Origin of the sequence: Mycobacterium attenuatum (genome assembly GCF_900566085.1) — a bacterium.
GTDB classification, from domain to species: domain Bacteria; phylum Actinomycetota; class Actinomycetes; order Mycobacteriales; family Mycobacteriaceae; genus Mycobacterium; species Mycobacterium attenuatum.
The window spans coordinates 1-46770 of record NZ_UPHT01000153.1 but is presented as its reverse complement, the minus strand read 5'-3'; the positions used below and the strand labels follow the sequence as shown (position 1 = coordinate 46770).

The 46770-nt window shown below is 63.8% G+C and carries 41 protein-coding genes and 4 tRNA genes; 14 read left to right on the top strand and 31 right to left on the bottom strand.

Features of this window, described 5'->3' with window-relative positions; all coding sequences use genetic code 11:
- The 3 genes from EET13_RS24770 to ygfZ all read right to left on the bottom strand — a co-directional run.
- Positions 1-607: PE family protein (locus EET13_RS24770; RefSeq protein WP_136623246.1), on the bottom strand; the 607-nt coding region annotated here is incomplete at its 3' end.
- Positions 608-1050: 443 nt separating this feature from the next.
- Complete coding sequence (locus EET13_RS24765; protein WP_122444738.1) at positions 1051-1233, bottom strand: DUF3073 domain-containing protein; 183 nt, start codon at positions 1231-1233, stop codon at positions 1051-1053.
- A 157-nt stretch (positions 1234-1390) separates the two neighbouring features.
- Complete coding sequence (gene ygfZ / locus EET13_RS24760) at positions 1391-2482, bottom strand: CAF17-like 4Fe-4S cluster assembly/insertion protein YgfZ (RefSeq protein WP_122444737.1); 1092 nt, start codon at positions 2480-2482, stop codon at positions 1391-1393.
- Positions 2483-2584: 102 nt separating this feature from the next.
- Here ygfZ and EET13_RS24755 point away from each other — a divergent pair, with 102 nt between their 5' ends.
- Positions 2585-3487 (top strand): aminodeoxychorismate lyase, encoded by a 903-nt coding sequence (locus EET13_RS24755; protein ID WP_122444736.1) that lies wholly within the window; start codon positions 2585-2587, stop codon positions 3485-3487.
- Between the two features lie 241 nt (positions 3488-3728).
- On the opposite strand, the gene EET13_RS24750 is transcribed toward EET13_RS24755, so the two are convergent.
- The 8 genes from EET13_RS24750 to lmeA all read right to left on the bottom strand — a co-directional run bounded on the left by EET13_RS24750 (position 3729) and on the right by lmeA (position 11423).
- Positions 3729-5240, bottom strand: a complete 1512-nt coding sequence (locus EET13_RS24750) for a sensor domain-containing protein (RefSeq protein ID WP_122444735.1) — start codon at positions 5238-5240, stop codon at positions 3729-3731.
- A 108-nt stretch (positions 5241-5348) separates the two neighbouring features.
- Positions 5349-7760, bottom strand: coding sequence for a hypothetical protein (locus EET13_RS24745; RefSeq protein WP_244604099.1), 2412 nt, complete (start codon positions 7758-7760; stop codon positions 5349-5351).
- Positions 7761-7880: 120 nt separating this feature from the next.
- Positions 7881-8489: a heme-binding beta-barrel domain-containing protein gene (locus tag EET13_RS24740; protein WP_244604101.1), complete on the bottom strand. Its 609-nt coding sequence runs from the start codon at positions 8487-8489 to the stop codon at positions 7881-7883.
- Positions 8490-8684: 195 nt separating this feature from the next.
- Positions 8685-8987: a DUF1416 domain-containing protein gene (locus tag EET13_RS24735; protein WP_122444733.1), complete on the bottom strand. Its 303-nt coding sequence runs from the start codon at positions 8985-8987 to the stop codon at positions 8685-8687.
- A gap of 1 nt (position 8988) precedes the next feature.
- Positions 8989-9831, bottom strand: a complete 843-nt coding sequence (locus tag EET13_RS24730) for a sulfurtransferase (protein WP_122444741.1) — start codon at positions 9829-9831, stop codon at positions 8989-8991.
- 23 nt (positions 9832-9854) lie between these two features.
- Complete coding sequence (locus tag EET13_RS24725; RefSeq protein WP_122444732.1) at positions 9855-10337, bottom strand: DUF4395 domain-containing protein; 483 nt, start codon at positions 10335-10337, stop codon at positions 9855-9857.
- A 99-nt stretch (positions 10338-10436) separates the two neighbouring features.
- Positions 10437-10526: an Ms5788A family Cys-rich leader peptide gene (locus EET13_RS32965; protein ID WP_425293724.1), complete on the bottom strand. Its 90-nt coding sequence runs from the start codon at positions 10524-10526 to the stop codon at positions 10437-10439.
- Positions 10527-10622: 96 nt separating this feature from the next.
- The gene (gene lmeA, locus EET13_RS24720) at positions 10623-11423 is read right to left on the bottom strand and encodes a mannan chain length control protein LmeA (RefSeq protein ID WP_122444740.1); all 801 of its coding nucleotides are present in this window, start codon (positions 11421-11423) and stop codon (positions 10623-10625) included.
- Between the two features lie 923 nt (positions 11424-12346).
- On the opposite strand from lmeA, the gene EET13_RS24715 reads away from it, so the two are divergent.
- The 6 genes from EET13_RS24715 (at position 12347) to pstB (ending at position 18096) form a co-directional block, all read left to right on the top strand.
- Entirely contained in the window at positions 12347-13111 is a 765-nt protein-coding gene (locus EET13_RS24715; RefSeq protein ID WP_244604098.1) for a winged helix-turn-helix transcriptional regulator, read from the top strand.
- Positions 13108-14052 carry a mycothiol synthase gene (gene mshD, locus EET13_RS24710; protein WP_122444730.1) on the top strand — a complete coding sequence of 315 codons (945 nt, stop codon included), beginning with the start codon at positions 13108-13110 and terminating at the stop codon, positions 14050-14052. The genes EET13_RS24715 and mshD overlap by 4 nt, the downstream gene beginning before the upstream one ends.
- 118 nt (positions 14053-14170) lie before the next feature.
- On the top strand, positions 14171-15295 hold the full coding sequence (gene pstS, locus EET13_RS24705; protein WP_122444729.1) for a phosphate ABC transporter substrate-binding protein PstS: 1125 nt from the start codon (positions 14171-14173) through the stop codon (positions 15293-15295).
- Between the two features lie 72 nt (positions 15296-15367).
- Entirely contained in the window at positions 15368-16393 is a 1026-nt protein-coding gene (pstC, locus tag EET13_RS24700; protein ID WP_122444728.1) for a phosphate ABC transporter permease subunit PstC, read from the top strand.
- Complete coding sequence (gene pstA / locus EET13_RS24695) at positions 16390-17304, top strand: phosphate ABC transporter permease PstA (RefSeq protein ID WP_122444727.1); 915 nt, start codon at positions 16390-16392, stop codon at positions 17302-17304. The genes pstC and pstA overlap by 4 nt, the downstream gene beginning before the upstream one ends.
- Positions 17305-17319: 15 nt before the next feature.
- Positions 17320-18096 carry a phosphate ABC transporter ATP-binding protein PstB gene (gene pstB, locus EET13_RS24690; RefSeq protein WP_122444726.1) on the top strand — a complete coding sequence of 259 codons (777 nt, stop codon included), beginning with the start codon at positions 17320-17322 and terminating at the stop codon, positions 18094-18096.
- An 11-nt stretch (positions 18097-18107) separates the two neighbouring features.
- Here pstB and phoU read toward each other — a convergent pair whose 3' ends face one another.
- The 5 genes from phoU to EET13_RS24665 all read right to left on the bottom strand — a co-directional run bounded on the left by phoU (position 18108) and on the right by EET13_RS24665 (position 24044).
- Positions 18108-18776: a phosphate signaling complex protein PhoU gene (gene phoU, locus EET13_RS24685; protein ID WP_023367957.1), complete on the bottom strand. Its 669-nt coding sequence runs from the start codon at positions 18774-18776 to the stop codon at positions 18108-18110.
- A 44-nt stretch (positions 18777-18820) separates the two neighbouring features.
- On the bottom strand, positions 18821-20983 hold the full coding sequence (locus EET13_RS24680) for an LCP family protein (protein WP_244604097.1): 2163 nt from the start codon (positions 20981-20983) through the stop codon (positions 18821-18823).
- 153 nt (positions 20984-21136) lie between these two features.
- A complete protein-coding gene (dusB, locus tag EET13_RS24675) occupies positions 21137-22270 on the bottom strand; it encodes a tRNA dihydrouridine synthase DusB (RefSeq protein WP_122444725.1) in 1134 nt (377 codons plus the stop codon).
- Between the two features lie 6 nt (positions 22271-22276).
- Complete coding sequence (locus tag EET13_RS24670; protein ID WP_122444724.1) at positions 22277-23293, bottom strand: acyl-ACP desaturase; 1017 nt, start codon at positions 23291-23293, stop codon at positions 22277-22279.
- A gap of 109 nt (positions 23294-23402) precedes the next feature.
- Positions 23403-24044: a TetR/AcrR family transcriptional regulator gene (locus EET13_RS24665; protein WP_122444723.1), complete on the bottom strand. Its 642-nt coding sequence runs from the start codon at positions 24042-24044 to the stop codon at positions 23403-23405.
- 122 nt (positions 24045-24166) lie between these two features.
- On the opposite strand from EET13_RS24665, the gene EET13_RS24660 reads away from it, so the two are divergent.
- A complete protein-coding gene (locus EET13_RS24660; protein WP_425294270.1) occupies positions 24167-25180 on the top strand; it encodes an oxygenase MpaB family protein in 1014 nt (337 codons plus the stop codon).
- 11 nt (positions 25181-25191) lie between these two features.
- Here EET13_RS24660 and EET13_RS24655 read toward each other — a convergent pair whose 3' ends face one another.
- The 3 genes from EET13_RS24655 to EET13_RS24645 form a co-directional block, all read right to left on the bottom strand.
- A complete protein-coding gene (locus EET13_RS24655; RefSeq protein ID WP_122444721.1) occupies positions 25192-25413 on the bottom strand; it encodes a zinc transporter Slc39a7 in 222 nt (73 codons plus the stop codon).
- 69 nt (positions 25414-25482) lie between these two features.
- Entirely contained in the window at positions 25483-25866 is a 384-nt protein-coding gene (locus tag EET13_RS24650; RefSeq protein WP_122444720.1) for an ArsR/SmtB family transcription factor, read from the bottom strand.
- 46 nt (positions 25867-25912) lie between these two features.
- Positions 25913-26422, bottom strand: coding sequence for a nucleoside deaminase (locus EET13_RS24645; protein ID WP_122444719.1), 510 nt, complete (start codon positions 26420-26422; stop codon positions 25913-25915).
- An 87-nt stretch (positions 26423-26509) separates the two neighbouring features.
- On the opposite strand from EET13_RS24645, the gene EET13_RS24640 reads away from it, so the two are divergent.
- On the top strand, positions 26510-27412 hold the full coding sequence (locus EET13_RS24640; RefSeq protein ID WP_122444718.1) for a class I SAM-dependent methyltransferase: 903 nt from the start codon (positions 26510-26512) through the stop codon (positions 27410-27412).
- Between the two features lie 18 nt (positions 27413-27430).
- Here EET13_RS24640 and EET13_RS24635 read toward each other — a convergent pair whose 3' ends face one another.
- Both EET13_RS24635 and EET13_RS24630 read right to left on the bottom strand, forming a co-directional pair.
- Positions 27431-28246 carry a TIGR04255 family protein gene (locus EET13_RS24635; RefSeq protein ID WP_122444717.1) on the bottom strand — a complete coding sequence of 272 codons (816 nt, stop codon included), beginning with the start codon at positions 28244-28246 and terminating at the stop codon, positions 27431-27433.
- Between the two features lie 195 nt (positions 28247-28441).
- Positions 28442-28514 (bottom strand) — tRNA-Lys (locus tag EET13_RS24630).
- A gap of 124 nt (positions 28515-28638) precedes the next feature.
- On the opposite strand from EET13_RS24630, the gene EET13_RS24625 reads away from it, so the two are divergent.
- From EET13_RS24625 to EET13_RS24615, 3 genes are all read left to right on the top strand, one after another.
- Positions 28639-28711: transfer RNA gene (locus EET13_RS24625), tRNA-Glu, on the top strand.
- 34 nt (positions 28712-28745) lie between these two features.
- Positions 28746-28819 (top strand) — tRNA-Asp (locus EET13_RS24620).
- A gap of 29 nt (positions 28820-28848) precedes the next feature.
- Positions 28849-28922: transfer RNA gene (locus EET13_RS24615), tRNA-Phe, on the top strand.
- A 41-nt stretch (positions 28923-28963) separates the two neighbouring features.
- Here the strand turns inward: EET13_RS24615 and EET13_RS24610 are convergent.
- The 5 genes from EET13_RS24610 to EET13_RS24590 form a co-directional block, all read right to left on the bottom strand.
- Positions 28964-30118 (bottom strand): tyrosine-type recombinase/integrase, encoded by a 1155-nt coding sequence (locus tag EET13_RS24610; protein WP_122444716.1) that lies wholly within the window; start codon positions 30116-30118, stop codon positions 28964-28966.
- The gene (locus EET13_RS24605; RefSeq protein ID WP_122444715.1) at positions 30118-30354 is read right to left on the bottom strand and encodes a helix-turn-helix transcriptional regulator; all 237 of its coding nucleotides are present in this window, start codon (positions 30352-30354) and stop codon (positions 30118-30120) included. The genes EET13_RS24610 and EET13_RS24605 overlap by 1 nt, the downstream gene beginning before the upstream one ends.
- 4 nt (positions 30355-30358) lie before the next feature.
- Positions 30359-31711: an FtsK/SpoIIIE domain-containing protein gene (locus EET13_RS24600; protein ID WP_122444714.1), complete on the bottom strand. Its 1353-nt coding sequence runs from the start codon at positions 31709-31711 to the stop codon at positions 30359-30361.
- Complete coding sequence (locus tag EET13_RS24595) at positions 31708-32130, bottom strand: plasmid replication, integration and excision activator (protein WP_122444713.1); 423 nt, start codon at positions 32128-32130, stop codon at positions 31708-31710. The genes EET13_RS24600 and EET13_RS24595 overlap by 4 nt, the downstream gene beginning before the upstream one ends.
- A gap of 100 nt (positions 32131-32230) precedes the next feature.
- A complete protein-coding gene (locus EET13_RS24590) occupies positions 32231-33010 on the bottom strand; it encodes a GntR family transcriptional regulator (RefSeq protein ID WP_122444712.1) in 780 nt (259 codons plus the stop codon).
- Between the two features lie 92 nt (positions 33011-33102).
- On the opposite strand from EET13_RS24590, the gene EET13_RS24585 reads away from it, so the two are divergent.
- Positions 33103-33531, top strand: a complete 429-nt coding sequence (locus EET13_RS24585) for an NUDIX hydrolase (RefSeq protein ID WP_122444711.1) — start codon at positions 33103-33105, stop codon at positions 33529-33531.
- 48 nt (positions 33532-33579) lie between these two features.
- Here the strand turns inward: EET13_RS24585 and EET13_RS24580 are convergent, their stop codons facing one another.
- The 5 genes from EET13_RS24580 to EET13_RS24560 all read right to left on the bottom strand — a co-directional run bounded on the left by EET13_RS24580 (position 33580) and on the right by EET13_RS24560 (position 45294).
- Positions 33580-36441: an NACHT domain-containing protein gene (locus EET13_RS24580; RefSeq protein ID WP_122444710.1), complete on the bottom strand. Its 2862-nt coding sequence runs from the start codon at positions 36439-36441 to the stop codon at positions 33580-33582.
- Positions 36442-36547: 106 nt separating this feature from the next.
- Positions 36548-39997 (bottom strand): helicase-related protein, encoded by a 3450-nt coding sequence (locus EET13_RS24575; protein WP_122444709.1) that lies wholly within the window; start codon positions 39995-39997, stop codon positions 36548-36550.
- Positions 39994-43974, bottom strand: coding sequence for an Eco57I restriction-modification methylase domain-containing protein (locus tag EET13_RS31930; protein WP_244604095.1), 3981 nt, complete (start codon positions 43972-43974; stop codon positions 39994-39996). The genes EET13_RS24575 and EET13_RS31930 overlap by 4 nt, the downstream gene beginning before the upstream one ends.
- 186 nt (positions 43975-44160) lie before the next feature.
- On the bottom strand, positions 44161-44760 hold the full coding sequence (locus EET13_RS24565) for a PIN domain-containing protein (RefSeq protein WP_122444708.1): 600 nt from the start codon (positions 44758-44760) through the stop codon (positions 44161-44163).
- A 30-nt stretch (positions 44761-44790) separates the two neighbouring features.
- Positions 44791-45294 carry a helix-turn-helix domain-containing protein gene (locus EET13_RS24560; protein WP_122444707.1) on the bottom strand — a complete coding sequence of 168 codons (504 nt, stop codon included), beginning with the start codon at positions 45292-45294 and terminating at the stop codon, positions 44791-44793.
- Positions 45295-45602: 308 nt separating this feature from the next.
- Between EET13_RS24560 and EET13_RS24555 the strand changes: the two genes are divergently transcribed.
- Positions 45603-46685, top strand: a complete 1083-nt coding sequence (locus EET13_RS24555) for a DUF3644 domain-containing protein (RefSeq protein ID WP_122444706.1) — start codon at positions 45603-45605, stop codon at positions 46683-46685.
- The last annotated feature ends 85 nt before the right edge of the window (positions 46686-46770 follow it).

The window sequence follows — 46770 nt, the reverse complement described above, 5'->3', positions numbered from 1 at the left end:
GACCCCCCGCTGCGGCCGCGGCCCCACCGGACCCACCGACACCGCCATTGCCGTACAGCCACCCTCCCGCACCGCCGGCGCCACCGGCTGCACCGGCCCCACCGGCGCCCCCAGCGCCTCCATTGCCGATCAACCCCGCGGCTCCACCAGCACCACCGGCGACCCCCGCGGTCGTGCTGGCACCCCCATTGCCGCCGTTGCCGTACAGCAAGCCCGCTGGCCCACCGGGTTGACCCGGCGCGCCCGGTGTGCCATCACCAATGAGCGGACGCGCCAACAACGCGCGGGTCGGGGCGTTGATCGCATCGAGCACCAGCTGCTGCACATTGACCGCTTCGGCACCGCCATACCCGTTGCCTGCGGCCACCAGGGCCCGCACAAACTGCTGTTCAAAGGCCGCAGCCTGGGCGCTGAGCACCTGGTAAGCCTGCCCGTGGCTGGCAAACAACGCCGCCACGGCCACCGACACCTCGTCGGCAGCAGCAGGCGCGACCGTCGCGGTCGCCCCTGCCACGGCCGCGTCCGCAGCATCAACCGCCGACCCCACCCGGGCCAAAACGGCCGCTGCCTCTACCATCCACACCGGTTGGGCCACCACAAACGACATCGCACGCCTCCGTTCGACGGCCACCACGCCGGAATCAGACGTCCCGAGTATGACAGCAGATACTCACTCGGAATCCCCCATTTCGTCGCACGGGTAGTGCGAATCGACCGGATTGCAAACGGCGATATCTCTTCGTTGCCTGCGTGCTGCTCAGGATGCCCAGATGCTGCTCAGGATGATAGAGCCGAATTCTTATCGGCGTCGCGTGGCAGAGGGACAACAACACGGACAACGTCCTCGCCGGGGACAGATGGCAATACCCGCACCCCGGTTTACCAGTTCACAGGCTCACTCGCACCTTCGGTTAGAGGCGGATCAGCCCCACCGAATGGATCATCGGACCAACCGGCTCTATCGCCGGGGATTCCTACGGATATTTGTGAAATCAGCCGACGGCCCGCACGGCCACAGAACCAGGGAAAAACCGGGGCGTGGGTGCGCCGCTAGCGGCGCCAGCTCTCATCCTCGTCCCACGAGTTTTCGACGTCGTCGTCGACGTGGTCGGATGCATCGGCACTTCCTCCCGACAGCTCACGCTGAAGCCGCTGGAAGTCGGTCTGCGGGGAGCTGTATTTAAGTTCTCGAGCAACCTTGGTCTGCTTTGCCTTAGCCCGGCCGCGGCCCATGGGGGAACCCCCTCGCGAAATAACGGAGCGGCCTACGAGTAGGCGGCTCCGATCTCTTAGTGTCGTTATTGTCCTGCCGACAGCTTACCGTGCCCTTGCGTGGGCGTGGGCACACCCTGCCACCCAAGTCCCGACAGCATGGCGGACGTCACAGGTTTCACCGAACACCGCGTCGCAACCGCTCGACGGCCAGTCGCCCGGCGCCGAGTTCCCCGGCAGGCGGCAAGGACTCGGCGTCGATCACCGCGGCGATATCGGCGTCGGGGCCGGTTGTCAGCTCGGTATCGGCGGGCAGCCCCCGCTTGACCAAAGCCAACGCGACCGGGCCCAGGTCGACGTGCTCGACGACCGTTCCGATGCGTCCGACGGCGCGACCACCCGCCATAACCGGATTGCCGGTGGACGGGCGATCCCCCGAGCCGTCCAGATGTAACAGCACCAGCATCCGCGGCGGTTTGCCGAGGTTGTGCACCCGGGCAACGGTTTCTTGTCCGCGGTAGCAGCCCTTGTCGAGGTGCACGGCCCCCAGCCCGGGCCCCCCGATCCAGCCCACCTCATGGGGAATCGTGCGTTCGTCGGTGTCGACTCCCAGCCGGGGGCGGCGGGCCGCCACACGAAGTGCCTCGTAGGTCCACACCCCGGCCGGTCGGACACCGGCTTGCGTCAAGCGGTGCTGCCAGTCGGCGCGGTCGGCGCGCGGTACCAGCAGGTCCAGTTCGATGTGCCCGGCGGGAGCCGGCATCCGGCGCAGAAATCCGCCACCAGCGACCGGCGCCGCGGCCGTGTCGGCAGGCAATGCGTCCAGGCCCACCGCGTCCAGTACCGCCCGATCGGACAACCGCGGGCCCAGCAGCGACAGCACCGCCAGGTCGGCGACATCCGGGGTGACGTCGGCCCAGAAGACCATCTTTCGCAGGTAGTTCAGCAGCGGTTCGCCGCGCCACGGTTCGGTGTCGAGGTAAGTGGTGCCACCCAATTCGGTCTGGATCCAGTGATCTTCCACGCGGCCTTGTCCGTCCAGGCTGAGATTCTCGGTGCTGGCACCCTCGGGCAGCTCGCTGACATGCTGCGTGGAGATGCTGTGCAGCCAGCTCTGCCGGTCCTTGCCGGTCAAGGCGATGACGGCCCGATGGGAGCGGTCGACGAATACGGCATCGATCTCGGCCGCACGCTGTTCGCCCAGCGGGTCACCGTAATGCCAGATCGCGCCGGCGTCGGGTCCTGGATCCGGGGCGGGAACTGCGCTCACACGTCGACTCTACGGAAAGACCCTCCGGGCACTCGAGTCTCCCAGTCTCCGGGCCGAACGGGCATCAAACCCACCGGTGTCAGGCCACTAGGCTCCTGTGTCATGGCTGGGTATCTCGGCGTTGTCGTCACGCTCGACGGTGAAGTCCTGACGCCGGCGACGCCGTTGTTGCGGGCCGACGACCTGGCCGCGGTGCGGGGAGACGGCGTTTTCGAGACGCTGCTGGTGCGCGATGGTGCGGCGTGTCTGGTGGAAGCGCATCTGCAGCGGCTGACCCATTCGGCCCGGCTGATGGATCTGCCCGAACCGGACCTCACCGGCTGGCGGAACGCCATCAATCTCGCCACGCAGCGATGGGTTGCCGGCACCGGCGACGAGGGTGCCATGCGTCTGATCTACAGCCGCGGCCCGGAGGGCGGTCCAGCGGGTGCCTCCGCGGCGCCCACGGCCTATGTGATGGTCAACCCGGTACCCGAGCGGGTCGCAGCGGTCCGGCGTTCCGGCCTCGCGGCCGTCACCTTGGACCGCGGTTTGCCGGCCGGCGGCGCCGACGCAATGCCCTGGCTCATGGCCGGCGCCAAGACGCTGTCCTACGCGGTCAACATGGCAGCCCTGCGCCACGCCGCCAGGCAGGGCGCCGGCGACGTCATCTTCGTGAGCTCCGACGGCTACGTCCTCGAAGGACCGCGCTCCACGGTGATCATCGCTACCGACGACGGCACGGCCGGCGGTAACCCGTGCCTGCTCACGCCGCCGCCGTGGTATCCGATCCTGCGCGGCACCACCCAGCAAGCCCTCTTCCACGTGGCCCGCGCCACCGGCTACGACTGCGACTACCGGGCGTTGCGAGTTTCCGATCTGGTTGCCGCCCAAGGAGTTTGGCTGGTGTCGAGCATGACCCTGGCCGCTCGCGTGCACACCCTCAACGGCCGGCGACTACCCCCTGCCCCGATCGCAGCGGCATTCGCCGAACTGGTCGACGCGGCCATCGTCGGCGACCGCTGAAGACGCCAATTCTGTTGTCGGCAGCTCGAAGTGAGGGTACGGTCAGCCGTACACAGGAAAGGAGGTGGTCCGCGAAATTGATAGCTTCATGGACATGTGAGGTGGCTGCGCGCTAGCTGCATGGCTCGGAAGAGCCGGCGTTCAACGCGCGCTGGCGAATCCCACGTAGCCACCCGGCCCCCGAGTTTCCGGTCTGTCCAACCGGATATGCGCTCGGGGGCCGCTCCATATCCAGCCGGTGTTACTTCGCCGCTTTGGTGCTCATCTGTTCGGCGATCTGGCCGGCTCCGTCAGCGATGTCGGTGCCGCAGGCCTCCACCTCGATGACCACATCGGAGACTGCCTTCAGCACATGCTGGCAGGCCTTGCCGCTGCCGCCGGTCTCGGTGCGAACCTGGGCGATCCTGGGGGAAGCCCCGGTCACATCCCCGAACGTCCATTCGCTGGTTTTGGTCGAACTGGTGAATTTGACGGTCTGGTTAGTGCAGGCTGCCCATTTGTCTGCGGACGCCTGGACGAATGCCCGAGCCTTCTCCGCCGACGGGAAGACAGCTGCGGCTTCGATCACTCGGTGCGCCGGGTTCTCGCCTTGGGTGTGCAGGACCTGGCTGCGCACCTCGGTAGGGGAATGCGGGCGATACACCGACTCCTGGAGGGGTTCGTAGGCCGCGATGCACGCCGCTTCTGACAGCGTTCCCTGCGGTGTGCGCAGTTGGTCGCCGTGTGCGGAGACCAACATGTTCTGGTCGCCGAGAATCTGTCCGACTTCTGCGGCGCCGAGCAGCATCGGTTCGATCCGGGATGCGGCCGCCGGAGCGGCTGGAGCTGTGGAACCGCCCGGCTTGGCCGCTGGCTTACGACCGCCTCCCTGGGTGGCGAACACCGCGATCAGCGCGACGGCGATAACGACGGCCACGACGGCACCGCCGATGACCAGGAGCCGCTTGTTGGACTGCCCGGTGGCGCTGCTTGGCGTGACCGGCGCCGGTGCCGGCCGAGACGGGGTGCTGGGTGTGGGGGCGGCCTGGGCTGCCGGCGCCGGACTCGGTTGCGGTTTGGCCTGCGGTGTCGACGATGCGCCGGCCGGGCCCGCTTCGACGGCGCCGATTTCGGCCAGCACATTGTCGATTTCGGTGCGGGTGCGGTAGGTGACGTCGTGTCGCATCCGCAGCATGCGCAGCAGCTGCGCGATGTCGCTGCGAGCGCTCGGATCGTCGCCGTCCTCGTCGAGCCCGGATCGAAGCTCCACCAGCATTTGGAGCTGTTGTTGGGGGCTGAGTTCTTTTTCGGCAAGGGTGTCACCCAGCCGCATCAGGTAGCCGAACGGTACGGGTGGTTCCTCGGGCAGCGGCGACGGCAGCGGCGGGACCTTGTCGCGAAGGGCGTGGATCGCCGTGACCAATTGGATGCCGGCGTCAACGGTCGGGTTCTGGTAGTTGATGATCTGCAACGTCGAGACGGGATTGACTCGCACACTGTCGACCGGCCCGACCTGCACGGGAAGGATCGGCCGCTGCAGGGCTTGGGCGTAGCGCAATTCGGCCTGACTGGGTTTGGACTGCAGCCAGTGATTCGACAGCGCGACGATGAACACGTCGCACCCGCGGATCTGCTCGAGGATCTTGCTCCACCAAGCGTCGCCGCCGCCCAACTCCTGGTCGAACCAGACTTGCTGCTGGGCGCGCCGAAGCGCGGTCGTCAAGCCTTCCAGCGACGACCGGTCTTGGCTCGAGTAGCTGATAAATATGGCCATTGCACTCTCCGATTGAGGGGCTCAGGGAGCTAACACGGCGAATCCGTCATGCGACGGTAGCGCATGGTCTTCACCGCAGCAATCTGGCTTCGGCAAACGTGTGCTGGATCATGACATGGGTTGGTGCCGGTCCGGTTTGGTCGCGGCGCTGTGGCTGCCGCCGTCGGCGATAGGCCCCGTCGGCGCATGAAATTCGGCGTAGCGGCGGGCGAATTCGTCCCCGGGAACCGGCCATTGTTCGCCGTCACTGCCGCGGACCACCCAATCTCCGTCCGCGGCGGTCGTCGGCCCTTCCAGGGTGTGGATCGTCTCACCGGCGTGAGCGGGCCGGGCTTGTACTCGTCCCTTCCGGCGCCATTGTCCGTTGCCGACGTCCTCGTAGGTGGCCCGGAAGATGTCGTCGCGCACCGACCAGATTTTCCCCTCGGCTTGCACGGCCCAATCGCCAGCGTTGGCCCGCATGGTGTGCCCGGAATCCGACTGCCACCTCCACGGGACGTTTCGTTGCTCGGCGCCGACCGTCCCGACACGAGTGAATGACCGCCACAACGGGCGTGACCGGTAGCCCAATTGGCGCAGGCTCCACAACGTGGCGGCCAGGCTGCGCACCGCGGCGTTGAGCATGTCGGGATTGCTTTCCACCACCGACCAGTCGACCAGCTTGTCGTGGATCCTGCGGGAATCGTCGCGCGGGGTCCCGTACTTCCAGCCGTTGCGACGGTAATAACGACACCAGTCCTCGTGTTCTGCCCTGGCCATGCCCAGCGCCGAGTCGCGGTCGAAGCCCATCAGCGCGAGCTGTTCCAGCGCAGGCAGATCAGCCATGTCCCGCCCGGACAGCTGGACTGCGGGGCAGCCCCAGGTATTCCAGGTGTGTCCGGCGATGCGTTCGACCATCCATAACGCGTTGCGCACCTGGCGCCGGTTGGATCCGCGGTAGAACTCGTCGAGTTCGGCCCACGGCCGGGCAGCCGGTGATCTGGGTGCGTTCGGGTCGATGGTGGCGACATAACGCTCGTGGATCAGCCTGGCCGCGCGTTCCCAGGCGTCTTGGACCTGGCCCTGGCGAGTGTCCAGGGCCAGGCTGTAGGTCTGCAGCAGGCCGACGATCTGCGAGGAATCGTCGGTGCCGCGGGCGTTGGGATCCCAGGCGTAGACGGGCATCGCCGGCAGGCGGGCCCCCAGCCTGGTTCCGGTCGCGGTGGAATGGGTGTCGACCAGGATCACCGCGCAGGTCGCCGGGTCGGCGTCACCGATCAGCCGCAGCAGAGTCGGTACCGTCGGCGCCTCGGGAACCGCGTCGATCCTCGGACCCTCGGACAAGAAGCCGGCCTGCTGGCGGTAGAACTGGTGATCCTTGAGGTAGTCCTCGGCGTCTCTTTCCACCAGCGTGAGCGCCGGCAGGGGTGGCACGCCGGGCGGGGTGTAGAAGTCGCGTTCGAGGGCCCGGCGAGTCAGGTCGGCGCACAGCGCCAACGTCAATTGCGAAGTGCCGCAGACAAATACGCGCTGTATGTTGGGCGTTGCGATGATGCCGTCGAGTAGTCGGCCGGCGGTGACCTCGTACCGGCCGACCACGTCGGCCGCCCATCTGGTGTCGGATCCGCCGAACTGCTGGGCGCGCCATGCCTCGGCCAGCCACGGATCGTCGATGCGAACGATGAGCGGTAAGCGCTGCTTGTCGCCGATCTCGGCGAGCCGACGACCGATCAGGTCAAGCCACATCAAGTTGGTCGCCGGATCGGGCGACATCAGGTAGAGCCGCCCTAGATGGCGCCACAGTCGCAGCGACACCAGGGTCGACGGTGCGTTGAGGTCGACCAGCACCACCCGGGCGCCCAGCCTGCGAACCCGCTGCACCCGGTCGTCGCCGGCGTTGGTGATCACCACCAGGGTGCTGCGCCGGTCCAAGGTCCGCGCGGCGGCGCTGATCATCGACTCGGTGTCGTCGTCGACACCGACGATGGCGGTCACCGAGTCGGCGAGGTTGGCCCGCAGCCGGTCCACCTGCGAGCGGAAGACGCCGACGACGACCCCGCCCAACCCGGTGAAGATTGCCGACAGCGCCGCGATGCGGGCCAGTTCCAAGCCGACAGGTGTGGGATTGGGGCAGGCTCGCCCGCTGAGCGAGGTGTCTCCGGTGCTGCCTTTGACCAGTTGGGCGGTCCACATCAGCGGGGTGAAGACAGCCGGATGGTTGGCGTCGTGACAACCCCAGTACGAACTGAGGCCCAACACGGCGCTCATCGTGATGAGCAATGCGATCACGGTGAACGAAACGCCCACCAACCTGTGGCTGGCGTTGCCCCGGAAATTCAGCACCGAGACGGCGATCAGCACCGCCACCACGACCGCGATGGTTGCCATCGATCCTGGCCGGCCGAACCAGCTCAGCCCCGGCGGCAGCACATCGAGAATGGCGGGCTGCAGGGCTACCACGGCGAGATAGGCGATCAACAGCACCCCGATCACCGACACGACCCATCGAGCCACCGGCGAGGGCGTCCTGCTGCGCGGCATCCGTCGGCTCCTTTCGTTCGTATATCGGCTGTTCGGTCGTCGAACAGTACACGCAGAACCGGAGGCCGAAGGCAACAAATGAGCCGGTTAGCGTCGGCGGGTCAGGCCGGGGGCCAACGCTTAGCCGACAAATCTGGTCAGGCGCGCCGACAGATGCGGCACCAAGCCGCCGTCGGCGTCCACCCGCTCCTCGACATAGGCGAGGTCGCCGCCCTCGACGATGCCGTAGAGCCGCTTGGCCCCGCCGACCAGCACGCCGGAGCGGCTCCGGGCCAGCGCGTCGGTCACCAACTCCCAGGACGACTGGGTGCGCGGACGGCCGTAGAACAACTCGACATAACCAGCGGAGTGGGCCAGCAGTAGCTCGATCGCCTGCGACTCGCTCGGGTCGTCGGGATCGCTAACGAAACGCCAGAAACCCGTCTCGCGCAAACCCGGCTCGTGGTATTCACCGGTGTCGGTGAGACGCCACGACCGGGCTTCCCAATTCAAATAGTCGCCGCCGTCGTGCGACACCACGATCTGCTGGCCGAAGCGGTAGTCGCCGTCGTGTCCGCGGCCCTCGCCTTCCCCGCGCCACACACCCACCAGCGGCAGCAGTGCCAGCAGTGCGTCGTGCAGGCAGGCGCCTTGGCGCAGGTTGGCGGTGTCGGCGGGTAATGGCAAATCGTCGAAGACGGGAATGTTGCGGGCCGCGGTCAGCTTGGCACGTTCCGCTGCTTGAAACATTCCGGCGACGGCACGGTCGCCGGAGCCCGCTCCCGGCCGATGATGGCCGTCGTCGGAGGTCACGATTCGTCGGTGATCAGCCGATACAGCGCGTACAGCGCGAACCAGGAGATGACCACGGTCGCCAGGACCAGCATGATCTCGAAGAACAGCACCACGCGGATGAGTCTATCCGGGATCCGGCTGGCGCGGCCGTCAGGCGATCTTGACGTCGACCTCGTGAATGCCCGCGCCCGACGGTCTGACCACCGCGTCACCGTTGCCGGCTTTCGACAACGCGCGCACGGTCCAGGAGCCCGGCGCGGCAAAGAACCGGAAGTCGCCGGTGGCCGACGCGACCACTTCCGCGGTGAACTCGTCGGACGAGTCCAGCAACCGGACGAAGGCGCCGCCCACGGCCTGGCCGTCACGATCCACGACGCGACCGGTGATCACTGTTTCCTTTTCCAGGTCGACGCTGGCAGGCAGCGTCAGTCCTTGCTTCGGCGCAGTGCACATATCAGTTTCCCAACTCGATCGGGGCACCCACCAGGGAGCCGTATTCCGTCCAACTGCCGTCGTAGTTCTTGACGTTTTTGTGCCCGAGCAATTCGTGTAAGACGAACCAGGTGTGCGAGGACCGTTCCCCGATCCGGCAGTACGCGATGGTCTCTTTTGCGCCGTCCAGGCCGGCATCGGCGTACAACTGGGCCAACTGCTCGTCGGACTTGAAGGTGCCGTCTTCGTTGGCGGCCTTGCTCCACGGCACGTTGATCGCGCCGGGAATATGGCCGGGTCGCTGGCTTTGTTCCTGCGGCAAATGCGCCGGCGCCAGGATCTTTCCGGAGAACTCGTCGGGGGATCGCACGTCAACCAGGTTCTTGGCGCCGATGGCCGCGATCACCTCATCACGGAATGCACGGATGGCATTGTCCGGCGGGGTCGCGCTGTAGGAGGTCGCGGGCCTGGTCACGGTGTCGGTGGACAGTGGACGGCCGTCGAGTTCCCACTTCTTGCGGCCGCCGTCGAGCAGCTTGACCTTTTCGTGGCCGTACAGCTTGAAATACCAGTACGCGTAGGCGGCGAACCAGTTGTTGTTGCCGCCGTAGAGGATCACGGTGTCGTCATTGGCGATGCCGCGGTCGCTGAGCAACTTGGAGAATTGCTGGGCGTCGACGAAGTCGCGTTTGACCGGGTCCTGCAGATCGGTGCGCCAGTCCAGCTTGATGGCACCGGGAATGTGGCCGTCGTCGTATGCGCTGGTGTCCTCGTCGACTTCGACGAAGACGACGTTGGCGGCTCCCGAATTGCTGAGATTGCCCTCAGCCCAGTCGGCAGAGACCAGGACGTCGGAGCGTGCCATGGTGGGGATCCTTTCGATTTTCGTCACATCAACAGTGAGGCGGGAACGGCACCGGGCCGCAGGCGGGCCAGCAGGAGGTAGAGCTGGCAGCCCAGGCAGATACCGAAGGCCGCATTCAGGAAGGCGGCCGCCAGCGCGAACGACGTCGCACCGACACCCACCGCTACCGGGCCGACAGCGAAGCCGGCGACGCCGTAGACCGCGAACACGAATCCGACCAATTGGGCAAACTTCAACGGCGGCAAGGCTGCTCGTTCACACACCGGTCCCAGCCGGGGCGACACAAACGTCGAGAACAACAGCCCGTAGGGATGCCGGCGAGGCCCGAGTGCGGCGCCGACAGCGAACACGACGGCCTGGATGCTCAAGGCGACTGCGCCAGCTGCCGGGCTGACAGCAGAGATGATCAGGACGAGCCCCAGGACCGCCGTCGTCAGCCACGCGGCGAATCGCGGCCCACGAACGTCCACACCCGCCACACGGGCGGGGGCGGTCTTGCTCTGCACGAATTGCTCCTAGATACGCCTATTGCACGGAAAAGGTGGGAGATACGCCGCGGTGGGTCTCCGAGGCTGCTCCGAGCGCTGCGCGGATGACGCGGCTACTCAGCAGCTACAGCGACAGCAACAGCCCGCGATCCGGCACAGATCAACTGTGCGGCGCTTGGTGAGCTTGAGCTCGAGGTGGGCTGACACGTCGGTCAGCTTACCCAATGACGTAGTGATCAAGCCAACAGCATCGTCGAGGGCGGGCGGCCGCGGTTGAGCTGCCGTGGGGCGTCGATGCGGTGATCATGACTGTCTGAACCCGGTGAGCGCGACGGTCACGTCGTAGGTGATGCCTTCGATGATGACGTCCGACCCGCGTGCCCCCACGGTGTTGGGCGCCACCCCGAACGGCAGCTTCTGGTTGGGCAGCCTGCTGCTGAAGGCGTGCAGCACCGCCGCCTGCTTGTCGTCGGGTACGGGTTGGTCCGCGGTGTCGGGGCCGGTTACCACGCGTGTCGGCGTGATCACCAGGGTTTCCTGGTTCTGGGGATCGATCGACAGGTCCACCGACACACTGACCCGATGGTCGAAGTCGGCTGACTTCGGTGTGCCGCTGAAGACGAGCCCATGACTTCCCGATATGCCCGACTCGGTGGTGCCACCGGTGGCATCGTTGCTCTCCTGCTGCGGGGCCTGCACCATCAGATCGGTGATGCCCAGGTAGTGGCCCAGATGCATGGAGTCGATGATGATGCGGCTTTCCAGCTCGTGCATCGACAACTTCGCGTCGGGCTGGATCAACCAGGACGCGTGAGACAGATCGATGGCGTGCATGGTGGCCTCGAGCGTGGCTTTGCCCACTGCCGAGTGGTCGATGGCGTAGGCCTTGATCTCCAGCTCGTGGTATCGATCTCGCATCGCCTGCGGGATGAACGGGAATCCCAGGATGGCAACGAAAGGATCAGAACCCAGGTTCGCAGCCTTGCGCACGCTGGTCGAGAGCCGATATTCGGCATAAATGCTGGCGCCGAAGTCGACGCCGACAACGCCGAGGACGACGACGGCCACGGCAGCGACGCCGATCAGCAGCTTGCGCATCCGGATATTGTGGCCTATCGCCCCGGCGCCATCGCTGGCCGAGCTTGCAGGCGCCGCTGTCCACCGCTTTTCACGGCCGTATCTCGATTTGACCTGCTGGCGACCGCAGCTGCGGTTGAGCCGGCTGCAGCGCCGGGGTTTCCAGGTGTCAACGAGACAGCGGTCACCTGTGCCTCTGGTGTCGGCGGTACCTAATGCGTCCGGCTTGGAGCGATAACCGCCGCGCTTGGCTGCGCGCCCCTTGTCGGAGAGCGTTGAGGGCGCTACACCCCCGCGTGAAGAGATGGAGGCGGTGCGGTTGGGTCGACGGCTGGCGGTGTCGAGTGTGCGTTGGCGGTGGCCAGTGTGCGTTGATGTCGCCGAGTGTGCATTGATGGCGCCGACTGTGTCGTCAGGGCGGCCGATCGCGCGTGGAGCCGCCCTACACGCACAGTCAAAGCCCTCGCCGCACACTCGATACGGCGGCGTGGCCGCCAATTCGGTGAGTGCGTGAGAGTTTCTCCCGAACGCCTGCCATCACAAGAGGTTCGAGCCTAGGCGCGGTATCGGCCCGCCGAGAATAGGGCCAAGGTGTTCCGTGGGTGTCCAAGGTCATGGTCAACGGTCGAATATTGTCGTGACCTGGGCACCAACACAGATCCCGCTCGCCGGCTGGGGCAGATGGGGCGAATGTGACATGGCGCGGCGCCTGGTGCCAATTTCGCAGGCCGCGTCGTCGTATTTGGCCGACTCGTCAGCAGGCATAACCTGCCTCGGCGCTTTCGGTGGCTAAGGCTGGGCTTGACTTGCCCGATTCGTCGGCAGGCGTACCCTGCCTCGTCATCGGGCGAAAGACCAGGTGGCAAGTTATCGTTAGATGATCTGGCCGCTATAGTCACCGGTTGCGCTGAACATGGGAGATGCCTTTCCCCCGACGCTGGAGGGGATCGTTGGAATTACTACTGTTGACCTCGGAGCTGTATCCCGACCCCGTTCTGCCGTCGCTGTCGCTGCTTCCCCATAACGTGCGGACGGCCCCGCCGGAGGCTTCGTCGTTACTGGAGGCCGGTAACGCGGATGTGGTACTGGTCGACGCACGCAACGACCTGTCGGCTGCGCGCGGTCTGTGCCGTCTGTTGAGCACAGCGGGGCGGTCCGCACCGGTACTGGCCGTGGTGACCGAGGGCGGACTGGTGGCAGTCAGCGCTGACTGGGGACTGGACGAGATACTGCTGCCCAGTACCGGACCGGCTGAGATCGACGCCAGACTGCGCCTGGTGGTTGGCCGGCGCGGCGGTCTATCCGAACAGGAGGGCGTCGGCAAGGTCAGCCTGGGTGAACTGGTGATCGACGAAGGCACCTACACCGCGCGGCTGCGCGGCCGACCGCTCGACCTCACCTACAAAGAATTCGAACTACTGAAATACCTTGCTCAACATGCCGGACGAGTTTTCACCCGCGCGCAATTGCTCCACGAGGTATGGGGATACGACTTCTTCGGAGGCACCCGCACGGTCGATGTGCACGTCCGACGATTGCGCGCCAAACTCGGCCCCGAGCACGAAGCCCTGATCGGCACCGTCCGCAACGTCGGTTACAAGGCGGTGCGGCCTGCGCGCGGCCGAACCGTTGCCGTCGAGCCCGACGACGAAGGCCCAGAGCCTGACCGCGCCGATTACCAGGACCCGCTGGTCGACCCGCTGCGCAGTCAGTGACGCCGGGGGAGTGGTGTTTGGCGCTGACTGACGATCAGCAGCGGAAAATCCGCGAAATGATCGCGGCGGCAACGGCATTCGATGGGGTGACGCCGGTCGGTGAGCAGGTGCTGCGAGAGTTGGGCCACCGGCGCACGCAGCACCTCGTTGCCACCGATCCTCGCTCAGGCAACGCGATCATCGGCTATCTCAATCTCAGCCCGACGCGCGCCGCCGAGTCCGCGATGGCCGAGCTCGTCGTGCACCCGCAAGCCCGGCGTCGCGGTTACGGAAGCGCGCTGGCCCGCGCAGCGCTGAAAAAGACTCATGGGCAAAACCAATTCTGGGCCCACGGCACATTGGAGCCCGCCCGGGCCATGGCCGCCGCGCTGAATCTGTCCCCGGTGCGCGAACTGGTGCAGATGCGCCGCTCGTTGCGCGATATCCCCGAACCGACGATCCCCGAGGGGCTGCGGATCCGCACCTACGCCGGCCCGACCGATGACCCGGAATTGCTCCGGGTCAACAACGCCGCGTTCTCATATCACCCGGAACAGGGTGGCTGGACTCAAATGCAGCTGGCCGAACGGCGCAGCGAATCGTGGTTCGATCCGGCGGGCCTGTTCCTGGCGTTCGACGCTTTCGCGGGCCACGACGCCAGACTGCTCGGCTTCCACTGGACCAAGGTTCACCAGGACCGGCCCGGCCTCGGCGAGGTCTACGTGGTGGGTGTCGATCCGTCGGCCCAGGGGCGCGGTGTCGGTAAGACGCTGACTTCGGTCGGTCTGAGCTCGTTGGCGCGGCGGCTGGCCGCCGCCGACGGTGCCGAAGAGCCCACGGTGATGCTGTACGTGGAGTCCGACAACGTTGCAGCCATGCGCACCTACCAGAGCCTGGGGTTTGTCACCTACAGCGTCGACACGGCCTACGCCCTGGCCGGCGCCGATCCGTCGTTCGCCTGACGATCGCCAACCGGCATGTTCCGGTAAGAAGAATAGTTAGTGGTTGACTTGGCAATTCGTCTTAGAGACGGCCGTGCAGCGCCGCAATCGTCGAAAATGCGTTCAGGGAGCGAGAGCGATGAGGCTCGACACGGTAGGCAGGGCACTAGCGACGGCGGTGGCGACCCTCACCGCTTGTGGTGGAGGCCTCACCGCATGCGGTAGCGATGAAAACCTCGGTAGCTCGTCGGCGACCGGCCACGCAACACCTTCGGGAAGAACCGACTGCAGCGGTAGAGATGCCTTGACCGCAGAGGGATCGACCGCTCAGCAGAATGCCATGGCGTTGTTCAACCAGGTGTGGAGCCAGGCATGTCCGGGCAAGAAAGTGTCCTACAACCCGACCGGCTCGGGCGCCGGTCGCGAGCAGTTCATCGCCGGCCATGTCGACTTCGCGGGATCGGACTCGCCTCTGGTCGCCGAACAGATCGGACCGGCGGCCAACCGCTGCAAAGGAAACCCGGCCTGGGATCTGCCGCTGGTATTCGGACCAATTGCCTTGGTGTACAACCTCGCTGGCGTAACCAACCTGGTCCTCGACGCCGATGCGATGGCCAAGATCTTCAGCGGCACCATCCGGGCGTGGAACGACCCGATCCTTGCGGCTCTCAATCCTGGTGTGGCGCTTCCTGATACCACAATCATCCCCGTGTACCGCAAGGATTCCTCGGGAACCACGGACAACTTTCAGAAGTATCTGGCTGCCGCCGCGCCGCAAAGCTGGAGCCGGGGTGTCGGCGGCGAGTTTCACGGCGGTGTCGGGGAAGGCGTCGAAAGGTCGGCCGGGGTGATCCAGGCCGTACGGGCCACGCCGGGTTCGATCGGTTATGTCGAGAAAGGCTTCGCGGATCGGGCTGGCATACCGTTCGCCCAGGTGAACAACGGCAACAGCGTCGTAGCGCTGACCGAGGAAACGGCTCGCAAAGCCATCGCCGGCGTCACGTTTGCGGCCAGCGGAAACGACCTTGTACTGGAACTGAATTCGATTTTTACCGTCCAGGACCCGGGCGCCTACCCATTGGTACTGGCCACCTACGAGATTGTGTGCTCAAAGGGATACGAGCCCGCCACCGCGGCCGCGGTCAAGGCATTTCTCACCACCGCGGTCAACGACGGTCAGAGCGGCCTTCCATCAGCCGGCTACGTTCCGGTGCCAGATAAAGTGAAAGAACGCCTGGTCACCGCCATCGACGCCCTGCAATGACTGTTTGACCACGGACCACGCTGATGGAGACGAGCCAACAAGCACCGCAGTGACAGGATCGACGGAAACCCAGTGACAGTGCCAAACCCAGCCGAGGCGGGCACGATTGTCGCTGCGCCATTTCCAGAGCCGCCGACCACAGCCATCAACCCGTGGGGCAACGGCAAACCGAGTCTCGGAGACCGGCTGTTTCGCCGGCTGTCGCAGGGATCCGGCGTCTTGATCATCGTCTTGATTGCCGCGATCGGCGTGTTCCTGCTGTGGCGCGCGATACCTGCACTGGCGCGCAACAAAGAGAATTTCTCGACCTACGGCGGAGTGTGGAAGACCGCCGACCCGTCGGCGATGCACTTCGGAATCCTCGATCTGTTGAGGGTGACCGTGTTCGTATCGCTGTTCGCTCTGTTGCTGGCCATGCCCGTCGCGCTGGGCGTCGCGATCTTCTTGACGCAGTATGCGCCGCGACGGTTCGCCGCGCCGCTGGCTTACCTGGTTGACCTGCTGGCCGCGGTGCCGTCGATCATCTACGGCGTGTGGGGCTTGCACGTGCTGGCGCCGCGCCTGCGGCCGGTCGCGACCTGGCTCAACCACACCTTGGGTCGCTGTTTCTTGTTTGCCGGCGGCAATACGTCGATCGACGGTGGGGGCACCGTCTTCACCGGTGGCATCGTCTTGGCGGTAATGATTTTGCCGATCATCGCCGCGGTCACGCGCGAAGTTTTCGCCCAGACTCCGCACGGTCAGATAGAGGCGGCGCTGGCGCTGGGTGCCACCCGCTGGGAGGTCGTCACGACAACCGTGTTGCCGTTCGGACGGTCCGGATACATCAGCGGCGCGATGCTGGGCCTGGGACGGGCGCTGGGGGAAACCGTGGCGCTGCTGATCATCTTGCACGGTACCCAGGAGGCCTTCGGGTGGTCTCTGTTCGACGGCGGTTCGACCTTCGCCACCAAAATCGCAGCCGCCGCGTCGGGGCTCGACAACCCTTACCAGGCGGGCGCCTACCTGGCCGCGGGACTGATGCTCTACCTGCTCACCTTCGCGGTGAATGCCGCCGCACGCACTGCCCTGACCGGAGCCCGAAGGGCCGGCCGATGACATCCATGCTGGACCGGCCCGTCAAGGCGCGTGCACTACCCATGCTTGGGCGGCGTCGTCGAGTCACCAACAAGCTCGCCGCCTTGCTGGTGACGCTTTCGATGACGATCGCACTGACACCCCTGGCGTGGGTGCTGGGTTCGGTATTGGTCAACGGGCTGCGGGCTGTGATGTCGAGCACCTGGTGGACGCATTCGCAAGCGGGGATGACGTCGTTGAAAGCCGGTGGCGGTGCCTACCATGCGATCGTCGGCACGCTGTTGCAGGGCGTGGCGTGTGCGGCGATATCCATCCCGATCGGCGTCCTGGTGGCCATCTATCTGGTCGAATACGGCGGCACCAGCACACTACGCACGCTGGTCTCATTCATGGTGGACATCCTCAGCGGCGTGCCTTCGATCGTGGCGGCGCTGTTCATCTACGCGCTGTGGGTCGCGGTCCTGGGCTTTCCGCGCTCCCAGTTCGCGGTGTCGCTGGCGCTGGTGTTGTTGATGCTCCCGGTGATCGTGCGGGCGACCGAGGCCATGTTGCTCATCGTTCCGGTGGATCTGCGTGAGGCCAGTTACGCGTTGGGAGCACCCAAGTGGAAGACGATCGCGCGGATCGTGATCCCGACCGGGCTGTCGGGCATCGTGACCGACATCCTGCTGGCCTTGGCCAGGGTGATGGGGGAGACGGCGCCGCTGCTGATCCTGGTGGGTTATGCACAGGAAATGAACTTCGATGTATTCAGCGGATTCATGGGAACGCTGCCGGGCATGATGTATGACCAGGCAACGACAGGCGCCGGCATCAATCCGGTCCCCACAGAGCGGCTGTGGGGTGCTGCGCTGACACTGATGTTGCTGATCGCGATGATCAATATCGGCGCCAGGGTGGTCGCCGCCATCCTCGTCCCCAAGAAGTCGTAGGCAGGAGCTTTCAGAGTGGCCAAGCGGTTGGACCTCAAGGACGTCAACATCTATTACGGGGCGTTTCAGGCCGTCGCCGATGTTTCCTTGTCGATTCTGCCTCGCAGCGTGACCGCATTCATCGGCCCGTCGGGGTGCGGCAAAACCACGGTGCTGCGCACATTGAACCGGATGCATGAGGTGGTCCCGGGCGGGCGCGTCGAGGGCACCGTGCTGCTTGACGACGAAAACATCTACGGGCCCGGCATTGACCCGGTCGGCGTGCGGCGGGCGATTGGCATGGTTTTCCAGCGGCCCAACCCGTTTCCCGCGATGTCGATTCGCGACAACGTGGTCGCCGGTTTGAAGTTGCAGGGCATGCGCAACCGCAAGGTGCTGGACGAAACCGCCGAATATTCACTGCGCGGCGCCAACTTGTGGGATGAGGTCAAAGACAGGCTGGACAAACCCGGGGGCGGACTGTCGGGCGGGCAGCAACAGCGGTTGTGTATCGCACGGGCCATCGCCGTCCAGCCCGACGTGTTGCTGATGGACGAACCGTGCTCGGCGTTGGATCCCATCTCCACGATGGCGATCGAAGACCTGATCAGTGAACTGAAGCAGGACTACACCATCGTCATCGTCACGCACAACATGCAGCAGGCCGCCCGGGTGAGCGATCAGACCGCGTTCTTCAATCTGGAGGCCGTGGGCAAACCGGGACGCTTGGTGGAAATCGACGACACCGAGAAGATCTTCTCCAACCCGAGCCGGAAATCCACCGAGGATTACATCTCCGGCAGATTCGGCTAGCCGCGCGCGAATCAGCGCGAGTGCGGTGTCGTTTCGTCTTCGGGAAACCTCCCGGTCGCCTGGAAGATCACGCGTCGCGCCACTTCGACGGCATGGTCGGCGAAGCGTTCGTAGAACCGGCCCAGCAATGTCACGTCGACCGCGGCTGCCACGCCGTGCTTCCATTCCCGGTCCATCAGCACGCTGAACAGATGCCGGTGCAAATCGTCCATCGCGTCGTCTTCTTCGCGGATCCGGGCCGCTTTCTCCGGGTCGCGGGACAACACGACCTCCTGGGCGCTGTTGCCCAATTCGACTGCGACTCTGCCCATTTCGGCGAAATAGCCCTTGACCTCTTCGGGTAGCGCATGCTGCGGGTGCCGCCGGCGGGCGATCTTGGCGACGTGCAGGGCAAGAGCGCCCATCCGGTCGATATCGGCCACCATCTGGATAGCGCTCACGATTGCCCGCAGATCACCGGCGACCGGAGCCTGCAGGGCCAGCAGGACGAACGCGCTCTCCTCGGCCCGGGCGCTCAGCGTTGCGATCTTTTCGTGGTCGGAGATCACCTGTTCGGCCAGCACCAGATCGGCCTGCAGCAAGGCTTGGGTTGCCCGCTCCATGGCGATGCCGGCCAGCCCGCACATCTCACCGAGCCGCTCGGACAATTCCGAGAGTTGCTCATGGTAAGCGGTTCGCATGCGATAAAGCCTACGTTCTCAGCGACCGATGCGCCGTGAAGCGCCTACTCGCAAGTGGTGTCGGCAGCGTTGGTGACCGTCAGATCCTCGGGCAGCTTGGTCGGCGGGGTGCTGGAATTCCGGCTGATCTGCATGCTCACCGACGAGCCGCTGGGCGGCGGGGCGGTCACCGAACTGAAATCCGGGCCGAGGACCACCTGAACGACGTGTCCGATCCCGGTGACCCGCTCGACTTTCGAACTGCCGAACGCCGCGGCCACGGTCGCCGCGGCCTGCTCGTTGCCCGGGGAGAAAAACACCGTGGTGGCCTTCAACGAACTCGGGTAGTCGTCCGGCGTCATCACGTTGAAGCCGTTTCGCGTGAGCTGGTTGGCGGCGGTGGCGGCCAGGCCGGCGGTGCCGGTTCCGTTGGAGACCTGCACCGTGATTTCTTGCGGCGACGTGGTGATCACCTGTTCGCGCTGCACCTCGCCGGTGGTGTTCGGCGGGGGCACCTTCTTGGTCGTGGTCGGCGCCGTCGTCGGCGAGTTCCCCAATGTCTGTGCGTTGTGGTCGTTCTCCAGCGGCAGCGGATCGTCGTTGATGATGGCGGCGAACAGCGCTTTCATGTCGGCCGTCCGGGGCGGTTCGTCGCCGTTCTGGTCTGTCACGCCGGTGGGGACGGTGACGAACGTGACGTGGCCGGCCGCCATGTGCTGCAACGACTGGCCCAGCTGTACCAGATCCTTGGTCTTGACGTTGTCCACGTAGCTGTTGCCGATGAACATGTTGACGACGTTGTTGAGCTTATTGAGGTTCATCAGCGTGTCTTCGGAGATCAACGAACGCAGCAGTGAGGACAAGAACAACTGCTGGCGTTTGATGCGGCCGTAGTCACCATTGCTCTCGGTGGTGACTTGGCGGGCGCGCACATAGTTCAACGCGGTCGGCCCGTCGATGACCTGCCGTCCGGCGTGTTCGAGCACCGTGCCTAATTCATAGTCGCGCAGCGGCGTGGTGCTGCACACCTCGACGCCGCCGAGGGCTTCGACCATCCGGGCGAAACCGACGAAGTCGATCGCGATGAAGCGGTTGATGCTCAGGCCGGACAGCTTCTGGATGACCTTCACCAGACACTTGGGCCCGCCGAAAGAAAACGCCGAGTTCAGCTTGGTCTCGGTGTAGACCATTCGGGGACCCCACGTCCCCTTCTTCTCGTCGTAGATCGGCCCGTACTTGCCGGTGTCGGGGTTCCAGGCCTCGCACTGGATCGGGGTGATCGCCAGGTCGCGGGGAAACGACACCGCCACCACTCGTTTGCGGCTCGCCGGGATGTTGACCAGCATCACGGTGTCCGAGCGGGCACCGCCGGCGTCCTCGGTGTCGCCGGCACCGATCTCGGCGTTCGCGCCCGCGCGCGAGTCCATGCCGACGATCAGGAAGTTCTCGTCGCCGTACTGGGCGTTGGGATCAACGATGTCGCCCGAGTGCGGGTCGAGCGCGCTTACCGTGTTCAGCCGCTCGTTCTTGGATGCGCTCCATTGCCATGCGCCGCCGGTCAGGACCAGCGCCAGCACGGCGAACATGGCTGCCAGTGACCGCGCCGCCAGCAGCAGCGGGCGCCCGCCCGAACGCGGCTTCTCGCTGCGGGTCTTCTGGGTCCTGCGGCCTTTGACAGCGGGCACCCGCGCCGACTCGGGCTCGGGGGTCTCGGGTCCGCAGGCTTCCGGCGCGAAGCCGGCCGACCCGAGGTCGGGTAGCTCGGAGAAGAGTTCGAACGAGTACGCCGGAGTGACGATGACCTGGGTGTCCAGTTGGTCAGCGTCGTCGTCGAAGACCTCCGGGTCCACCGGGGAGGGCTCCGCGGGCTCCGAGATGGGCTTGGGGTCGGCAGCGCTGTGGCGATGTTTGGAACGGGCGGGCGTGGGCGCGCCGAGTTTGGCGATCAGTTCGGCGACGCTGACGCCGCCGTTGACGTGACAGCCGACGGGCGGGTGATCTGCGGCCGGCGAGGCTGCACCGTGGTCAGGGCCGCGATGGTGAACCCCGTCGCCGGGGGACGTCCCCGACCAGCGAAGCAGTCCGTCTTCGGGCAGCGGTGGGAAGTGCCGCTCCCACGGCGCGGCGCCTGGTGCCGGCGGTGGGGTCGGGGTAAGCCGTAGGGCGTCACCGCCGCAGCCGGACACAGGCCGAAGATCAGGAGTGGCGTCTTTGTCGCCGTCACTCATGTCCTACCGGCCTCCGAAAAGTAACGATCCGGACATCGGGGTTGCCCGTGCGCACACGTCGGCGCAGCGCCAAGTCGACCAGCGCCGCGCAATGCATAAAGCCCACATGGTACTGATTCGTCGGCGCAGACGCGATCTCGGGAGAGTTTCGGTTCAACCACCAGAATGCATGACGTCGGCTCCGTCGGGCACCCGGCAGTCGTCGGCGTCGTCGAGCCAGCCGTCGGGAAGGGCCACCCGCGCCGGCGAACCCTGCCGGCCTCGCGGGCCGTTGCCGGCACTCGGGAACGGGACGCTGCCGTCCAGCCCAGCCAGCAGGTCGTCGAGTTCGCTCAACGTCTTGACCAGCGCTAACGCCCGGCGGACGCCGGATCCGGCCGGGAACCCATGTAGGTACCAGGCGATGTGCTTGCGGATATCCCGCATCCCCTTGTCCTCACCGAAGTGTGCGGCCAGCAGGGCGCCGTGTCGGCGGATGACGTCAGCGACCTCACCGAGCGTGGGCGGGCTCGGAGTGGGGCTGCCGGTGAAGGCGGCTGACAGCTCGGCGAACAGCCACGGCCGGCCCAGGCAACCGCGGCCGATCACCACGCCGTCGCATCCGGTGGTGGCCATCATGGCCAACGCGTCGCTGGCATCGTAGATGTCCCCGTTGCCCAGCACCGGGATGGTCGTGACCTGCTGCTTGAGCCGGGCGATCTGGTCCCAGTCGGCGGTGCCGGAGTACCGTTGCGCGGCCGTCCGGGCGTGCAGCGCGACCGCGGCGGCACCTTCGGATTCCGCGATGCGGCCGGCGTCCAGATGGGTGTGGTGAGCGTCGTCGATGCCGATGCGGAATTTGACCGTCACAGGTATCCCGGTGCCTTCGGTGGCCCGCACTGCCGCCGCCACGATCTGGCCGAATAGCCGCCGCTTGAACGGTAGCGCCGCCCCGCCACCGCGCTTGGTGACCTTGGGCACCGGGCACCCGAAATTCATGTCGATGTGGTCGGCCAAGCCTTCGTCGGCGATCATTCGCGCCGCCGCGTAGGTGGTGTCGGGGTCGACGGTGTAGAGCTGCAGCGAGCGGGGCGATTCGTTCGGGGCGAACGTCGTCATGTGCAGGGTGACCGGATGCCGCTCGACCAGCGCCCGGGCCGTCACCATCTCACAGACGTAGAGTCCGCTGACCGTCCCGGCCTTGGACTGTTCTAGCTCACGACACAGCGTCCGGAACGCGACGTTGGTCACACCGGCCATCGGAGCCAGCACAACCGGGCTGGCAAGCTCGATCGAGCCGATGCGCAACGCGCACTACCGCCCGGTCATCTTCAGGGTGCCCTTGGTGCTGAGCACCTTCCGGGCAGTCATCCGGTCCGCCATCCGGGCCTGGCGCTCGAGGTAGCGCTGCTTGGATTCCTCGAATTTGTCGCACTCGGCCTCGAGTTCGTCCATCAGCTTGGCGAGGTCGTCACGCATCTGGGCGGCCTCGCCGGTGAAGTCCTCGCGTTCGAAGATGCGCCACTTCTTCAGCACCGGTTTGACGACCTCGTCGAGATGGATGCGGATGTCGTAGACGCCGCCCACGGCGATGATCACGGCCTTGCGGCGAAACTCCGGAACCAAGAACCCAGGCATCTTGAAGTGACGCAGGATCAGGTGCAACGACTTCATTGCCTGGTTGGGTGCCAGGTCAAACGCGGCTTCGCTGACGTCGCGGTAGAAGATCATGTGCAGGTTCTCGTCGGCGGAGATCTTGGCCATCAGCTGGTCGGCCACCGTGTCGTTGCACGCCTTGCCGGTATTGCGGTGCGAAACCCGGGTTGCCAGCTCCTGGAAACTCACATAGATGACGGAGTCGGTGACGCTTTCGGCAAAGTACTCGCCCTGGTGGTTTTGGCCGGGGCTGAAGCCGCGGTTGACCACCTCGAGACGAAGCTTCTCCAGCTCGACCGGATCGACCGATCGGGTCACGACCAGGTAGTCGCGCAACGCGATGCCGTGGCGGTTCTCCTCGGCGGTCCAGCGGTTGACCCACTGCCCCCAGGCGCCGTCCATGCCCATGTTCATCGCGATCTCGCGGTGATAGGACGGCAGATTATCCTCGGTCACCAGGTTCTGCACCATCGCCACCTGGGCGACGTCGGATAACTTGCTTTCCTCGGGGTTCCAGTCCTGGCCGCCGAGGGCGTAGTAGTTTTTCCCGTCCGACCAGGGGATGTAGTCGTGCGGGTTCCAGTTCTTGTGCATGCTGATGTGCCGGTTGAGGTACTTCTCAACAAAGGGTTCAAGTTCGTGCAGCAGCTGTAGGTCCGTCAGCTGGGCTGACATGGCGCCCTCCAGTTATCTGTGTCTAGGGGTTGCACTCAATATATCTGTGTCCTTCGGTATCAACAAGTTTGCGCCGCGCGTGGTGCGTCGCGATTGCGCGTCCGCGACCTCAGTCGCGGGGCCGGACCACCGCCGGGCGTTCGGCTTCGTGGCCTGGTCGGTGCGCAACGTAGCTGGCCGCGGTGCTGAGCAGCATCTCGACGCAGTAATCGATGAACTGCTGGCGGGTGGCTCCTAGCTGGCCATTCAGGTACGCGGTGAACAAGCCGGTCAGAGCGCCGATCAGGCTGGTCGCCACCAGTTTCTGCACCACCGGGTCGACGATGCGGGAGAGCTTGCGCTGCAACAGTTCGATGAAATTGGGCATCCACTCCGCGCCGGAGCGGGTCAGCACGGGTTCTACCGTCGGCGCCAGCAGCAGTACCCGCCCACGTACCGGATCGTCGACCATCAGGGCGACGAATCGCTCCACCGCTTCCCGGGGGGTGTTGGCCGACATGAGCGTGGCCATCGCCCGGGTGCAGACGTCGTCGTACACCGCGCGAACAAAGTCGTCGCGGTCGGTGAAGCTTTCATAGAAGTAGCGCTCGGTCAGGGCCGCCTTGCGGCAGACCGCGCGTACCGTCAGTGCCGGCCCGTCCTTTTCGCCGAGCAGCTGCACGCCGGCGGCGATGAGATCTTCCCGACGTACGGCGTGGCGATCTTGCAGCGGGACGCCGGTCCAGCGGCCTCGTTTTTGACCGGCCTGCACTTCGCTCCTAAACTTTCAAGTGACAACGCGTGTAGTCAGAATTGCCTGACGTCGCCCTAACCACCCGGAAAGCACCAGTGACTCAAGATACGTCTGCTTCGTGCCCGCTGACCAGCGCTAAGGTGCAATCCGCGGCGGGCGGTGGCGCTGCCGGCGCCCTTGCGGCGCCGAACGACTCGGTCGCCAGTGGTTGCCCAGTGTCGCCGCTGGGCTACGACGCGCCGCCGCAACCGCTGGGCCCGGATTCGCTGACCTGGCGCTACTTCGGCGACTGGCGCGGCATGCTGCAGGGTCCCTGGGCGGGGTCCATGCAGAACATGCATCCCCAGCTCGGGGCGGCGGTCGAGGAGCACTCGACATTCTTTCGGGAGCGCTGGCCCCGGCTGTTGCGGTCGCTGTATCCGATCGGCGGCGTGGTTTTCGATGGCGAGCGGGCTCCGGTCACCGGCGCGGAGGTGCGCGACTACCACGTCGACATCAAGGGCGTCGACGCTGTGGGGCGGCGCTACCACGCGCTGAACCCCGACGTCTTCTACTGGGCGCACGCGACGTTCTTCGTTGGGACCCTGCACGTGGCCGAGCGGTTCTGCGGCGGCCTGACCGAGGGGCAGAAGCGCCAGCTTTTTGACGAACACGTCCAGTGGTATCGGATGTACGGCATGAGCATGCGGCCGGTGCCGGCGTCGTGGGAGGAGTTTCAGGTCTACTGGGACCACATGTGTCGCGACGTGCTGGAGAACAACTTCGCGGCGCGGGCTGTCCTGGATCTGACTGACTTGCCCAAACCTCCCTTCGCGCAATGGATTCCGAACAGGCTGTGGGCGCTGCAGCGCAACCTGCTGGCACCGTTCTTCGTCTGGCTCACGGTGGGCCTCTACGACGGTCCGGTGCGCGAACTGATGGGCTACCGGTGGTCGCGCCGGGACGAGTGGCTGCACCGGCGCTTCGGCGACATCGTTCGTCTGGCCTTCGCGTTCGTGCCGCCCCGGTACCGCAAACACCCGCGGGCGCGTGCCGGCTGGGACCGGGTCGCCGGGCGGATCCCGGCCGACACGCCGCTGGTGCAGACGCCGGCGCGCAACTTGCCGCCCCTGGACGAGCGGGACAATCCCGCGCACTACTGCCCGAAGGTCTGAGCCTCGACGGCTCAGGCGTGTGCGTGGCTGTGCACTTCTTGGGAACCTTCGGGGCCTTCGAGACCGCGCTGATGGACGTGCTCGTGGGTGTGCTGGGTCCCGTCGTCGTGTGAGTGCTGGTGCTCGTGTGCGACGTGTTCGTGCTCGTGGCTGGTGTGGGCGTGGCTGTGGGTCGTGTCGCCGTGCCGGTGTTCGTGCGCGTGCGGCGCGTCATGGGTGTGGGTGTCGGCCATGATTGTTACCTCCTTGATGTGACTCAATGTGAATCAATGTGAAATTTGTTGTGGTACTTGTTGATTCGATTATCCAGCGTCCGAAGTTCCGGCAACCGCCTGCAGCCCGCCGTCGGCGCGATGGTGGCGAGGCACGCCGGGACCGGCGTGCTCGGCGTTGCAGACGGCGTCGATGACGAGCTGGCGCACATGGTCGTTTTCCAGGCTGTAGAAGATCGTCGTCCCGTCCCGGCGGGTGCGCACCAAGCGCGCCATCCGCAGCTTGGCCAGATGCTGAGACACCGACGGCGCCGGCTTGCGTACGTGTTCGGCCAGCTCGTTGACCGACATCTCGCTGGTTGCCAGGGACCACAGGATCTGCACGCGGGTGGCGTCGGCAAGCATGCGGAACACCTCGACCACGAGACCGGCCTGGTCGTCCGGCAACCTAGTTGGTCTGTTACTTGCGTGCATACGCAGATATTAGTACAGGTGGGTCGGCTGTCAAGACCGGGCCAGCTCAGTCGGGCGAGTCGGTGCTTGCGATGCGTTCGCCGCCGTTGTGTTCCTGCCAGAACCGGAAGACCTCCACGGCGGCAGACCTGATTTCGGGGCGGGATTCGTGGCGCATCGGCAGGCGCCGGTCTTTCCAGTCCTTGGCGAACTCGTGATAGAGGGTGGCCGGCTCGAAGTACTTGCGGACGTCGACGTAATGGGGCTCAAAGGCATCGCGCGTCGTCAGAAACACCACTTCGTCAGGCGAGCAGTAGTACAGCGAACCGAGACACATGGGACACGGGTGTGCCAACACGTAAATGGTGGTACCCGCTAGGTGCTCGGTACCGAGTTTGATGCAGGCCGCACGGATAGCGACGATCTCGGCGTGCGCGGTCGGATCATTGGTCTGGACGACCTTGTTAGCGCTCTCGGCAAGAACCTCGCCGTCCTTGACGATGACCGTCGCAAAGGGGCGCCCGCCCTCGGCGACGTTATCGCGGGCAAGGTCGATGGTGCGTTGGGCGAAGTCCATCACAGTGCGCACTGTAGTCGGGAGCCGCTGCCAGTCTGTGGTAATAACTAGGTTATCTATCTTTTTGTGGTGGGATGAAGGAGCAGCATGCGCACGGACCGTGATCGCTGGGACCTTGCGACGAGCGTCGGCGCGACGGCAACCATGGTGGCCGCCCAGCGCGCGCTCGCCGCTAGCCGTGAGTTTGCGTTGATTGACGACCCATTTGCGGCGCCACTGGTGCGGGCGGTTGGCATGGACGTTTACATCCGGTTGGTGGACGGGCGGATTCCGGTCGAGGAGGATTCCGAGTTGGATCCCGAGCGGATGGCCCAGGGGATGGCCTGCCGGACCAGGTTCTATGACCAGTTCTTCCTCGACGCTGGGCGAAGCGGCATCGGCCAGGCGGTCATCCTGGCGTGCGGCCTGGATGCGCGTGCCTACCGGCTGCCGTGGTTGAAGGGCACCGTCGTCTACGAAGTCGACATGCCCGAGGTGATCGAGTTCAAGACGTCAACGCTGAGCGGTCTCGGTGCCGAGCCCACCGCCCAGCGCCGCACCGTTGCGGTCGACTTGCGCGACGACTGGGCCGCCGCGCTGCAGGAGGCGGGATTCGACAGTCAGATTCCCTCGGCCTGGAGCGCCGAAGGGTTGCTCCTCTACCTGCCGCAGGACGCGCAGGACGCGCTGTTTGACAACATCACCGCGTTGAGCGCCCCGAGCAGCCGGCTGGCATTCGAGTACGTGCCCGACACCGCGATTTTCGCCGACGAACGGTGGCGCTCCCATCACGACCGGATGAGCGAGCTCGGGTTCGACATCGACTTCAACGATTTGGTGTATCACTGCCAGCGCGGCCATCTCATCGATCATCTGTCGCGCCAGGGCTGGCAGCCTTCGTCGAACACCATCAGCGAACTCCATCAAGCCAATGGCTTCGAATATCCCGACGACGAACTCGCCGCCGTGTTTGCCGATATCACCTATATCAGTGCCGTGCTCGGGCGCTGAACAGATCGGCCGGCTGGCCTATTGGCGCAGCAGCTCGTCTTTGAGGCGGGCGGTGATCAGGTCCTGGAACACCTCACGGGCCGGGCCGTACAGGTCCTTCAGGGTCGCCACGAGCGCGTCCCTGTTGTATTCCGGTATGGAGCCGCCCACCGGAGTCCAGAAGCTGTCGATATCCATGAGGAAGAACGGCCCCGTCTGCGGCGGCGTGATGCGGCGCAGGTGGTAGCTCGGATCCAGCGCCTGGCCGACACCGGGCCCGTACCGCAGGATCAGTGACTTGCCCGGTTGGGGCTCCCGGTAGACCGCGGCGCCCTGCCACTCGGTCAGTGACAAGCCGCCCGGAGCGATGCGATAGGGCCCGAGCAGCTGCTCGTCAATCCAGTTGCCCCAGTTGACCCGGCCGTCGACTCCCACCGGAACTCGGATCTCGAGGACGTATCGCAGTCCGATGCGCTCCACTCCGACGATCGACGAAACCTGCGCGCGGGCGTCCGCGACCCGTAAGACGAGGTCGCAAAAGGTCTCGAAGTCGCGGTAGGCGCTGGTTTCGACGACGATGGCCTGGTTCTTCAGGGACGCCGAAACGGTGTTGTCCCGGTTGCCGTAGCGGACGAAGCGGTCCGCGACGGGGGTCGGGGCGGCGCCGGGCGCCGTTACTCCCCAACTCACGTCCTGTGCCTGGCGTTCGATCGGCAAGTCGTTGATCAGGAGGTGTTTGAGTTCCCGGCTGGTTGATTCGGTGAGGGAATCCGTTGCCGGGTGCCGGATTTCCATTGTCACCAGAGCGACGGGCGCGTTGGGCTGGATTCCATCCTGACTCATCTCGGGAAGCATAGCCGCAGCATAGCCAAGCGTTGCGGAGCTTCAAACGTCGGCCGACCGTGCGCGGCCAAGCCGCTGCCGCGGCGTTGCCGGGAGCGGGTCGATCGGTTCGATCAGCCGGCTTGATTGGGGCGGTGCCAACGGTCACCAGGAAGCAACCACTCCGAGCCCGGTCCGCGTTGGTGACGGCCAATTCGTGGTTCTCGGTGCCCCCACCAGGACTCGAACCTGGGACCTGCGGATTAAAAGTCCGTAGCTCTACCAACTGAGCTATAGGGGCGCGGAGTCCCAGGATACTGTGTGCCCGGGCGGGGCTCGTTTGAGGATTAGGCCCGCGGTGACCTAAGCTGACGTGGCTCCCAACGATCACCACGTTGCGAGTGCCCCGGAGAGATTCGGTTCTGGCCCCCTTCGTCTAGCGGCCTAGGACGCCGCCCTTTCAAGGCGGTAGCGCGGGTTCGAATCCCGTAGGGGGTACCCTGCGATGCGGTACCGCGGAGCAATAGAGCATGGCCCTGTGGCGCAGTTGGTTAGCGCGCCGCCCTGTCACGGCGGAGGTCGCGGGTTCGAGTCCCGTCAGGGTCGCCGATGCGGCCAGGCACATGCTGCCTTCCGGCCAGGTAGCTCAGTCGGTATGAGCGTCCGCCTGAAAAGCGGAAGGTCGGCGGTTCGATCCCGCCCCTGGCCACTGCGTTCTACCTGCATAGACACGGTTTATGCACTCGGTTGTCAGTTTTCTTTGTCCGGTTCTTGTCCGGTCTTCGGTGTGTGAATCTCGGTCGCGTGGAGCTGATCGAGGTTCGTTGCGACCTGGTCGAGCTCGTCGGCGTAGAGGTCGCTGTAGATGTTCGCGGTCACGGTCGGCGTGGAGTGGCCCATGGTCTTCTGGACATATCGGAGGTCGGCGCCGGATTTGCGGGCCAGGCTGGCGTAGGTGTGGCGGAGATCATGGATGGTCAGCGGAGCCAGTTCTGTCTTCGTGAGGGCCTTGTTCCAGTGGGTGTGGCGACGCCAGTTGTTGGAGCGCAGCATCGCGCCATTGGGTGAGGTGACGGCGGGCTCGTCAGGTGTCCGGCCGCCGATCCGTGTTTTGAGGATGTCGACGACGACTTGGGGGAGTGGGACGGTTCGGATGCCGGCTCGGGTCTTGGGTGGCCCGATGACAATGTGCCCTTCGACTTCCGGTGCCGCTCGTCGGACGTAGAGGCGACGGGCGGTGAGGTCGATGTCCTTGACGCGGAGACCGACGAGTTCGGACCAGCGCAGGCCGGTGTAGGCCAGGATGGTCACCACGTCACCCTGGTCGCCGCACGCGGTAGCGAGCATCTGGACCTCCTGAGCGGTCAGGTATCGGTGACGCTCCCGTTCGGGAATGCGGCCCGCTGAGACGCCGAGGGCCGGGTTGCGGTGGATGCGACCGTCTTGGTGTGCGACGTCGAGAATCGACCGCAGGAGGCGCAGCGTGGAAACCTTCGCCCAGGGGCCGACCGTCAGACCATCGACGAACGCCTGGACGTCGGCGCGGGTGATCTCGTCGACCGGCATGTGGCCAAACCGCGGCCTAATGCGCAATTCCCAATGCTGGGTGTAGCCGCTCCAGGTCTTGGGTGACACCGCCGGTTTCTTGGAGCCGGAGAATTGCGTCCAGATTCGCTTGAGTGGCGTCCGGCCCAGGCGAGGATCGAATCGACGTGCGCCGAGTGCGGCCTCGTTGTCGCGTTCGGACTTGAATGCCTTCGCCTCACGCAGGGTGGGGAACGTCGCCGATGTCTCAACCCAGCCGGATGGGGCGGCGGGGTCCCGGATCAGGTAGCGGACTTGGTAGCGGGGCTCTCCGGCGGCGCTGACGCGTTTCCGAATGCCGCGTGGAGTGTTGCCGGCCATTACCGGCGCACCTGCTTGAGCCAGGACCGGACTTCGGCGGCATCCCACCGACGGACCCGCTCGGAGAGGGTGTAGCAGGGCGGGCCGATCTGCTCGCCGGTCGTTTCGCGGATCGCCGCCCAGCGGTTGAGTGTTGCGGCAGAGACGCCGAGGAGCGCCGACACTTGATCTGCGGTCAGCAGCTCAGGAAAGCTGCCGGTGGATACGAGGGCCTCCCGAAGGCCGTGAATCACCATAGCGTCACCTCGCTGCTTGGATTGGGTCGAACCGGGCATCTATTGCTCTGCCCCCGGTGGTCCTCGACCTTCCGTATTTCCTTGCAGTGGAGCGGATTTGATGGTCGGACCAGAAGTCGGATCGAACCTTGGTCGCATGGCCGTCCTCGGCGATGACATAGCCGGTGCCCGGTCTGTCGGGGCTGATTCGGTGCGCCGGGGCCTTGTCGGCCATGCCATCACCGAGGACCATCGCGACTTCTTCGCGCGATCGCAGTCGAAGCGCGATGGTTTGGGTGAACAGTCCTCGCATCGGCAGGACTTCCTTGCGAGGGTCCTGTAGGAACGCGGCGACCACGACTCCCAGGCCTCGGCTCTTGGTGAGAATTCGTGACAACGAGGCAGCCGCTTCTTTGCGCAGGGCCGGGTCACTCATGTACGCGGTCAGTCCGGCCAGCTCGTCGATCAGCAGCACGACGAGCGGTGAGGCCTTGCTTGGACGGTACTCGCGCGTGTGGCCTGCCATCTCCTTACCGCGCTTGTCCATCAGCATCTCCAGCCCAGCAAGGGTTTCCACGGCCTCGACCTCTGTGGTGGCGATCTTGGTGAACAGATCGGATCCGACTGACAACTCGATGCCGTACTTCAGATCGATTCCGATCAGATGGACCAGCCCGGCGGCCGCGGCAGGAGCGAGCCCGCCGGCGATTCCCCAGAAGATGGAACCTTTGCCTGAGCCTGAGCAGCCCACGGTGAGGGTGTGTAGTCCGATCAGCGGGAGGGTCCAGGCGGAACCGTCTTCGCGTCGTCCGACCGTCACTCGTGTTGTTGCGACAGCCGTTGGAGGCACCGCGTGACGTACCGTCGACAACTGTTCTCGCTTGACCAGCTCGATCCGCAGGGTGCCGGGCGAGACGACGACTGCCCGCGCGGAATGTGCACGAGCAGCGTCACGGATCGCAGGAACAGCCCGCTCCAGGTCCTCCACGGTCTGTCCCATCCTCGCCCGTACTGTGAGACGCAGGGCGGTGTGAGACACCTCTGTTCCCAACAGCTTTGGATGGACCCAACGTGTCGACGTGACCTGTCGCCCTTCCTTATCGCGACGCGTCACCTGCTCGGAGGCGGATAAGCCGCAGCGTTTGCAGAGCCTGCGCCAGGAGGCGTACGCCCACAGTCGCCAGCACAGAACACGGGCCGGTGTTGCGAATCCTTCCTCGTAGGTCTCGGGTGAGCGCAGTCGCCAGGAGATGAGCACCGCGGCGCTGACTCCTACAAAGATCACCACCCACAAACCGAGCGCGGTGAGGAAATTCAAGACGTGATCGAGCCGGAACGGGGTATCGGGATCGAGCTGTGCGTACGGATCGGGATTCATGCCGATTCCCGGCTTGTCGCTGCGCTCGTGGACGGCTTGCCCGGTGCCCTCATGTCGGTGGCTCGAAACGACCAGGCGATCCGGGAGAAGTCGCCGGACTTCTCAACGTATGGCAGCGCCATGAGACCGTCGAAAACGACTGGGGTAAAGGGTGTTCCGCTGGAATTGGCGGGTGCAGAGGGCTGCGTCGGTGAGGCGAACTTAACCGTCACCGTTCGGCTGCGCTTCGGTGCGGCCGGGTCACCGTCGAGCACTTCGACCTGCCACATCGGCAAGCCGGTGTCACGGTCTCTCGCCTGCACTCGGTTCTCGCCAGAAGACTTGTCGAAGTCGATCATGGGCGTCACCTCGGATACGAGGAATGCGCCGAGGGAGAACACCTGGTCGTGGCCGATCTGGAGCCATTGGGGGATGGACATCGTTGAACCTTTCAAGTGGATTGAACTAGATGACTACTCAACCTAGTCGTCTAGAGGAGTAAGTCAAGCGTTCGGGCGCACTTGGTCGTTTCAAGACGTTTCAGCGCGCTGAGAAGTCGTATTCCAGCAGGTAGGCCGATGCGACCTTCACTGTGTCGCACACTTCAACGGCCACGTCGTTGGTGTCGTAGGCCGTCCGAACCACGGTGAGAACCGGCGCCCCCGGCGGAAGTTGCAAGGCGCGGCGTTCGTCGGGGGTGGGCATTCGGGCGCCTACCTCTTCGGTGAACCGCGCGAGGGTGTGGCCAGCCTCTTCGAGGCGCGCATAGATGCCGCCTGGCCCGGTGTCGGTCTGTTCGATCTTGGTGCCCTTGGCGAATGTCGCCGGTATGTAGGAAGTCGCCGTCTCGACTGGCTTGCCGTCGGCGAGGTAGCGCCGTGACCGAACCACGACTTCCTCGTCAGAAGGAAGTCGAAGGCGTTCGGCTACAACCGAATCCGGCCGGCCTCGCGTCACGGTGATGTTGTCGACCTGAGGTGTATAGCCCGACTTCTCTGCTTCGACGGTGAACGCTGCTTTGCCGCTGGCGCGATGTTGTCTTGCGAACCGGTCGGAGGCGAGTCGGCGAATTGGGGGAGCGGGCCGAACGAACACGCCGCGACCGTGCTCGGAGATCACTAGTCCTTCGGCGCGCAGCTCCTGGACGGCCTGCCGGACCGTCATTCGTGCGACCCCGAAATGTTCGATCAGTTCGGCCTCGGAGGGCAGACGTCCACCAGCTTCGAGCTGGCCAGAGATGATGGAGTCACGCAACATGCTGGCAATCTGCCGATACGGCGGCTTATCGTCCGCGCGGTCGATCTGGCCAAGTTGCAGCACCTGAGAGCCTTCCCATACATGTCTAGGCGACTAGTCTAGGGAAACGACACGTCCCCTGTCACTACAGAACCAGGCCCGAGAGGGAGTCTCGCATGGCAGCCACACCGAAACATTCGGTCAGCGTCGCCGGCATCGTGGTCCGCGATGATGGCCGGGTGCTCGTCATCAAGCGCAACGACAATGGCCACTGGGAAGCTCCGGGGGGAGTCCTCGAACTCGATGAGTCGTTTGAGGAAGGCGTTCAGCGTGAGGTGATGGAGGAGACCGGACTTGAGGTCACGGTGGAGAGGCTGACCGGCGTCTACAAGAACTTGACTCACGGAATTGTCGCGTTGGTGTACCGATGTCGGCTAACGGGTGGTGAGCCCCACGCCACCGAGGAAGCTCGGGAAATCCTTTGGATGACAAAGGAAGAAGTTCAAGGAGCGATGGTGCCGGCGTTCGCGGTGCGTGTGTTGGATGCTTTCGAGGAAGTTCCGAAATCACGGACGCACGACGGAGTAAACCTCGTACACGAATGATGTCGGCTTTCTCGGAACGGCGGCGGTTACGGAACTGCGGATTGGGTTCTACATGAACGTGTCCCGCCATGGCTGGGCGCATCCGCTGACCGAGGTCGGCCAGCCGAGGCGTGCACCCACCGGTTTCGGGGCGTACAAGTTCCACACGCCGCGTGCCAACAGGGATCTTGCAGCCCAGTCGTTTGGGCCAAGGCTCCCGAGCACGATGCTCAGTAGTTCGGCCGCATCAGCATCGTCAAGGACCTCCTCCGTCTTCGGCATGTTCACCATGGAGGGTTCCACCACCGGCCATAGGTCGCCGACATCAGTTCGAACCAACTGCAGCCTGTTGCACTCAGATAGTGCTCCGTCTACTGCTAATGCCTCCGGAAAGCTCTCGTCCTCAAGCCACTCGGTTAGATAGGGCCGCAATAGACTGGAAAAACTCACTGGGGCCCCAACACCGCGATAGATCCACCTGTCGACCGACCGCTGCACTTCCTCAGCCGTATAGCTTCCCGGAATCCGCGAACTGAAGGACCCGTGATGGATCAAAGCCAAGCCCACCTCCCGGTGGACTGAGCCCTGCGAAAGCGCAGTCGCGATAGCGTTCCGAATGACCGCGAGGTGCTTAGTATTCGCAGCGCCCGCGATCGTGAGACCTCTTGCTACAGCGCCTATTTCATCAGGCATTGGTCCTTGCAGGCAGCGCAACGTGACCTCGATTAGTTGCTTCTGAACGATAGGACGGTTTGCGGCAAGTCCATCGTCAAGCATGTGCGCCGCCAGCTCGGGGCCTGCCGGGTATAGCCATCCTGGCCACAGTCCGGCTGAATCACAGTTTTCTACGATTTCCACAACGAGGCGGCTCCGATGGTCGGAGTCGGCAAATAGCCGTCCCGCTGCGAATAGCCAGGCATTCCGCCACGAAGGGCTGCAAGCAGCGGCTGCCAAGTTTCGCTTAATCGATAGATCATCACCGGCAACTATCGCCCGACCGGCCATTAGCTCGTGCAGGCTCCGCACATCGAAGGACACGGTGTCGTCCTCGTCGGCTACAAGGAGGACAAGTCGCTGTGTCGCGACCTCAAGGAGTCGGTCCGCGATCTCAGTCGCACGGGCTTCGTCGTAGTCGAGCTCAAGCATTCGCTGGTACGCCAGGCTGCGTAGCTCTGACCGCTTCAGTCGGGCTCTCGCTTCTCCCGTTACATCTGATTGGATCTGGAGCAGTAATCCAACGCGTTGGTGCAGTTCGGTGATGTCCTGTTCGTGCTCGGCCAGAAACGTGCGGTGGGTCGTGAGCTTAGCCGCCTCGCGCTTCAAAACCGTTTCGTAGTAATTCCAGAAGAGTAGGTAACGATTCGCAGGCAATGCCCCAGAGTTGCTAAGGATTATTGTGAATATCAATACTTGCAGCGGTGTCTTCAGCAGCCGCTCGGCCGAGGCGTTTGCCAAGGCAGCATCGAAGCGGGACAAGACTTGTCCACCGAATACGGGGTCGTCGTAGAACCGCTGTGTCGTGATGTGTCGGCCGTACTCTGCCGCTTCGGCTGGCTCGAAGTACTCCAGATCCAGTTGATCGAAGTGTTCCGGCAGCAGCCGTTCAGTGTATCCAGTCGGGCGAGTGGTGATTACCAGCATTACATCAGCGTTTGCCATGTCAAGATGCTCTACAAAGCCAGCAATCTCGGCCAGGACACGCTGCCGCAATGAAGGCGAAGTGACTTCGTCGAGTCCGTCGAAAAACACAACACAAGGCCATGCCTTCATCCAGTGGTCGAGAGTCACAGGTTTGACGTCGATGGATGCGTTCTCGGTAATGCGGTCACACAACCAGCGCCGAAGGGTGGGACCGCCCGCCGGACCCATGTCGGCCGCCATTTGTGCGAGTTCGACGCGCATCGGCCACCGTCGACTCGAAGGGGCAGGCACACCGATTCGAAGCAGGGATTCGCTTGTCTTAGTTAGTATTTCACCGATAGACGGCTGGTTCTCCTCGTCGGCTATGAATCGTGAACGATAGACTTGGGTCAGGTACCTTGTCAGAGTGCTCTTGCCGTTACCTGGTGCGCCGGTCACTACGAGATGGCGTGGCCTCCGCGGAAGCCATCTGTTGTTCCGGAGTACGCTGTCGCCTCGTTCGATGCAGTGCCGCAGTACAGATATTCGATCAGCGCCGTCCCTTGCAGGCAGGTCTACGATCACCTGGTCCACGGGTCTGCGATTCGATGCAGAATCTCCGGCTTCGTCGAACCTGACCCATTGCTCGTGCCGGAGTGTCGTTTGGGCGTGGTCGACAAGAACGGGCGCGAACTGTGGTGCTTCAACGAAACCCGGCAGCGCGGTTGCTCTGGTGAGTACGTCGCCGACAGTCAGCAACATAGGGAACGCGGCACGAACATCGGAATCGTTGGAGATCGCCGCGTTCAAGTAGTCCCGGTGCCAAACTTTGACTTCGTGTAGTCCGCGACCACGCAACGTCCGGGGCTTGTCCCCGTCGGCGTCATGGTCATGGTCCAGCTGCTCGCGGATGTACACCCGAATCTGATCAACGCCACCCTTGCCCTCCTCGGCGGACAGGCGAACGTTGGTTACGAAGATAACGTTGCGTGGAAATCGGCTCCGCTTGCTACCTGGCTTCATCCAGGCAGCGAACTCATTTCGAATCTGAGCCTTAAGCCAGCTCAAGTTGTCAGCCGGAGCGGCGACATGCTCCCGTTGCTTAGCTTGAATTACGGTGTAGCCCTCCCAGGCCGTACCCCCGTCAGATTTAGACCACTGGATCCGTCCGTCAAACGTTGCTTCTCGGCCTCCGTCCTTTCCAGACCCGTAGACTTCAATCCCCTTGCCGACCAGCGACATTGCTAAAGCAACGGTCAGTTGCTCAAAGGCGCGCGGTCCCAGCTCTTCCAGCGCAAAATCGGTTGTCATTGCGTTAGCGCCATATCGTCGCCATCGGTTAGCTCCGTCTTCCGGAAGACGGAGTCCCTGGCAGCCAAACTAAACATCAATTGCGTGGCTCCAACCATTCGGTGTTCTAGTGGATCCCTCTGGTTCCTTGAACTGCCATCCACGTCACTAGCCGAACCTCGTGTTCTTCGATGTCGGGCAGGGGCTCGCGAGGCGGGGGCGGCGTGATCCCGGCCTCATCAAGCACCTCGGTCACGAGCTTGATGCGCTCCTCATCGGTGCGTCCCTGGTTCAGGGCGCCACGAACCTGGCGAGACACCTTTGCTGACGGCACGCTCCGAAGTCTGCTCGCAAGTTTGACCTGTGAATCCTTCCCGAGGTATCCGCCCTTTTGGAACACCAGCGAGTAGGCGTCTCTGAACGAAAGGGGCAGGTCCGGCTGGAAGGCGTTCGGATCGGTGAGCTCTTTCCACACTCCGTAGACGTCGCGGCGCGCGACTTCCCAAGCATCGAAGGCCTTGTCGTACACATCCGGTGGTAACCACCGCTCAGCCACTGCATCCTGTGGGTCCGCGACTCGCAGGGAAATCAGGGTGTCAGACGAGACGATCGACGCCCCATCTTCCCCGAGCCTGACCGTCCAGTCTTCCGCGGTGGGCACGTAGCGGAACCACGGCTTGCCTCCGGCGCCTATTTTGATGCAGAACACGTAGCCGTTGCCTTGCACCGCCGGATTCACAAAGCCGCTGCCCGATCCAAAGGGAAGGCTCAGGACATCGGATCTCATCAGAGGTTCCATGTCGAAGCCACCGAATAGGCGTCGACGATATTCCTCGCCCGACAGCGACGCGCTGGAACCGCCGGTGTCCAGCAGTCTTTCGAATTCGTCGGCGACCGCATCGTCGGCGAGATTGACCTCATGCCCGGGCCCGCGGCCAGGTAGCACCTCACCGGCTCCGACGGCGGCATCCGCCAACGCCAGCTTCGCCTCTAATCGTGCTTCCAGCTCAAGCAAGGCGTCCAGCCGTTCCGACGGAAAGAACAGTCCCAAGTGGACGTAATCGTGCTTGGATCCAATTCGGTCGACTCGGCCATGGCGCTGGACGATCCGCATGGGATTCCAGGGCAGGTCGTAGTTGATCATTTGTCCTGCTTGCTGCAGGTTCACCCCCTCAGCCAGGACGTCGGTGCTGAAAAGGATGTCGAATTCGTCCCTAGCCGTCGGCTCGCCCTCAGCGTTCCGGGGTCCCGCGGTCTGGGGTGCGAAAGCGGCAATTGTCGATGCGCGGCCGCCCTGGTCGACGCCGCCGCTAGCCCCTCGCTCGTGTGCTCTTGCGTACGAGCCCATAATCGGTGGCGCAACCCGATCGCGGTAGTCGGCCAACGGTGACTCAGGCGGTGCGTTGTTGATGGCTTCCACGACTGTGTCATAGATCGGAATGATGGTGTCGGTAAAGGCCGAGAACACGATGACTTTCCGACGGTCTGTTTGCGATAGACCGCGTGGGTCGATACGCCGCGCTTCTGTGGCGATGGCGGTCAGCTCTTCGATCAGCTTCTGCACCTTGGGTTCAGCTCCATCAACCACTACCGCGGCAAGGCCGCGCAATTCGCACAACAGGGTGATGTCGGACTCGACGTCGGCGAGAAGTTCAGCGAGATGGTAGCCGTCGGCTGACTCGATCTGGTCGTCTTGGTCGAACTCCGCGACGAACTCGTCGAGGTCGTCAGAGTCAGAGGAAACCCACTCACTTAAGGCCTCGCCCTTGAGAACGTAGCCCCGTCCGAGAGCTTCGAGGAAAGCCTGATGGGAAGAAATCATTTTGTCGAGCGATGCATGCAGCGCTTGTGGACTGGATTCCAATCGCTTGAGTAGGCCTGACCGTAAGAGGCCGGCGTTGGTGATTTGGTATTCCTGCAGATCATGGTCGACGGTGTACATGCTTGATAGGTAGCGAGCGAGCATGAGCCGCTGAGGATCTCGGCTTCGATCTTGCCAAGCATGCGCCGCATGAGGATCGGTCGGATCGTCGAGCGCGTAGACCATCGCGTCAATGAGCGCAACACCATCGGCGTCAAGTTCGTAATCGATGCGACGTACCTTCGGCTGCGGGAATTTGATCGTCGTCTGCTTACCATCAGGTCCGATGATGAGCTCGTTTGCATAGTGTTCTTTGACGAATTTTCGTGTCCGTCTGACGGCGACTTGATCCATGAGATCAAACAGATGTTCGGGTGTGAGATTGGTGGGGTCGATGGCTTGCGCCTGTTGGATGTATGCGCGGATGCTTGGAATTCCAAGGGACGCGAAGCGTGCATCATCGCGGATGAAGTACTTGACGAGCGTTTCGAGGTCGCTCAGCGAGTTGTTGACTGGTGTCGCGGTCAACAGCACGACCTTCTTCGGATTGCCGGCCGTGATGACGCGGTCGACGGCACCGGAACGTTGCGCCCCGGAGTTGCGCAGATTGTGGGCCTCGTCGATAACAACGAGAGAGTAGTCCTCGATCTCCTGGAGGAACGTATCAATTGGCCCTTTGTCGGAATCGAGACGGTTCCGCACCTCCTCGTAGGAGTAGACCTTGACCCACCGACTGAAGTCGTGGGTCTCCAGGAACGGTTCCCACATAGATGTTTTCAGAGCAGCAGGGGCAACCACGAGGACGCGCTGGCGATTGATGTTCGCGGTCCGGTAGATCACTTCGCCGGCCAAATATGTCTTGCCGAGGCCGACTTCGTCGGCGACCAACACGCCGCCGTGCTCGTCGAGTAGGCGCTCCATCCGGGACACCCCGTCAGCTTGAAATCGCGTGAGGTGCAGGCCTGTTCGAATGTTTGGGTTCTCGTCGGTGTCAAGGTGTTCGCCGTAGAGTTCCCAGAGCATCCGGAAGAAAATCGACCACGGCGTGTGGGGTTCCCATAACCGGCCAAAGAGTTCCGCTAAGTCGTAGGGATCACTGAGTTTCCAGAAGTGTTCGAACCACTCGCGGACTTTGCCTGCGGAGGGGGTCCCGCCGCCGGTACCGAGATTGAGTTCAGCGTTCCGGGCCAGTCCGGCATACGTCATATTCGAAGAGCCTGCGATTGCCGCCTGGGCAGCACTATCCTCGACGAGATATGCCTTACCGTGTAAGAAGCCGCCCGAGTAGCGGCGTACCTCAACCTTCGCCTTCCCATCGGCGCTGACGCTACGTAGCCAGTCCACCATCCGCTTCGCCTCTGCGGTAGGCACTCTGGCGAATCCCATCGTGTCGCGCTCGGCTTCAAGCCATGCCTGGTGGTGGCGTACGGCGGCATCCCGCCTAGCGTCTTGGTCGGCATCACCGGACGCTATGGCGCGGACAGAATCCGCTTCGGGCTCCGCGCCCAACAGAAGGCGGACAGTCGGAGCAGCTTCCAACTCGTCGGCGAGAAGTGAGAATCCGCCGGGGTTGATGTATGCAGTGGCGATCGCGACCGGCGGTGCGGTTACCTTGTTTTCCCTCAATAGGCGAAGCAACGCGTTAACCTTCTCGGCGACCGTCTCCGCCGCCTCACTGTAGGGGTGGTTGGTCGCAAAGTCAGGTAGCTGAGTCATGGTGCGGTAACCGTATTTCCGGTAGCAAGCATTTCGCGGGCAAGGTCGAAAACGGCGCGGGGAAATCCATCCTCGCTAAAGTCGGTTCGGATGACTTCCAAGTCTTCCGCCTGCAGACCATAAGCGCGGGCGACGACTGCTTCCGAACCTGCGCGCAGTCGTTCGTCCGCTTCGCCAGAGAACGCTGAATTATCGGCAATTGCCTTGACGTCGATACCGCCCGCAAGACTCGTATAGCCGGAATTACGAAGCAGTACAGCGGTTCGCTCGGCCAGTGCAATGACGTCGTCGGACTGCAGTGCAGGTAGGGGGAGGTTGTTGACTACCTTGCTCGTGACATGCCGGTCGACGAACCTTCGCGCCCACCAGTCCTCCGTGTTTGAGTTGAGCACGCCAATCAGCGCGACAAGCGCCATCTCGGGGGTTCCTGGTTCGTGAGCGATAGCGTGAACGTATCCGGCGTTGTAGAGGAACCCAGCCGCGGGCAGCGCCGACGAGATGAGCGTCCGGGTGTCATCGCTTCGACTCGGGTATCGCAAAAGCACGACAGGATGCTCAGACTCATAGGTGGGGAGGCCGTGCGCATCGATAGCCACCCCTTTCGATTTCGCGGCGAGGGCACGGAAGTCTTCGACGAACTGCTTTGCTGCGACGTTGCGGATCGAGAATGGGTCTAGGTGTCGGGTCATCATCACCCGCCAGGCTCCGGCAGATTCGGTTGTAACGACGAGGCCATGGTCACGGCCGGTGCGGGTGAAGTCCCACCGCGCGTCGTGCGTTCCTACGATCCAGGATCCCCCCGCAGATAGCCGCGGATAGTCACGCATCTTATCGAACACGATTCGGTCGCGCGGGTTGTTAAACCATGGGACTACAAGGTTTTCGGAGTAGCTGGACAACTCTTCGTAGGTGAACTCGATTGTGGATTCGGCGGAGATCGAACGGAGCGCAGCGGCAGATGTAACGACCGCGACGTTGATGGATTCACCGGACTTGGGCCCAGCCGTCAGCAGAACGACCGCGTAGCTCGCGTGAACCCCTTCAAAGAGCCAGCCGCCAGCGTTGCGTGCTTGCACTAGGTTCGCAGAGTGGTGACCAAAGAGATTCTCCCGCAGCCGCTTCCATCCGGCCAGCACCAGGAACTGCCGGGGCAGTACGAGGCCTACATATCCAGTCGGTCGAACCGACTTGAACGCACGCTCCAGCATCAGTTGCGCAAGTTCGAGGTGGGTACCTCCACGTAGAGTGAATACATCCCTGAAGTAATCTTGCAGCCGTCGTCGTTCAGCTATCTCAGCCTGTTCTCGTGCAGCTTCTACCGGTCGCTCCGCGCGCAGTTCCTCGATGCGGGCGTCGCGTTGGGTGTCGGGCAGCGCCATTAGGCCCGGACTGACCCGTGCCCAAAACGGAGCAGCCTCCCAACGCACCTTGTCCCATGGGGGGTTTCCGATGATCGCGTCAAACCCCGGTACTGCGCGAAGAAAGACCTCCGGGAAAAGGAACGGCATGTGCGCCGGTAGGAGCTGGTTATGGGCTTGTTCGACTTCGGGGCGACCGAGCAACTTCAGCAACGATTCTTCGTCCAGAACGGTGTTCGGGGCGAGAGTCCCCAGCCGCACGGCTGTCGCGGCATCGAAGATTCGGCGAGCGGTGTCGGCCGCCTCGCGCGCCTCAGTGAGCAGGCGAGCGCCCTCCTCGATCTCAGCCTTATTAGCTTCGCTTGCGTTCGCAATGTCAATGAGAAGTGTCTTGGCAGAAGCCAATTGGTCTGTGAGTATTGAATCGAAAAGGCTTAGTTCACCAGGCCGGCGACCGGGCTGAAGCGTATCGAGTGCTTCGTCAATGGATCCGATCCCGGTGAGGCTATTCGCGTGGACAAGCCCATGGTCGAGGTTGCTCATGGGTAATCCCGGAACGAAGGTGTGAACCCATAGGGCTAAGCGTGCAAGCTCGACAGCCATCGGGTTGATGTCGAGCCCGTAGATACACCTGCGCGCCACTTGGCGTCGGAGCAAGCTGACTTCGTCCACCTCACTCCTAGCTACATCGTCAGATCCCAGCGCGTCCTTGGCCACCCCGGCCAGGCGCAATAGCTCTTCGGTTACGCCCGCTACGGTGTGTTCGGTGAGGAAGGTGCGCATGAGGGCTTCGATCTTGTCGACGGCGGCCACAAGGAAATGGCCTGATCCCATCGCCAGGTCGACAACCCGGAAGTCGAAGAACTCTCGGGACGCGGCGGCTCCGTCACCCTTTGACAGGTAGCCGGCGATCTTCTGGAGGTGTTCCGTGAGCGCGGGAACAATCGATGTCTCGATCAGGTGGTCAACGACTACTTTTGGAGTGAAGTACGAGCCGGTCGCCTTTCGCTCACCTGAGGCAGTGTGGAAGTACACAGATCCCGCTGGGGCATCGACCTTGCCTCCATCAGCCGGCACCCAAGCGTGGTCGTCGTTCAAGGCGAGGTCTTGCTCAGCGACCGAGAGCGAACTCTCTAAGAGCCCCTCGTAGATGGTGCCGAACTCGCGGACGCTCAAGGAGTGGAAATCGACTAGGCCCAGAACGCCGTCTTCAGTAACGTCGATGAGCAAGCTCTTGAGCGCGGGTCCCAACACGCTGTCTGGGAGCTCGATCCTTTTGATCAGAGCGCCGTCGGGCGAGCGTTCAGAATCCGTGGAGAAGAGGCCACCGTTGTAAGCGGGGATTTGCCACTGCGGGTTGCCGTGATCGATCGCGTTCCACACCTGAACGAGATCTAGCCAGATTGTGGATGCGTCACCAAAGTCTTCGGTGTCGGACTCAAGGAGCCGGCGAGCATTGGTTTTGAGGCTGTTCGCATCGAAACCCTCGTTGCGTTCGGATGGCAGTAATCTGCGATCCTCTGCGTATGCCTGGAAGAGCAGGCGGAAGAGGATCCGAAGGGTTACACGGTAGGCCGTGGCCAGGCCCTCCGCGTCCAGTGACACCCCGGCGTTCGATGCGAGCCGAAATGCAACCTCCTTGGCCAGCGGCGGGACGATCTTGTCGTAGATGCGCTCACGAAGACGTTCCCCGAGCTCGCTTGCGTACCGGGCGCTGTCCCGTAGCAAATCCTCGGCCGTACCACCGACTATTAGGGCGGTTGCGGAAAAGATCAGCGGCAAGAGCGCAGCATGCTCGGGGTCGACCATGGACAGGTCGATTTCGAAGTACGTTTCAGCCTGGCCCTTCGAACCCACGCCCACCCCGTCCCGGCCCGGGTAGAGGCGAATCTGGTCCTTTCGAAGTACCACCAACCAAGGTAGTTCTGCGCGGGAGGCGACCGCCAAGCCAAAGGCGACCGGAGATAGTTGGAACCGCGCCGTCTTGGCGTCGAACTGCTCCGTGTCATCGAGCAAGACCGCCACAGCTCGCGGCGGGTGATCATCAACCGAAAGCAGTAGGGTGCCGTTTGGCCCCGGTCTAGACGTGAAGCCAAGTGCGTCGATCAACTGCCTACGACGTTTGCCCAGTATAGGTAGAGCGCGTGCACCGAGCTCCTGCCAATCGCTGCGCTGGGGGACGTTGCTCATGATGTGGTGCGTCGCGAACAATCCGCTGTTGGTGAATCCTGGAACGCCGGTGGCGTCACTCGCCTTTCGCAAGCCAGCGCATCGCTCGGTCGCAGCCAGCACGTCCGGCTCCGAGAGGATCGATTGGAGCTGGCGAGCCGCTTGTTCGACGGGAACTTCAATCGGCTGTGCTTGCGGGTCTGGTCCGAATAGGTGCACTTTGTCGCCGTGCACGACCGCGACCATCAGCTGAATCGGTGTTCTGCCTCTACGTGCCATGAAGAGGTCGCGAATGGCTTGCCGGGACGGGGCGGTCTGCGCGTTCGCGACTGCCACTTGGAACCCGCCTAGTCCATGCGGGTCCGGGCCCACGTAGACCTTGTCGGTCTTAATGCCCGCGGGCGTCGACGGTTCATTCCAGGTCACGGCTCTATCGACGTTGAGTCGCACTTGGCGCATCTCCTCCCCGATGACCCGAAATCTCGATTTGATCCCGTTGTGGAACCTTAGCCAGGGCCGCCGACGTGTTGTGCCTGACTCGCCCACACTGAGGCCGGTCAGGCACCGACCAGAAGTTCCTTGACGGGCGCTTTCACGGCAGTTGAGGGCCGGGCGCCAACGAAGGATTGCCGCTGGTCAGCCGGGTCGCCGAGTGTCTTCCGCCAGCAGCGGCAGCAGGATTTCGGCGACCTCGGTCATGTTGTGCCGCGTCACTAGCAGCTCAAGGATCTGTTCCGGGGTCTGCGGCGGGTTGCTTCGGCGATTCGACATCTCTCGCAACGCGCGGACTCCCGCATGCGGGTGCGCCGACACCGTGTTGGCGGCGAACTCATGTGGCAGCACAACCTCGATATCAGCCTCCACGAGCACGTGCGCTGTGCTTAACCCGGCCCGGCGATCGTCGGTGACGATGGCGTCGGCTTTGCCGACAATCGCGGCGTGGGCGACGTGGCCGTCATAAGGATCATTGAGCCCGTAGCTGTACTCCCGGTCTTTGGGTGCGTGAACCTCTGAGCCCGGAAATGCCTGCTTCAGTTGATCCAAAAGGTGCTGACGGCGATCGGCGCTATCAGTGATCCCGCGCCTGTCGTGCAGGCTGGCGAGTACGTAGTCCAGCTCGAAGAGAATCCCAGACCCCCACAACGGTGAGTACGCCTCCTCAGTGGCCAGCTGCAACAGGAAGTCGCGCTGAAGGCTCGGCACAAGAGCACAGGTGTCGAGGACAGCGCGATACACGTTGGCGAGTCTTTCAGGCGCCGCGGACGGTCAACGCTTGCGTTTCGCCTCGGCGAGCAACTCGGCGACCTCGTCGGTGTCAGCGTCCGCGAACTCCGCCGAGCTCTCGGCGATGAACCGGTTGCGCCGGGCGTGAAGCTCCTCACGGTAGGCAAGGACATCGGCAAGCCGTAGCTTGCGTCGGACCGCGCCGGGCACGTGCGCGTCCAACTCGCCGTCATCAATGAGGCGAACCACCGTGGGACGGCTCAGGCCGAGGATCTCAGCGGCTTGCTGGGTGGAGATTTCCTGGTCGCGGGTCAGGATGCTGATCGACTGGCCGTGACTGAGTGCGTGGGCGGCACGCTTGAGAACGTCGTATAGCTGTTCGGTCAGTTCGACACGATCGTGTTCGCCCGCGCCGGACAGGAAGAACGCAGGTTCAGGAGAGGCCCCGTGACGGGCCTCGTGCGCCTCGATGAAGCTGAGGACATCGGCAAGCCCATTGGCATCGGCCGGAACCGGGCTAACAATCTCCGCGGAGGCGCTGCTCATGGGTCTCACTCCCTTTCATCTCCCCACTGGAACCCGACCGATCGTAGCAGGGTTACGAAAGTTACGAAAATAGATGGGGGGTTGAACTCTGCCGAGCAGGACAGCACCGCCCGCGTTACCAGGGAATCCACTCTTCGGGAGTCACTCGGCCCTATGCGGCTCGGCGTCACCAATTCGTCTTCGCCGTCCTCCTCCGCGCGCTCGGGGTCGAGACACACCTCGGACGCTGCGGCCGGTCTCCATGACTTTCCCGTCGCCGTGGAATCATTCGGACGTCGAGCGTCGGCTCGGGGAGGGGCGGCCGGGCGATGGCGAGACCTCAGCGGTGGGAGCTGCTCCTGCGGGCGTCGCAGCAGGAGGCCTTGCTTGCAGTTTCGTTGTTCAACGACCCCGGCCGAGAGCGGGCGCTTGAGGGCTTCATCATCCATATGCACATCGCGTGGACTTATGCGTTTCAGGCGAAGTGGCTCCGTGTGGGAAGGGACTACCACGTTCTGCTCAGCGAGCAGCCCCGCAGGTACAAGTACATCAACGGCGAGCGCATGTCCCAATCTGTGGAGTGGTTCGTCAAGCAGGAGTTTGCCGACTGCGCCGCTGTGCGGGCCAACCTAGAGTTCTTCATAGAGCTGCGGAACAAAATTGAGCACCGTCACACGGGAAGCGACGAGGCGCTGCGCACGGTGGTCAATGGCGAGTGTCATGCGATGTTGCTCAACTACGAGGCTTTCGTCACCGAGTTCGCCGGAGCCAAGCACTCACTGGCCCACAGGCTGCACTTCCCCGTGTTCATCGGTGGGTTCACCGACCAGGGAAAGGCGGATCTGCTGAAGCTCACGAAGACCCTGCCCGCGGACCTGCGGCGATTCCTCGCCGAGTACGACGCAGGACTCGGTGACGAGGTGTCGCGTGACCCCCGGTACTGCATGCGGCTAACCGTCCTGCTGGAGAGCGGTAACCGAAAGGGCGACCTCTCCCTGCAGTTCGTCAACCAGCGCGACCTCACCCCGGAACAGCAGCGCGCCGCCGAGGAGATCGCCGCCAATGGCGGTCTCGTCATCACAAAGACCAGGACCCAAGTCGTCACGAACGCCGACAAGTTCAAACCCGGGCAGGTTGCAGAGCGAGTCGAAAGCGCGATCCCGTTCCGATTCAAACCCTCACACGAGATGGCCCACTTCTGGCGGAAGCACAACGTCAGGCCGCCCAAGAAGGACCCGAACCCGAAGAACACCAAAGCCGAGTGGTGCGTCTACGACACTGCCCACAGCGACTATCTCTATACCGAGGCGTGCGTCAAGTGGCTGATCAAGAAGTGCGCAAATGAGAGTGGATTCCGCGAGGCGACCGGGCTAGCCTCGATTTTTCGCGCCGGTGGGGTTCGGGGGCGCTGAGCCACGAAAAGTGCTGAGCGGTAGCTATTTTTGGGCTTGGGGTGTGTTTAGCCTGCCCGTGTCGCCGGGGTGGGCGGGCTTTCCG

What these genes read in the sequence shown, in the direction of transcription:
- EET13_RS24740 (WP_244604101.1), bottom strand. Translation starts at nt 8,489, where the DNA reads ATGTTTCAAGCAGCGGAACGTGCCAAGCTGACCGCGGCCCGCAACATT.
- pstS (WP_122444729.1), top strand. Translation starts at nt 14,171, where the DNA reads ATGAGGCTCGACACGGTAGGCAGGGCACTAGCGACGGCGGTGGCGACC.
- EET13_RS24650 (WP_122444720.1), bottom strand. Translation starts at nt 25,866, where the DNA reads ATGCACGCAAGTAACAGACCAACTAGGTTGCCGGACGACCAGGCCGGT.
- EET13_RS24585 (WP_122444711.1), top strand. Translation starts at nt 33,103, where the DNA reads ATGGCAGCCACACCGAAACATTCGGTCAGCGTCGCCGGCATCGTGGTC.
- EET13_RS24655 (WP_122444721.1), bottom strand. Translation starts at nt 25,413, where the DNA reads ATGGCCGACACCCACACCCATGACGCGCCGCACGCGCACGAACACCGG.
- phoU (WP_023367957.1), bottom strand. Translation starts at nt 18,776, where the DNA reads ATGCGAACCGCTTACCATGAGCAACTCTCGGAATTGTCCGAGCGGCTC.
- EET13_RS24600 (WP_122444714.1), bottom strand. Translation starts at nt 31,711, where the DNA reads ATGAATCCCGATCCGTACGCACAGCTCGATCCCGATACCCCGTTCCGG.
- EET13_RS24635 (WP_122444717.1), bottom strand. Translation starts at nt 28,246, where the DNA reads ATGCTTCCCGAGATGAGTCAGGATGGAATCCAGCCCAACGCGCCCGTC.
- EET13_RS24735 (WP_122444733.1), bottom strand. Translation starts at nt 8,987, where the DNA reads ATGTGCACTGCGCCGAAGCAAGGACTGACGCTGCCTGCCAGCGTCGAC.
- pstA (WP_122444727.1), top strand. Translation starts at nt 16,390, where the DNA reads ATGACATCCATGCTGGACCGGCCCGTCAAGGCGCGTGCACTACCCATG.
- EET13_RS24555 (WP_122444706.1), top strand. Translation starts at nt 45,603, where the DNA reads ATGGCGAGACCTCAGCGGTGGGAGCTGCTCCTGCGGGCGTCGCAGCAG.
- EET13_RS24580 (WP_122444710.1), bottom strand. Translation starts at nt 36,441, where the DNA reads ATGACAACCGATTTTGCGCTGGAAGAGCTGGGACCGCGCGCCTTTGAG.
- EET13_RS24575 (WP_122444709.1), bottom strand. Translation starts at nt 39,997, where the DNA reads ATGACTCAGCTACCTGACTTTGCGACCAACCACCCCTACAGTGAGGCG.
- EET13_RS24750 (WP_122444735.1), bottom strand. Translation starts at nt 5,240, where the DNA reads ATGGCCATATTTATCAGCTACTCGAGCCAAGACCGGTCGTCGCTGGAA.
- EET13_RS24560 (WP_122444707.1), bottom strand. Translation starts at nt 45,294, where the DNA reads ATGAGCAGCGCCTCCGCGGAGATTGTTAGCCCGGTTCCGGCCGATGCC.
- EET13_RS24595 (WP_122444713.1), bottom strand. Translation starts at nt 32,130, where the DNA reads ATGTCCATCCCCCAATGGCTCCAGATCGGCCACGACCAGGTGTTCTCC.
- EET13_RS24605 (WP_122444715.1), bottom strand. Translation starts at nt 30,354, where the DNA reads ATGGTGATTCACGGCCTTCGGGAGGCCCTCGTATCCACCGGCAGCTTT.
- EET13_RS24765 (WP_122444738.1), bottom strand. Translation starts at nt 1,233, where the DNA reads ATGGGCCGCGGCCGGGCTAAGGCAAAGCAGACCAAGGTTGCTCGAGAA.
- EET13_RS24755 (WP_122444736.1), top strand. Translation starts at nt 2,585, where the DNA reads ATGGCTGGGTATCTCGGCGTTGTCGTCACGCTCGACGGTGAAGTCCTG.
- EET13_RS24680 (WP_244604097.1), bottom strand. Translation starts at nt 20,983, where the DNA reads ATGAGTGACGGCGACAAAGACGCCACTCCTGATCTTCGGCCTGTGTCC.
- EET13_RS24745 (WP_244604099.1), bottom strand. Translation starts at nt 7,760, where the DNA reads ATGCCGCGCAGCAGGACGCCCTCGCCGGTGGCTCGATGGGTCGTGTCG.
- EET13_RS24670 (WP_122444724.1), bottom strand. Translation starts at nt 23,293, where the DNA reads ATGTCAGCCCAGCTGACGGACCTACAGCTGCTGCACGAACTTGAACCC.
- EET13_RS24645 (WP_122444719.1), bottom strand. Translation starts at nt 26,422, where the DNA reads ATGGACTTCGCCCAACGCACCATCGACCTTGCCCGCGATAACGTCGCC.
- EET13_RS24730 (WP_122444741.1), bottom strand. Translation starts at nt 9,831, where the DNA reads ATGGCACGCTCCGACGTCCTGGTCTCTGCCGACTGGGCTGAGGGCAAT.
- EET13_RS24640 (WP_122444718.1), top strand. Translation starts at nt 26,510, where the DNA reads ATGCGCACGGACCGTGATCGCTGGGACCTTGCGACGAGCGTCGGCGCG.
- EET13_RS24610 (WP_122444716.1), bottom strand. Translation starts at nt 30,118, where the DNA reads ATGGCCGGCAACACTCCACGCGGCATTCGGAAACGCGTCAGCGCCGCC.